A 57,671-nucleotide genomic window follows, 5' to 3' on the forward strand; every position below is an offset into this window, starting at 1 on the left:
AAATATTTACAAAAAAAGGGAACTGGGTCGAAATAGACTGAGCGTTACCTTTTTTTAAAAAATAGAATGAAAGCGACTGGAAAATTTTTACTTTTAAATCAAAAGTTACATTTATTGGTTATCGTGCAACACTAGTGGGCACTCACACAACTCTGGGACAATTCAGAATTGTTTCAAAGTTGTACGGGTGCCTGGCCTTTCGTATTGGATACAGTACTGTAAATATGCTTGTAATTTGTCTGGTTGTTCGCCGGGAATTAGGTTGGGGAGCACGGTAAGGTTAAGGAATGGATAGGGTGATTGCCGATTGTGGAAATAGTAATGGTAGGAGCTAAAGAGGTATTGTTCCATTGTTTGCACAATTGGTGTTTTTGTTTCTAGGGGGTTGCGGTGAATATAGGCGCTGACGTTTAGTAAACTCATATAGCCAATAATTTCTTTGGAAAAGTATCTGTTTTCGTAGATTTGCCCTGTGTAGTCGTATTTTTTTCGGAAGTAATCGCTATATCTTTTGTTGAGGATTGCCATGAGTTTACCTAAAGGAACTTCATGGGATTGAAGTAAAAGGTGTGTGTGATTATTCATTATACAGTAAGCATATATTTCAAAACTATACTTTTCATAGACATATCTTAAGATCCGAAAGTATTCGGACACGTCCTGCCCCCCTTGAAAAATGCTCTGACGATTATTTCCACGAATAGTAACGTGATAGTAATTGCTATAATGCCAAGTTCGCATTGGTCTAGCCATCTCGATCCTCACCTATCACTATGATCCCGGAACTTGCCATTTTTGTTCTCCTTAAACCATCCTTTACACAAACCATCAATTTCATCTTATTTTGATATTCATCCTTTACTAAATTTTGAATAATAAATCCCTCCTAGTTATCATATTCTGAATTTTCCTCCACCTCCTATCATAACCAAAATATATGAAGTGGGCAATAGCACTAGGAGATAACTCAGTTTCTATATAATTAAAATAGTATGAATTGTTTCAAAGTTGTTTGAGTGCCTGGCACTCAAACAACTTTGAAACAATTCGGATTGGGAATGGATGGGGGAATCTTTGATATTTGTCTACCTTTTTTTTCTATTTTGTGTTTCAATATAGTTGCAACTTGTGGGAGTTTTCGAACTTCTATTTTTTATTCGGAAAGAATGGGACTTTTTTACTAAAGTTGTGTGATTTTTATTTATTTGCGTTTTAGGGGAGATTTTATATGTTACGGGTTTTGCTTCTAGATGATGAAGAGGATGCACTTGATCTATTGGAAATTTTATTAGGGAAGATTGGGAGTGTTCAAGTTATTGGGCGTTATACTGATCCGTTTCAGGCGGTTCAGGTGATAGAGGAGGCGTCAGTGGATCTTGTTTTCCTTGATATCGATATGCCCGGGATGAAAGGAACACAGGTTGCAAGAAGATTGAAGGATATCAACCCGAAACTACGGATCGTGTTTACGACAGCTTATTCTGAGTATGCGGTTGAAGCGTTTGAAATTCAAACGAATGACTATTTATTAAAGCCGATCACGTTGGAGAGGCTGCAATTAACAATTTCCCGTTTCAAGAAACATGATGTGGCGCCATTACATTATATTCAGTGTATGGGTGGCTTTTTCCTTTATGATGACAAGAGCCTTGCGCTCCCTTGGAAAACGAACAAGGAAAAAGAGGTTTGTGCGTTTCTTATTCATCATCTTGATCAGCCATTGAATACGGATGTCATTATTGAAGCAATTTGGCCTGATTATGATGTGAAAAAGGCGAGGAGTTATTTATATACTTGCTTATCTTATTTACGGAAGAAGCTAATAGAACATAGATATCCAGCGAAGGTAAATAAATTTGGTAAGGGCTTCGTCTTTACGTTGGATGATTTTGAAACTGATGAAGAAAAGTTGAGAGAACTTTTTCTCGAAATAAATGTAAAAGAGAAATTGAATAGTGAGTTATATCATCAATTGATCACCTTATATAAAGGTGAGTACATGGCAGGATGTGGTTATCATTGGGCGTTGCCTGCCCAAATGGAATTAAGGAATTTGTATATTCAGGCATTGCGAAGATTTTATGAGAACTTCAAGGTAAGCAATATTACGATTGCCGAAGAATGTTTGCGGCGTGTTTTAACTATCATTCCTGATTCGGAAAAAGATGCGAGAGATCTTATGAAGTTATATATGGAATCTGGAAAAAGAAGTGAAGCGAAGAATATTTATAGGTTAATAGAACAGGCTGTTCATGATTTAGGCGTTGAACTGGAGAGTGATACGGTGCGCCTATATAAGGAAATGAATCTATCTTTATATCGATAAGAGGCCGAAATGAAAAAGAAAATAGAGTCTATTATAATTACTTTTACTATATTTATTGCCATTTGTGCCGTTTTATATGTGGTATTTACCTATCAGACAAAGCAACCTCCGGAAGCGGAAAAAGGCTATTTGGATTTGACTAGCTGGAACTTTTCAACAGATCATGTTTTGCCGCTGAATGGAGAGTGGGAATTTTACCCTAAACAATTATTAACTCCTGGAAATGTTAAAAATACTACTCCTAAACATATACGCGTGCCCGGAAATTTTAATGATAAGATGCCTGCTTTTGGTGTTGCAACTTACCGTTTACAAATTAAAGTGAATGACGTTGAGCAAGTATACGGTATGAAAATTTCATCAATCCAGTTATCGAACCGAATTATGATAAACGGTAAAACGATTGGGGAAAGTGGAAATCCAGCAATTAAAGAAAATTATGTAGCTAAGAATAAGCCGTATACGAGCTATTTTAATCTGCAGCCAGGTTGGAATGAAATTATCGTCCAAGTCGGAAATTATGAATTGCCCGGCGGCGGTGGTATTATTGGGTCTATTTATTTGGGGTACGCTGATCAAATCACTGCTCTAAATAATAAGGCGCTCGCCCATGATTGGATCATCTTATCATCTTTTCTAATTATGGGATTATATTTTATTGGATTATATTCACAGCGCAAGGAAGATCTGTCCTTAATTATATTTGGGCTCGTATGTATTTTTACAGGTTTGTATACGGCGGCAAGTGGGGAAAGGGTCATTTTTGATATTTTTCCCGATGTTCCTTTCTGGCTCCACTATCGTATACAAATTCTTTCTTCCTATCTAACGGGGATGGGATTGCTTCTGTTTGTTTATACAGCGTTTCGTCCGTATTGCTCTAAAAGATTTGTTTACATTGGACTGATGGTAGGAGCGGCAATGGGAATCGCGACTATTGGTTTTCTTACTCATCTTCCTACAGGTATATTTTTGCCGATTACATCTATTTATATCACGCTTTCGTTATTATACGTCACTTATGTATTCGTCCTTGCTGCGCTCCATAAAATAGCAGGAAGTGTTTATCTCGCTATTGCTGCTGTTTCCTTAAGCGCATATGCTCTTATTCAAACCGCTTATTCGTATTTTGCTGTTTCGGTTTATAGTGTGTTGCCTTTTGAACCATTTCTATTTTTAATTATGCTTGCCCTTTTAATGTCCTTAAGATTTTCAAACGCTTATAAAAAAATTCAAGAGCTTTCTGTTCAATTAATAAAAGCAGATAAATTGAAGGATGATTTTTTAGCGAGAACATCCCATGAATTTAAATCGCCTTTACACGGGATCATGAATATTTCAAAGTCGGTGTTAGGGGATTCTGTTCATCCGTTAACGATAGAACATCGTGAAAGATTGCAGCTTATTACAAATATTACAGAGCGTCTTTCTCAGTTGGTGTACGATATTTTAGATTTTTCAAAGCTAAAAGAAGGGGAATTATCCATCTATTTAGAGCCAGTCGATGTCCGTTCTACAATTGATGTTAATTTGCGGATCTATTCTTACGTTGCTACAGGTCGTAATATTCAATTGGAAAATAAGTTTCCTGAAAAAATACCGTTTGCGCTTGCTGACAAAAGTCGTTTAGGACAAATCATTAGTAATTTATTGGATAATGCGATTAAGCATACTAAAAATGGATTGGTGGAAGTGCTAGGGGAAGTACGGGATGACATGATATTCATGTCTGTACGCGATACCGGTGCGGGAATTGCTGAAGAAGAGCTTCCGTATATTTTTGAGCCGTTCCGTTCCCTTGAATCTTCTTCAGAAAGGCAAGTGGGGATTGGACTAGGACTCTCCATTGTAAAGCAATTAATTGAGCTGCAAAATGGGACCATATCTGTATCCTCTATTCAAGGAAAGGGAACGACATTTACGATTAGCATGCCTATTGCAAAAGAAGGAGAGAAGCAAAGCGCAAGTAAGAAGCGTTTTGTGAAAGGGATTAAACAGCCAGAATACATGTTTCCAACGCCATATTACTTGAAGCAAAATGGAAAATATACTGTTTTAGTTGCCGATGATAACTTTTCCAATTTAAAAATATTAATTGATACACTTCAAATGATTGATTGTAATGTAATTGCCGTAAAAAACGGATATGAAGTGATGGAAGAAATCAACAAACCAATTGCGATTGATCTCGTTATTTTGGATTTGATGATGCCAGGGATGTCTGGTTATGAAGTATGTCAAGAGATACGAAAGAAGTATTCTTTAACAGAGTTTCCAGTCTTGATGGTTACGGCGGCGATTCAGCCTAAGGATAAAATAGCGGCATTTGAAGCAGGGGCTAATGACTTTTTGCCAAAGCCTTTTGATTTAGATGAGTTAAAAGCAAGAATTGGTAGTTTACTTGCGATGAAAGACTCATTCAGCAAGGCTCTTAATCTTGAATTGGCATTTTTACAATCACAAATTAAACCGCATTTTTTATATAATGCATTAAATGGAATCGTTGCCTCCAGTTATACTGATGCTGATCGTTCAAGAAAATTAACTATTAATTTAGCTGAATATTTACGAGGGAGTTTTCAGTTCAGCAATATACAAAAACGCGTTCCATTCAACCAGGAATTAAAATTGATTCGGTCCTATGTGGAAATTGAAAAGGCACGATTCAGGGATCGAATTCAAGTTGAATATCATATTGATGATGATCTAAATAACATTAAGATGCCGCCGCTCTTAATACAGCCGCTTGTTGAAAATGCGATTAGGCATGGGATCGGAAAAAAACTAGAAGGTGGAAAAGTAAAAATTACTGCATATACAGCTGACGGTCATTATTGCATTGAGGTAGAAGATAATGGGGTAGGCATGACGAGTGAACAAATGGCGATTCTTGATGACGATGTGGATGAAAGAGTCGGTGTTGGTTTGAAAAATATTAAAAGAAGAATGAAATATGAATATGGAGCCGAATTGGATGTTTGGAGTGTACAAGAGGAAGGGACGAAAATAACTGTACGAATCCCTTGTGAGCTTGTGTGATTTTATCCTCAAAATTTTTTAAAAAACCGGATCTTTTGTCGATTTATCGACGGGGAATCCGGTTTTTTTATTGTTGTTTTTCGTAAAAAGATTAATGACTCAGTACTAAAGTTGGTAAAAATCTTGGGATAAACGATGAAGGTAAATCAAAATTGGGTTAAAAATCGAGGTGGAGGACCGGGAAGAATTAATAGGAAAAAAGTATTGCGAAAAAAGGTTGGATGTAGTTTTTAAGGTTTTTTTAAGGTCTTTTGTCATATTATGTAGAAAATTACTGTGGAATGGGATTAATATTCGGATTTAATCGAAATTTTTAACCATTCATAAAAGATGAAAGCAAGAAGGGACGTTCTACATGTTAAGAAAAATATCAGTATGGCTTATTTGTTTAATGTTGTTTTATATGCAGCTGCCTCCTATTCATAGTGAAGCGGCTATTGTATCGATGGCGGGTGAGGGAAAGAAGGAAAACCCCTATATTATCACAACCGCGGAAGAACTTAATAGTGTTCGCAATAATTTAAATGCCCATTATCAATTAGGGAATGATATTGATATAAGTGGATATGCGAACTGGCAGCCGATAGGAGACGGGATACATCAGTTCGATGGGTCTTTTAATGGAGCCGGACATGTCATAACAGGGCTTAAAATTAACGATGCGGGCTCTAGGGAAGTACTTGGATTATTTGGTTCTATTGGATATAGTGGGCTAATCGAAAATATTGGACTAGTTGATGTGATTGTAAACGGCAATCACGGTGTAGGTGCATTAGCCGGATTCAATCATGGAATGATTAAGCAGAGTTATAGCACTGGTCAAGTTAAAGGCACTGCTTATGTTGGTGGATTAGTAGGAGATAACAGTTTTAATGGCGTGATAGAGAATAGTTATTCTACGGCAACAGTTAGCGGTAATAATTCAATTGGTGGCCTTGTTGGTCAAAACGATGAATTTATTCAAAGCAGCTACGCAAGTGGTCATGTAAGTGGAGTTAATTTTATTGGCGGACTTGTTGGAAGTAATCAAGGGGAAGAGACAATGAACGTGGCTACTATTAGTAATAGCTATGCAGCAGGGGATGTCGCTGGTCAAGGCTGGGTTGGTGGTCTAGTTGGTCATAATGCGGAAGCTCAAGTTATTAATAGTTATGCTATAGGAAAAGTGACAGGTTCTAATAATGTTGGTGGTCTTGTCGGATTTCGTAGTTGGGTCGCTATTAATGCTAGTTTCTATGATAAGGATACTACTGGACAAACGGATACAGAAAAAGGTACACCAAAATCTACAGCTGATATGCAGAAAAACTCTACTTTTACAAATGCTGGTTGGGATTTTAATAATACTTGGGGAATCAATCCTGGTGGATATCCATATTTGCGGGCTATCCCACAAATTCAGTACTATCATGTTGGTTATGATGCGAATGGGGCAATGAGTGGAAGTGTTCCAGTTGATGGAACGAATTACAAAAATGGTGATCATGTTATTGTACATGATAACACTGGTAATCTAGCAAAAGTTGGTTTTCAATTTGTTGGATGGAATACTAAGGCAGATGGCAGTGGAATTGCTTACCCTCCGGCTAACATGCTAGAAGTGGGATCTGAAAATATTACTCTTTATGCACAATGGGCTATTCAGAACTATAAAGTAGAATTTAAATATTTCGATGATGTAAAAGATGATCAATTTGTGAGACATAATGAAAAAGTTAACAAACCAAGTGATCCGCAAAGAACAGGATATCAATTTGATGGCTGGTACAGTGATGCAGAAGGAACTACACCGTATGATTTTGATGCGAAAGTAATTTCGGATTTAACATTATATGCAAAATGGATAATCAACCAATATAATGTGAATTTTGTGAGTAATGGCGGAAGTGCTGTTGCAGATGTTCGTGTCAATTATGGCGATAACGTGGTAAGTCCTAAGTCGCCAAGTAAGGTTGGCTACACGTTTGCAGGCTGGTATAGTGATTCTTCGCTAACAACACCATATGATTTTAACAAACAAGTGACATCTGATGTTACACTGTATGCAAAATGGACAATCAATCAGTATACAGTTGAATTTAATAGTAATGGCGGAGAAGATGTTCCTAATGTAAAAATAAACCATGGGAATAAAGTAGCGAGCCCTGGAACTCCGAGCAAGGATGGTTACACGTTTGTTAATTGGTATAGCGATGGGCTATTGACAACTTTATACGATTTTAATGAACCGGTAACTTCTAATATTAAGTTATATGCGAAGTGGAATATTAACAAATACTTAGTCGTATTTAATTCAAACGGGGGCAGTACAGTAGCATCGGAAATTGTCAATCATAATGACAAAGTGATAAAGCCAGAAAACCCGACAAAAACGGGACATATTTTTGACAATTGGTATATTGATACACTTTTTACAAACACATACGATTTTGATCTTCCTATTATGGATAACACTACATTATATGCAAAATGGACGATCAAACAATATACTGTTCGTTTTGAAAGTAATGGGGGAAATAATGTTTCAGATATAAATGTTAATTTTGGAGATAAAGCAACGACTCCTAAAGCGCCAAGTAAGCTCGGTCATACATTTAAAGGCTGGTATACTAATGCTCTTTTAACAGAGTTATATGACTTTCAAAATAATGTAGCATCTGATATGACATTGTATGCAAAATGGTCGATTAATGAATACAACATAAGCTATGAAAGCAGTGGCGGCAGTAAGGTTTCTTCTGAAAAACTGAACTTTGAGGAAAAAGCAACGAAGCCAGCCGATCCTACAAGGACGGGTTATACGTTTGCGGGCTGGTATAATGATCCGCTATTCAAAAACTTGTATGACTTTCAAGCTAAGATTGTATCTGATATGACATTGTATGCAAAATGGACGATCAACGAATACAACGTAAGCTATGAAAGCAATGGTGGCAGCGGTATTTCTTCTGAAAAAGTAAACTATGAAGAGAAAGCTACGAAGCCAGTAGACCCTACAAAGAAGGGTTATACGTTTGCGGGCTGGTATAGTGATGCACTTTTCAAAAACTTATATGACTTTCAAACGAATATCATATCTGATGTTAAATTGTATGCAAAATGGACAATCAACGAATATAATGTAAGCTATGAAAGCAATGGAGGCAGCACTGCATCCTCTGAAAAAGTAAACTATGAGGAGAAAGCAACGAAGCCAGCTGATCCTACAAGAAAGGGTTATACGTTTTCAGGTTGGTATAGTGATGAGCTTTTTACAAGGCCATATGACTTTCAAACTAAGATCGTATCTGATGTAACTTTATATGCAAAGTGGACGATCAATGAATATAAAGTAAGTTATGAAAGCAATGGTGGCAGCACTGTTTCTTCTGAAAAAGTAAATTATGATGAGAAAGCTACGAAGCCAGCAAATCCGACAAAGACAGGCTATACGTTTGCTGGTTGGTATAGTGATGCGCTTTTCAAAAACTTGTATGACTTTCAAACGAATATCGTATCTGATGTAACGTTGTATGCCAAATGGACGATCAACGAATACAACATAAGCTACGAAAGCAATGGTGGCAGCGGTGTTTCTTCTGAAAAAGTAAACTATGAGGAGAAAGCAACGAAGCCAGCTGATCCGACAAAGGCAGGCCATACGTTTGCGGGCTGGCATACAGATTCAAATCTAACTGACTTATACGATTTCAATACGCCAGTGCAAACAGCCATTACTCTATATGCCAAATGGTCGGTGAACGATTATCGAGTAGAGTTTGATACAAATGGCGGCAGCATTATTCCTGTTGAAAATGTTAAGTATAAAGGTAAAATAAGTGAGCCTAAAGCTCCGACAAAAAAAGGATTCACCTTCGCTGGTTGGTTCAGTGACAAGCAGCTTTTACAAGAATTTAATTTCAATGAAGCAGTAACAAAGGATATGATAGTTTACGCGAAATGGGTTTCTTCTAATAGTAAAATTTCTTCTATTAAACTATCGAACAATGTGAAGCTATCACCTTCATTTAATGAAGGGATCTATACGTATGAAACGAATGTTGACTATGATGTTGAGCAATTGACACTAACGTTTTCATTAGGAGATATAGCTTCTACTACCAAGGTCAATGGGAAAAAGATAAACAATGGAGAAAATACTATAACCATTCCACTTTCAGTTGGCACAAATTCAATCCAACTTGAGACAACTGCACCTGATGGGATTACGAAGACGACGTATAGTATACAAGTTACACGTGCGAAAAAAGCAACATCAGAAACTGAAGTCGTCTATGTAGATGTCGTATCTGGGAATAGTGATGAAGTATTAGTTCAAACAAAAATAGAGCGTACAACAGAAGTAGATGGAACAGTGAAGGATTCAGTTTCCTTTAATAAAGATAAAGCTAAAGAAGCAATGACAAAACTGAAAGATAAACAAGATAAAACGGCAAGTATTGTTATACCAGATCCGGAAAATAAAGTATCGGAAATTAATGTGACAGTACCAAATGATACGAGAAAGCTGTTAGCAGAAGAAAACGCGGCATTGCAAATTATGATGGAACATGCTCACATTCTTGTGCCAGAAGAATCGCTTGCTGATTTCGATGAAGAATTTTACTTCCGTGTCGTTCCTGTTAAAACTAAAGAAGAACAACAAATAATTGAGTCGGAAGCTAGGCAGGAACAATTGGTGAAGGATATTCTTGATCATAAGGATGCGCAAATTGAAGTACTTGGACACCCAATGAAAATTGAAACGAATATGCAAAATCATTTGGTGACACTAACTTTGCCGCTTCCAACAGATGATGAATTAACGAATGAGATTCTTGATAATCTTGTCATTTTTATTCAACATAGTGATGGTACACAGGAAGTAGTTCGTGGAAAATTAGTAGAGTATAAAAAGGGTATTAGGGGAATCCAATTTGATGTTCATAAGTTTTCCACTTTTACGGTTATGTACATGGAAGGTGCAGATGAATACTTCTCTGACCCACCAAAAAAAGATGACCAAATAGAAGATAATGACAAAGAAAAAATAGAAAAGTACGATCCAATTAAGGATAAAGAAGAAATAGTTAATCCACCTAAAAAGGATAATCCAAATAAAGATAATGATTCTAAGGATTCAGGAAAAACACCAAATCAAGAAAAGAAACCATTACCTAACACTGCAACAAGCATATTGAACTGGATGTTTTTAGGAGGATTCTTAATCCTTGTGGGAGCCGTAGAGATGGCTATACGAAGAAAAAAATTGAATTAACAATCATGCCGGGCAAATCCTTTTCTTAATTAGGAGGTGCCTGGCAAGTAAAATAAGCATTTATACCTATTCATTCATATTTGGTTCAGTACGATTATATAGTTGAGAATACCCATAAATCGTACGAATTGGCAAAATTTCTGAAAAGTGATGACGCAAAACTAGAGGGGCTAAGGTCATGTGATTATGCCAGCCAGTTTCCGAATACGACATCCGACGATTTATGAATTGCGGAGGATGGATATTGGATGAAGAGGTTATATTTTAGAATCAGGTATTATTGGCATTTTATGAAATCGAGAGAGTTGGCAGTTCTAATCCCTGATTGCTTGGATGCTTGCTACAAAGAAAGATTAGAAATGAAAAAGAGACATCATGAACAAGCATACACAAACTTCAGCAACTTTTCATCATAGCTTGAATGTTTCTTTCCAATATAAAGGCGAAGGCACTCCAGCTTTCGTCTTTTTTTGTAGAAACGTAATATCCCTGGTAGAATAAAGAAGAAAATGAGGTTTTTATCGTTTTATCTTCCTACTCTTGAAAATTTCTAAATATATACTATTGTAATGGTTAATAGAGAATGAGTATAATATAGATTGTTGTAACTTTTGTATATAATCAACGTCTATTATAGTATGGCATCTAAAGCGTATTATGGGAGAGGGAAAAACATGGGTCGACATAAACCGAAAAAGAAGAGAAAAGGATTAAAAATATTCCTTATTGTTTTACTTGTACTTGTAGCTGGTGTTGTGGCATACGGTTATTCCATTTATCATAATCTTTCTAAAGCAGCTAATGCGGTTCATAGTCCGATTGACCGTACTCCGGAAGTTAAGCGTCCTGCGGATTTAGAACTTGGTAAGAAAGAACCATTTTCAGTATTGATGCTTGGAGTAGATGAGCGTGCAGGTGATAAAGGCCGTTCGGATACAATGATTGTTTTAACTGTTAATCCTAAGACTAAGTCTATGGACATGCTAAGTATTCCACGTGATACCCGAGTGGAGATTGTCGGAAATGGAACGGTAGAAAAAATTAACCATGCTTATGCGCGTGGCGGCGTTGAAATGTCGATGAATACTGTCGAAAAATTCCTCGATATTCCAATTGATTATTATGTAAAGATGAATATGGAAGGTTTCCAAGAAATTGTTGATGCAGTCGGTGGTGTGACAGTTAACAATGATCTTGACTTTACTCAAGATGGACACCACTTTACCGTTGGTGAACTCAACCTTAATGGTAAAGAAGCGTTAAGCTACGCACGTATGCGGAAAAATGATGCACGCGGCGATTTTGGTCGACAATTGCGCCAACGTCAAGTTATTCAAGGAGTCATCAATAAAGGTGCCAATATTTCAGCCCTTTGGAAATATGATGATGTTCTAAAAGCATTAAGTAAAAATGTTGAAACGAATATTTCGTTTGATGAAATGAAATCTATACAAAAAAATTACACGGATGCCCGTCACAGTATCGACCAGATTCAAATTGAGGGTAGCGGAGCCACCATCGATGGACTATGGTACTATGTAGTTCCTGATGAGGAACGAGTGAAGGTTCAAGATAGGTTGAAAGAGCATTTGGAACTAAAATAAAAAAAGAAAGCGTCGGGACTTTGGGGTCTCGGCGCTTTTACTATATCCAATAGGATGATGCATTGATTATTATTCATGTTGAACTACAAAGTTATAACAAAGATAATTTTCACAAGCATATGTATCAATATTTTAGTTGTTGTAAAAGAGGCATAGAAATCCGATTAAGCTGATTCTTAAAAAGAAAGGGATTAGAGCTAATAATAATGCTTATTTTATTGACTATAGTAAGAGTTTCATTTAAATTAACTTGCTCCCTTTGTAAGTAATGTTAGTCTTCCTCGATTAAATACATAATCGAACTGTACACATATGCCAAATGATCATGGAATCCCCAACCGATGCCCTCCGTATTCCTTACTACATTATTTAATCTATCTCCTAATAATGGAATATATTCTTCATGTTCCTCGCAGGTCTGAATTACTTTTTCATACATCGTTGCTAAGCTTGAATAAAAGCTTTCATTTATATCTCCAAAAGAATTCGTAAAATCCACACCTTGTTCAATATAGAAAAGCATTAGTTCCGTTGTATTTAAATCATCATTTGTCATCTTTTTGAAGTCAGAGATGGCTTTTTTCGCTATGTTTAGACGTAGCTTGCCATATCCTCTATCTGGAAAAAACTCATTTTTAATGTCCTTCTTGGCCTTTTCAAAAAGTGAATCAAGCGCACCTTATCCAAGAAACTTTACAGAAAGAAATGATTGAACATCTTTATTCATTTTATAAAGATCAGCAATTAACTGAATAAGATCCTTTTTCTCGTATTCTTTAAGTTGTTTTTTCAAATCAGCGACCTTGAGTTTCATTTTTGCACCTTCCTTATAAAATGCTATACTTTTTGGCTATAATGTTATTATACAAATTTTTACTCAGGGGTATATAGAATGAAAGAGTTTGAACGTCTTAAAAACGAAAATCGATATCTTAAACATTTGCTGATCAGGATGATGCATCAACAATCACCAATTGACCCTATCAAAATATTAACGAAACAATCCATTATGAATGAAAGAATAGAACTGTTAATGGATATATTTAAAGGGCGAACAGATACGTATGCATTGAGATGGGAATCGAAATCTGGAGGCAGGGGATATACGCCAGCATGTGCACTTGAATGGCAGAAGCCGGTTTGTCAAAAGCCCATCATTAAATGCAACGCATGTCAGCATAGGAAGTTGTTGCCGCTGTCGGACCACGTAATTTTTGAACATTTGGAAGGTAAAAAGACTGTTGGAATTTATCCTTTGTTAAAGGACGGTACTTGTTGGTTTTTAGCGGTTGATTTTGATAAAAGTCAGTGGCAGTCCGATGTGTTATCTTTCATAAAAACATGTAAATCGGTAAAAGTTCCATTTCATATTGAGAGGTCCAGATCCGGAAATGGAGCACATGTGTGGATTTTTTTCTCATCCGCCATTTCTGCAACAACAGCTAGAAAATTAGGCATGACGCTGTTAAGAAAAACAAAAGAAAAAGATGCAAGTTTCCAGTTGGAGTCCTTTGATCGATTATTCCGAAATCAAGATACTTTAGCAGATAAAGATTTTGGCAACCTTATAGCATTGCCTCTTCAAAAGAAACCTGCGCAAAATAGGAATAGTTTATTTGTTAATGAAAATTTTATTCCATATCCTGATCAATGGTTATATTTATCAACTGTTCGAAAAATGACGATACAAGAGGTAAACGAAATTATCTATTCTGATAAAGGAAACACTGTATATGACGTGAAAGATACTCTTTACCAGCCAGAAAAGATACAAGTTGAATTAAAGAATGGAATTTACGTCAACAAAGCTGGACTACCTCCTTCATTATTATCCGATATCGCTGCCATTGCATCATTTACAAATCCAGAGTTTTATCGTGCTCAAAGAAGAAGATTTTCAACGTATGGGATACCTAGGATGATAAATTGCGCGAGCGATGAGTTGGAACATTTGATTTTGCCACGTGGTTGTTTAAAAGAATTGCTAGAGCTTTGTGATAAACATTCAATTAATCTGGAGATTGTTAACCATACATTTGATGGTGAAATGATTGAAGCAAATTTCCATGGGAAGTTAACCTCCCAACAAGATGAAGTAGTAAGGACGATGATAGAAAATGATTATGGAACACTGTCTGCAACGACAGGGTTTGGTAAGACGGTTGTAGCTGCTGCGATGATTGCAAATCGAAAAGTAAATACATTGATCATCGTCCACCGAACTCAGCTAATAAACCAATGGGTTGAAAAGTTGGCGACTTTTTTGAATGTTTCTTCAAAGGAAATTGGACAAATTGGTGGAGGGAAGAATCATATTACAGGGAAAATAGATGTTGCCACGATTCAAAGTTTGAATTATGGCGGTCAGTTGAAATCTTTCATCACCCAATATGGGCAGATTATTATAGATGAATGTCATATTATTTCGGCTATTACTTTTGAACAAGTGTTAAAGCAAATACGACCGAAATATGTTTTTGGTTTGACAGCTACACCAAAGAGAAAAGACGGTATGGGTCCGATTATTACGATGCAATGCGGACCAATTTATTATAAAATAGATGCAAAAATGCAGGCGAAAATACGACCGTTTGGTCACAGATTGATTACGAGAAGTACGAACTTTAATACTAAACAAACTGAGTTTCAGAAAATTTATGGGGAACTTTCTTTAGATTCTAAGAGGAATCATTTAATTTTTGACGATGTACTAAAAGCACTGGAGACAGGAAGGTCACCAATCATATTAACGGAGCGTTTAGAGCACTTGGATTTATTGAAAAAGCAATTTCGAGGATTTGCCAAAAACATCATTATCTTATCAGGAAATATGAAGAAAAAGGATCAGAAAAAAGAACTTGAGAGATTATCTTATATTCCTGAAAATGAGGAGCGACTTATAATCGCAACGGGGAAATATATAGGTGAAGGCTTTGATGATGCTCGCCTCGATACTTTATTTTTGACGATGCCAATTTCCTGGAAAGGAACTTTACAGCAATACGTTGGCCGTCTTCATCGAGATCATGATCAAAAACAAGAAGTCCAAGTTTATGATTATGTGGATGAGAATGTGCCGATGTTAAAAGCAATGTTTGACAAGCGTCTTGCTGGATATAAAGGGATGGGATATGTAACTGGTAATGAAAAAAGTACTTCCGAGCAAATGAGATTGTTTTAAAAGCAAAACCCATTCAGCGCGTTCCTATCACGCTCCGAATGGGTTATAAAATCGACTTCCGTCATAATACGTAATAATCATTGAAAGTACGAACGCAATCCCCACTAAAACAAGGGCAATGTAATCAATCCGTTTAAATGGTCTCTCGCTGTACCAAGAGCGCTTTTTATTTTTTCCAAATCCGCGCAGTTCCATGGCATTGCTGATCACTTCGATTCGATCTAGGCTTGATAGAATCAACGGAATAATGATGGATGCCATGTTTTTAATACGCTTTCCAATCTTTTCTTTTCGGGACATGTCGATTCCGCGAGCTTGCTGGGCGATGGCGATATTGCGGAAGTCGCGCTGAATGTCAGGGATGTAGCGTAAGGATAGTGCAACAGCGTACGAAATGCGGTAGCTTACTCCGATTTTATTCAATGAAGCCGCAAATTCGCTTGGATTTGTCGTGACAATAAATAAAAGTGCTGCTGGAATGATCGTAAAATATTTAATCGTTATATTAAACTGGTAAAAAAGCTGCTCCCACGTTACGTTATACCTTCCAACAATCTCAAATAGCACATGGCTTGTCCCATAAATTTTTACCCCTTCTTGTGGTGAAAAAATATAGATAGCGATATTGTTGAGTAGTAAAAATGCTAATATAAAAATCAAAACAAATGAAATTTCTCTTACTTTTACTTGTGAAGCGATAAAAATAGCGATGCTTGCGACAAATAAAAATAAAAGAACTCTTGTATCGTACGTAAGCATGGCGGCAGTTGACCACAAAACAAAGCAAATGAGTTTCGTTGCACCTGTCAGCCGATGAATAGGCGAAGGGCGCTCAATATATGCAAGCATCTCTACTGCCATGTTGTTCGCACCCCCTTGTCGAATGCGATAAATCGGCCGACGAATTCTCTCGGTTCATCGATTCCTGCTTTGACAGCAAGATCAAATAATGAAGTTTCCTTCAGGTTCGCCCTTTTAATCACGTCTCGATCTGTTAATATGTTAGCCGACGTATCATCCGCTATTTTTTCTCCTCCGGCAATGACGATTGCGCGAGGTGTATACTCAAGCATTAAGTGCATATCATGTGTGATCATTAAAATCGTGATGCCTTGTTCATTTAATTTGGACAAAAATTCCATGATCTCTGTGTAGTGCTTGAAATCTTGTCCTGCCGTTGGTTCGTCTAAAATAATCAACTCAGGTTCGAGTACTAAAATAGAAGCGATGGTGACGCGTTTTTTCTGTCCAAAGCTGAGAGCAGAAATCGGCCAGTTTCGGAAAGGGTAAAGTCCGCAAATTTGTAGTGTTTTTTCGACTCTCTCCTTAATTTCATTTTCAGGTACACCGCGCAAGATCAATCCTAACGCTACTTCTTCAAAAATCATGTGCTTTGAGATCATCTGGTTTGGATTTTGCATAACAAGTCCAATCCGCTCGGCTCTTTCTTTAATCGTATCATTTGTAATGTCTTCATCTTTAAAAAGGATTCGGCCTGAGTTCGGTTTGATAAATCCGCAAATGAGACTAGCAAGCGTTGATTTTCCTGCTCCATTTTTACCAGCAATACTGACCATTTCGCCTTTATCAATGGAAAAAGATACATTGTGAATCGTTTCCCGTCCAGTTGAATAGCTAAAATGAATGTCTTCCAGTTCTAAAATTGGATCAGCTTTCTTTTTTCGCTCAGGAGGATTAGTTGCTTCGAACCATGTGAGCAGCTTGTCCTTATCAACAGTAAATGTATTGATATGAGAAGGTTTTGATTCGGCTGTCACAACAGAACCTGCATATTTAGCCGCTTTTACATAAAGCGGCTCGCGAATATTGCACTCCTCCAATACGGACGATGCGAGCAGTTCATCGGGAGTAAGATCGGCAACAATTGTGCCTTTATCTACTACAATAATTCGGTCAACATGACATTCAAGCACGTCTTCAAGACGATGCTCAATGATGACAACGGTTGTATTTGTTTCTTTTTGAATACGGTCGATGAGTTGAATGGCATGTTTACCGGTTGCCGGATCTAGATTGGCAAGTGGTTCATCGAATAATAAAATATCTACATCATCTACCATAACTCCTGCAAGGGATACACGTTGTTTCTGTCCTCCCGATAATTGATGAAGCGAAGATTGCAAAAACTCACCCATATCGACCATGTTAGAAACGTCTTTCACTATGGAGATCATTTCATCCTGCGCCCGCTCATCATTTTCAAGTGCAAACGCAATATCCTCGCCAACTGTAAGCCCGATGAATTGGCCATCAGGATCTTGTAAAACAGTTCCGACTAATTTAGACAAAGAAAAAATATCAAGGTCTTTCGTCTCTTGCTCCATAATTTGCAGGCTTCCCGTAATCTCCCCTTTATAGGAAAAAGGTATTAATCCGTTGAGGCAGTGGCCAATCGTACTTTTTCCGGAACCTGACGGACCCACAATAAGCACTTTTTCCCCCTCATAAATCGTTAGATTAATGTCATGAAGAGTCGGCTCTACTTGGGTGCGATATTTAAAATTAAAATCCTTAAATTGAATAACGGGCTTTTTCATTTTAATCTCCTCTAATCATGTAAAACGAGGAAACCGAGTTGCGATTTCCTCACTGTTTCATATTATTCTACTTTCAAACTTCCACTTTTTACTCTCGTTTTCGCATAAGCAACAAGTAAGATTGTACCAAGGACTGCCACTGTTACAATGTTTGCGAGTCCAGCTACTATACCTTGTGTCCATACCTTGTTGGCAGGTTCAGCGTAAATGAGTATATCAAGTGCCGGTGCAAGTACACCCCATCCGACAATTTGGACGAGAGCCTGGATAATATTAAATGAAATAATTTGCTTTTTACCAAATTCTCCTGATTCAATGTTAATTCTTTTAGCTGTTAAGCCAATGAAAAATCCAACAAAGGCAGATATAATGACCCAACTCCACCAAATGCTGCCCCACATAATTGAATCTAACAATGCGTGCCCAATCAATCCGATAAAACCACCCGCAATTGGGCCGAACACAACGGCCATTAATGCTAAGAATGCATACGATGTATTGATATTCGTATTTGGAATTCCCGTTGGAATCGAAGCGAATCTTCCTAATATAACAAAGACTGCCGCTCCAATCCCAATCGCCACGATTGTTTTAATAGCTAAATTTTTCCCCATATTGACCCTTCTCCCTTTTTAGAAAATTTTTATTTTATAATTGTAATTTAATTATATATGACTTTTGGCACTTTGCGGAGTGATATTTTCCAATTCGCCCCTGTTTCGATATGATACGCTTTTGCGAATGAACCTTGGTTGATGGCAATTCCAAGTTTATCTAGCGAATTTACATAAATTAATGGTTCGCCTAAATGGCTATCTGCAAAGGAACGACCGTATGTCATGATGTTTTTGTACACTTGTCTCGTGTCGTTTTGGATGGTGACTTCGAAATTATCCCCATATTCCACGGCCAATTGTAAAAATAGAGTACGATCGATATTCGTCCATAGATTTCCGAAACGAATGTCTAAAATATCGATATTTCCAGTGACGGATGATTCGTCAAGTGCTGGATTAATTTTTATAAGTTCAATAACTGAATCAACTGGAACTTCTGGACCAACTTCTTCAAATGATATGACGCCTGACGCAAGTCTTGCCCCTGTATATGCATATACGTCGCGGCCATGGAAGGTATACGACTCACCCGATTTCGGCAGACGGTTGACTGTCTCATCAATAATTCTCACTTCTACGATTCCAATTGCATCTTTTATATGGGTTAACGTTCCGTTATCAGGAGTGACGATATATTGATTTTCAGCCGTTTTCGCAACAATACTGCGGCGATCGGAACCAACCCCAGGATCGACAACCGAAACGAAGACTGTTCCTTCAGGCCAATATGAAATAGTTTGATAGAGGCGATAAGATCCCTCCCATATATTATATTGCGGAATGTCGTGTGTTAGGTCAAAAATTCTAAGTGTTGGATCGACGGAAGTCGCCACACCATACATAGCGCTTACCGCACCGTCACTTAAACCAAAATCCGTTTGGATTACTAAACTGTTTGTCATTGTAAATTCCTCCATCTGTGTAAAAAAATTTGAAAAACAAAAAACCACGCCCTTATCTTTATAAAAAGATAAGGACGTGGTTGAATTCACGTGGTACCACCTTATTTCGCTGTTTGCTCGCACGAAACAGCCTCTGCAAGTACTGGAGCACAAATAGATCATTGCTCGGAATACTGTGGTATTGATAACGAGTACCAAATCTCGACGGCACCTACTAATCCGATATCGGACGTTCAGCTCGCAACTCAGAGGCCATTGTTCAGATCGTGATTTTTGCTTCTTTTCAGCTACCGAAGCTCTCTGTGTAAAACCAATAATCTTACTTTTTCTCTTCATCGTCTTTAAAAAAGTAACGCATATGTGATTGAAATTGATTATAAGCTGGGTAGAAAAAAAATGCAAGTGTTAAATTTAAAAAGTATATATTTCTATACGTTCTCTTTGATTTTAAAAAGATTTATGGTCAAGTCTGATTCATGCTAAACAAGCATAATCATTGTAGTAAAGTATATCCACTTAATTATTAGGATGTAAGTTTGGGAATCGGGAAAGGAGGTATGGTTCATACTACAAACAATAAACAATGAACATTAGGAGGGCCAAGATGAAGTTTCTTGAAGAAAATATAACAGCATTCAACGTTCAGGCAGCCACTCCGGAGGAAGCAATACGAATAGCGGGAAATCTTTTGGCGGATAAAGGATATGTCGAAAACCGTTACGTAGAAGCGATGGTTGAATCCTTTGAACAAAACGGTCCTTATATCGTGATCGCGCCTCAAATCGCGATGCCGCATGCAAGACCAGAAGATGGAGTTCTTGAAGCTTGTATTTCAATGATCCACCTGGAAAAGGCAATATCATTTGGAAGCACACCGAACGATCCGGTAAAACTTGTTTTTGCTTTAGGAGCTTCAGACAGTGAAGAGCATTTGGAAGTGTTGAAAAAGTTAATGCATCTCCTTCGAAATAAAGAATCGATTGAACAATTGAAATCCGCCTCTTCGTATGAACATGTTCGGGCGTTGATTGTTTGAAGGAGAAATTTAGGAACTGAAGTATACGAAGCTTGGATTCTTTGTGATCATTTCTTTCTAGATCGAGGTTCAGATTGAGATCAAAACTCAGTTTTCCAAACTCTCTCGTCGCGATTAGGTTCGTATCAAGTCTTTCATATCTATTGAGTTTTAATCAAGAAGCACCATTTATTAACAATAAAAAGGAGTGGTTTTTCATGAAAATATTATGTGTATGTGGATTGGGACAAGGTACAAGTTTAATTTTAAGAATGAATGTCGAGACGGTTTTGCGTGAAATGGGAGTTAGTGCAGATGTTGAGCATATGGATGTTTCTTCAGCTTCTGGAATGGCAGCGGATTATATTGTGACGAGCAATGAGCTTGCACAGTCTATAAGTGGAACGGACGCTAAAGTTATTATTGTGAATAATTATTTTGATCAGGGTGAGATTAAAGCTGCATTGGAAGAGAATCTACAATAATTAATGGGGTGAAGTATCGATGGCGGTAATTCAATGGCTTGCCACTAACTTTTTTGGAACTCCGGCTATTTTGTTAGGATTGATTGTTCTTATTGGGTTGCTTTTACAAAAAAAGAATTCCAGCCAAGTTATAAGTGGAACGACTAAAGCAATTATCGGCTTTTTGATCATTAGTGCTGGAGCCAATATCATTGTCGGCGCTTTGACGGTTTTTGAACCGTTATGGAAAGAGGTATTTAATCTCCAAGGTCAGACATTATCCGATTTTATGGGGCAAGATAAATTTAATGCCAAATTCGGAAGCGCTGTTACATTAGCGATGACACTTGGTTTTTTGATCAACGTGTTGCTCGCGAGATTTACGAAATTTAAATACATTTATTTAACTGGTCATATGATGTTTTGGACAACGACCATTTTTGCTGGAATCGTTGTCCAGACGGCAGGCGACGTATCATTTTGGAAATTGGTCATCTTTTTATCGATCATTATGGGAATTTATTGGACGTTTCAACCAGCCCTTACCCAGCCGATTATGAGGAAAATAATGGGTAATGACAACATCGCGCTTGGACATACTTCTGCTTCCGTGGCACTTCTTGGAGCATGGCTCGGAAAGATTCTCGGAAATAAAGAAAATGATTCAGAAAAAATAAAATTACCGAAGGGACTGGAGTTTTTAAGAGATTCAAACGTTATTACCGCTTTAACGATGGGAATTCTTTTTCTCGTTGGAGCCATCATCATTTCTTTTAAAAATACACCGGGAGCTGCCGAACTTGTTGCATCTTCAGGTGACCAGAACTTTATCATTTACTCGATTATTCAATCTTTTACGTTTGCGGGTGGAATTGCCGTCGTATTGATGGGAGTTCGGATGTTTATTGGGGAAATTGTGCCGGCGTTTAATGGGATTGCAACAAAAATTGTACCCGGGGCAAAGCCGGCTCTCGATGCTCCAGTCGTATTCCCATTTGCTCCAAACGCCGTCGTGCTCGGATTCCTAGGTGGTTTTATCGGTGCATTGTTATGGTTAATTGTGATCGGTAATACAGTCGCATACGTTTTTGTTCCGACAATGATTGTATTATTCTTCCACGGTGCAACGGCGGGGGTTTTTGGGAATGCAACAGGCGGAGTTCGAGGTGCACTGCTAGGTGGATTCATTACTTCTACAGTCGTAGCTTGGGGTCAGTACATTACAGTAAAAACGTTACTGCCGAATACCATTCCTGACACAGCCATGTGGGCAGCCGACTCAGACATGTTTATACTGGGACCGATTATTAGAGCTCTTGCCGCAGTGTTGTTTTGATAAGAAAAGCGAAAGGCGCCCGAAGCTAGACAATAAAAGACTTGTTTTAAATAAGGATCGTAAAATCTTATGCTTTCTTTACTTTTAAGAAAACATCTAAAAAAGGTCGGGAAACTGACCTTTTTTACACATTAATTAGAGGTGACAACTATGACTTTTATTCGTACCTTGCACGGAGATATAAAGCCAACTGAATTAGGTTTCACTTATTCGCACGAGCATATTGTTTGCAGGCCTCCTTTCTGGGTAGAAAAAGGTGAAGACGATTTGCTTTTGGATGATAAAGAAGCTTCTTTGAAGGATGTTCTCGATTTTACAAGACACGGTGGGCAAGCAATCGTAGATGCGACCGCCGTTGATTATGGACGCGATGTCCATGCGGTAGCAGAGATTGCGACAGAAGCAAGTATTCATATTGTGGGTACTGCTGGTTTTAATAAGAGTTTTTTATGGGATGCCGCCATCACGCCCCATCTCCACGAAGTTATTGGCGGGAATTTTCACACGTACAAAGACTGGATAGAAGGATCTTCGATTAATGATTTAACTGAGTATGTGGTGAAGGAAGTGGAGGAAGGGCTTGAAGGTACGAGCTTTAAGGGCGGTCAGGTGAAATTTGGAACGGCTTATAACCGAATCACTCCACTCGAGGAAAAAACAATTCGTGCGATTGCGAGGGCTCATCACGAAACGAAGGCGCCCATCCATTCGCATACGGAAGTTGGAACGATGGCCTTAGAACAAATTGAAATTTTAAAAAGTGAAAACATAGATCTTTCCTATGTTAGTTTCGGACATATGGACCGGAATCCCGATCCTTATTATCATGAAAAGATTGCATCAATGGGCAGTTATCTATGTTTCGATGGAATCTCAAAAATCAAATATGCTCCTGAAAGTACGAGGATTGCGTGCATTTTAGAACTTGTAAAAAAAGGCTATGAGAAACAGATTTTGGTAAGTGGGGATACTGCACGTAAAACGTATTATAAGCATTATAATTACGGTTTGGGATTGGAGTATATTATCGCAAAATGGATTCCGAGATTTATCGACGAAGCCAATAAAGCTGGCTTTGACGGTGAAAAGTTAGTGCAACTATTCTTTGTGGAAAATCCAAAACATTGTTTTATGTTTAAAGGGTAGGTGAAGATTGTGAAATTCGAGTTGGAGAATTCCTATGAAGTGAAGGATAAGATTTTACAATCAAAAATAGTTATTTTACCGATTGGAGCGGTAGAAGCTCATGGTCCTCATCTTCCGCTTAGCACGGATACGATTTTAGCAGAAAGGTTATCTGAACTGCTAGCTGAAAAAGCTGGAGCATTTGTTTTACCGAGCCTTCCGTATGGACAAGTGTGGAGCCTGCGAAATTTTCCAGGAAGCATCAATATTTCCAACGATTCATTGATTTCTTTTTTAGTTGATATAGGTAGAAGTCTTTACGACCAAGGATTCAGGACCTGGGCAATGGTGAATGGGCATCTTGGGAATCAGGTGGCATTAAAAGAAGCGGCAAGAGTTTTATACGATGAGATTCCTGATTTTAAAGTATTTTATTTTTTCTATCCTGGCATGAATGCGGTTGTAAAAGATATACGTGAGACGAAGTCTGTCCACGGTACTTATTTTCACGCCTGCGAAATTGAAACGAGCATTATGCTTTATTTGGCTGAGGAGTTTGTCGATATGGAACGTGCGCTTAATGATGTTCCAGTAATTGACGAAGCAGCTGATTTTACACCGACACCGTGGGAAACGTTTACAAATAGTGCTGTTCTAGGTGATGCGACGCTTGCTACGAAGGAAAAAGGACGGAAGATCATTGAAACAGCTTTGGAAAAAATGGTCGACATGTTGATTGGAGGCAAGACAGATGATTGACGCGTATTTTGGTAAAATCAATGAAAAATTCATGGTTGTCTTAGACTCTGAGCGCGGAAAAATGAAAGAAGCAGCATCTAAGATTGCAGCTGCGATTGAAAAAGGCGGGATCGTTCAGCTTTTTGGCTGTGGACATTCTCATATCTTAACGGAGGAAGTCTTTTATAGAGCCGGAGGGTTGGTTCCAATTAAACCGATTTTCCATGAATTGCTCATGCTTCATGAAGGTGCGATGCTTTCTTCACAGCTGGAGCGAAAAAATCATTATGCCCATTCCTTTATGGATGGTCAAGATATTCGGGAAAATGATGTCATGATCGTCCTCTCTACATCAGGAAGAAATCCAGTTCCAGTTGATGCCGCTCAAATTGCGAAGGAAAAAGGTGCCTTCGTCATTGGGATCACCTCATTTGAATATTCAAATAGTCAGCCTTCACGGCACGACTCAGGTAAACGCTTGTATGATGCGGTTGATATCGCAATTGATAATCATTCGCCGATTGGCGATGCTGTTTTGACCCATGAAAAAGTAGAAGTACCTTTTTCACCAACCTCGACAGTAGTAGGAGCCGGAATTCTAAATGCTATTTTTGCAGAAGCAATTGCCTTGATGGCAGAAGCAGGATTCGAACCTCCCATTTTTTTAAGTGGAAATATTGAAGGGTCCGATGATCATAATAAATCGCTAGTGTCGAAATACGAAGCAAGGATTCCGTTATTGACGAAGGGTTTGTGATTTTTCATTTGATTTTAAAAATCGTATTATATATTAAAAATCACGGGAACTTCATTTATTAAACATCGAAGTTCCCTTTTAAAATTTGGCTGCTGCATAAAAATCGAACACAAACAGTAAATAACGTACAATGAATGTAAAAGGGGGAATGCTCATGATTTTAGAAATTATCGCAACCAATATTCGGGATGTAAAAGCGGCGTGTGAATATGGTGCGGATCGAATTGAATTGTGTGTAGGAATGAAGGAGGAAGGGTTTACACCGAGCTACGGACTGATTGAATCGGCAGTGGAGTTAGCAACAATCCCGATTAATGTTATTGTTCGCTCTCATAGTCAATCTTTTTTCTATGAATCAGCTGAAGTGGATACGATGAGTCGGGATATTCGTATGGTTCGAAAGTTAGGGGCTAATGGAATCGTCATTGGAGCTCTTACAGAAGATGGACGAGTAGATGTTGAAGTGATGAAGAGTCTGCTTGATGAAGCGGAAGGCCTGGATGTCACGTTTCATCGTGCCAGTGATTTTTCGCGGAATATCGAAGAAACCATAGAGGCGTTGAGTCAATTTAAACAAGTAAAAAGGATTCTTACAGCTGGAGGAAGAAAGCCAGCTACAGAATCAGTTGAAACGATCAAACGACTCATGGATCTTGCGGAACATACACATCTCAATATTATGCCTGGCTACGGTCTCCGCGTTGACACATTTAAGGAATTTTACGACAAGATTCGCCCAACGGAAATCCACTTTGGTTCCGGAGTTAGGGATGATAATAGCTTCATGAGGCCAATCGAGCGGGAAAAAGTGGAGAAAATTAAGCAAGTGTATTCATAACCTCTTCAAATTGGAGAGGTTTTTCTATATATTTCACGCATACATATGGTTAGTATTCGAAATTTTTTGTATTATTAAAAGTATACGTTTTTAAAATATGCTTTTAGTAGGTGAGATGTGATGGAAAATGGTAGAAAAAGAGCAGCATTAACATTTGATGATGGGCCACATCCAGAAAATACACAAAAAATATTAAAACTGTTAGAAAAATATAATGCGAAAGCGACATTTTTTCAGATAGGTAAACTTGTTGAAGAATATCCTGAAATCACAAAGGAAATTTTTGCAAAAGGACATGAAATTGCCTCACATACGTGGAATCATCCCGACTTATGTACACTAGAGGGAGATCAAGTAAAAGAAGAAATTTCGACAACTCAAAGAGCCATCAAAACAGCGATAGGCGAAGCACCTACCCACTTCCGCCCTCCGTATGGATATACGAATGAGTCTATTAAAGAGATTGCTAGAGAGTTTGGTGAAACTGAGGTGCTTTGGACAATTGATACCCTTGATTGGAAGTCTCGTGATCCAGAAGCCATATTACAAATTGTAAAAGAAGAAATTCGCGACAAATCGATTATTTTAATGCATGATATCCACCCAACAACAGTTGAAGCTGTGGAGCCAATAATTACATTTTTGCTAGGTGAAGGATATGAGTTGGTGACTCTTCGCGAGCTATAACTGTATATGAATATTTTACAATCTATTAAAATATTTCGCGGCGGACAAAATATGTCCCAACTTTTATATTGACTATTTGTCTGAAAACGTTTAAATTAGAAGCGAAGTTCTAGAAAAAGGGGATGCTGAAATGACAGAGAAAGTAAGAGTAGCAATTGTTGGCTGCGGCGGTATTGCGAATGGTAAGCATATGCCGAGCTTATCCAAAGTTAAGCAAGCAGAAATGGTAGCATTCTGCGACATCGAAGTTGAAAAAGCAGAGAAAGCAGCAGCTCAATATGGAGTTGAAGGTGCGAAAGTATATTCAGATTATAAAGAGCTACTAGCAGACGGATCTTTTGACGTTGTTCATGTTTGTACTCCAAACAGCTCTCATGCTGAAATTTCCATTGCAGCTATGGAATCTGGAAAGCATGTAATGTGTGAAAAGCCTATGGCAAAAACTACTGAAGAAGCTCGCCAAATGGTAGAAACTTCTAAGCGTACAGGCCAAAAATTAACAATCGGTTACAACAACCGTTTCCGTCCTGACAGCCTACACTTACATACATTATGTGAGCGCGGGGACCTAGGTGAAGTTTACTATGCGAAAGCGCATGCGATTCGTCGTCGTGCAGTTCCAACTTGGGGAGTATTCCTTGATGAAGAAAAACAAGGTGGCGGACCGCTAATTGATATCGGTACTCACGCTCTTGACTTAACATTATGGATGATGAATAACTATAAGCCAAAAGCAGTACTTGGAACGACTTACCATAAATTAGGTCAAAAAGAAAATGCAGCTAACGCATTTGGTTCATGGGATCCTGAGAAATTCAAAGTAGAAGATTCTGCATTTGGTTTCATTACTATGGAAAACGGTGCAACAATCGTTCTAGAATCAAGCTGGGCACTTAATACTTTAGATGTGGATGAAGCAAAAGTTTCTTTAAGCGGAACTGAAGCTGGAGCTGATATGAAAGATGGTCTTCGCATTAACGGTGAAGACAATAGCAAGCTTTACACAACAAAAGTTGATCTTGGACCAGGAGGAGTAGCATTCTATTCCGGAAGTGCTGAATCTGATGCTGACATCGAAGCACGTCAATGGATCGAAAGTATCATTAACGATACTGAGCCATTAGTAAAACCTGAAGAAGCATTTGTTGTTACGCAAATTCTTGAAGCAATTTATGAATCTGCTAAAACAGGCAAAGCTGTATATCTTGAAGAAGTATTTGCATAATTATAGAAAAAACCCTCGATTTATGTCGAGGGTTTTTTGTCATCTAAAAAAGTATTTTAGTTGCATTTATTAAATGAGTTGTATGATTTTTTAAAGATTTTAAAAACTTTTTATTGATATTTTATAAAAAGTTGATATAGTGATTATATCAACTTATAAGGTGATGCGACTATGAACTTACCATTGTATAAACAGATTTATGAGAATATTTTGCAAAAGGTCCAAATTGGGGAATTACAACAAGGAGACAAAATTCCTTCTGAAAAAGAGTTGGCTGATGAGTTTCAAGTAAGTAGAATTACCTCGAAAAAAGCTTTGGATCTGCTTGCTCAAGATCAAATAATAGAGAGGGTTCAGGGAAAAGGATCTTTTGTTATTTATTCAGTTGAAGAACCAGATAATATGCTCAATAGTAAACAAACTATCATACCAAATAAAGAATTAACGATAGGTTTAGTTATTCCAGGATTTTCGGATAGTTATGGAACGAAATTAGTACAAGCAATTGAATATAACGCATCGAAATATGGTGCGAATCTTTTAATGAAGCTAACTCGGGATAAAATTGAAAAAGAGGAAAATGCGATTGAGGAGCTTGTAGATGCCGGAGTTGATGGCATAATTGTTTTGCCTATACATGGTGAACATTATAATCCTAAAATACTTGAGCTCGTTTTGAAAAAGTTTCCGATTGTCCTTGTTGACCGCTATTTACGAGGGATTCAAGCTAGTGCTGTTTTAACTGATAATAGAAGGGCTGCTAAAGAGGCGACTGAGTATTTAATGTTACTTGGGCATCAGCATATCGCTTATATAACGCCCCCTTATGATGGGACTACCGTTTTAGAGGATCGTATGAAAGGCTTCCAATTAGCACATACAGAGCAGCATAAACAAATTAATCCTGACTATATTTTTATGAATAACGGATCTGATCTTGCTTTTGATGAAACGATGAAGCCGGAGTATGAATTGGAAATTGAGAATATGCGAAAGTTTATTTTAAATCATCCGGAAATAACAGCGTTTGTTGCATGCCGGAATGCCTTTGCGACAATCTTATTAGATGTTATCCAATCCATGGGCAAAAAAGTCCCGGAAGATTACTCTTTTGTTTGTTTCGATGGAGTTCATTCAATCATTGGCAGGCATGCTTTTACCCATATTAAGCAACGAGAAGAGGAGATGGGGGCAAAAACGGTAAAACGGTTAATATCTCAGATTAATGGTGAGGAAAAAATTAAAACAGAATTATTACATTTTGATTTGGTTGAAGGTTTATCAACTGCATCAATAAAGGAAAAAGTGAAGAATTGAGAAAATTCTTCTTTTTTTTTGCGAAATATGATTGACATGTTGATATAAGATAATATATTATGTTGATTACATTGAATATATAGACATCTTAGAAAATTACATAGATTATGAATGTAAGCGGTTCATAAAGGGGGTGTGGCGCTTTAGTGTTTACTAGTTTGCTATTTTTTAAAAAAACCGGGGGTGTAAAAGTGAGTAAAAGCGTAAAGAAATTCGGTCAATTGATGATTATGAGTGTCCTCGCTTTATCGTTATTTCTAGCTGGCTGTTCAAAAGATCAAGCGTCTGGTGGAGATAAAGGCGGCAAAGGCGGAGAAGGCGGAAAAACAGAAATTACGTTTTGGCACGGTAGTACAGGTATCGGATTAGAAGCAATGAATGCATTAGTTAAGAGTTTCGAAGAATCGCATCCTGATATTAAAGTAAAAATGGTTTATACAGAAGCTAATGAAGGTGCAGACCAAAAACTACTTACTTCCGTAACAGGCGGAAATCCTCCTGACGTAGCAACATTTGACAGGTTTAAAGTAGGTTCTTGGGCAGCTCAAGGAGCATTGACAGATTTAACTGATATGGCTGCAGCAGATGGAATCTCGCAAGATCGCTATTATCAGTATGCATGGGATGAAGCAAGCTACGATGGTAAACTATTCGCCATTCCATATTCAACAGATTCACGTTTGCTGTATTACAACAAAGATCATTTTAAAGAAGTTGGATTAGATCCTGAAAATCCACCTAAAACAATTGAAGAATTAGAAATTGCCGCTGAAAAGTTAACGATTAAAGAAGGTAACCGTTTTAAACGAATTGGCTTTATTCCTTGGTATAGTCAAGGCTGGTTGTATAGCTGGGGCTGGTCATTCGGCGGTGAATTCTACAATGAAAGCACTGGAGAAGTGACTGCTAACGATCCTAAAGTTGTAGAAGCATTGCAATGGATGGTTGATTTCGGTAAAAAGTACAATGTTGAAGATATTTCTGGATTTGAAAGTTCGGCAGGTAGTGATGCGTTAGATCCATTTATTTCCGGACAACTTAGTATGAAAATTGACGGAAACTGGACAGTGACAGGAATTAAAAAGTTTAAGCCAGATTTAAATTTCGGAGTTACACCAATTCCAACACCGACTGGAACTGATTTCACTACTTGGTCTGGTGGTCACAGCTTTATTATTCCTAAAGGAGCTAAAAATACTGAAGCCGCTTGGGAATTCTTGAAATACTTTGGTGGTCCTGAAGGCGCAAAAGCTTATTATTCAAAGCTTGAAGGTGACTTCTCCGTTCAACCAGCTGTAAACGAAGAACTTGGACGTCAGAATGATCCAATTTTAAAAGAATTTGTTGATATTCTTCCAAATTCACACCATCGTCCAGTTATTTCTGAAGGGCAATTGCTATGGAACGAACTTGCAACTGCTACTGAAAATGCAACAAGAGGTAATGGTACACCGCAGGAAAACTTGGATAAAGCGACTGAAGCTGTAAATAAAGCGTTGAAAAAATAATAAAAGGGGAGGCTTACACCTCCCTTTTATTTATGAAAGGAGCTGCCTAATTTGGCGAAAATTGAAACATCAAGTGTCGTAGTCCAACCTAAAAAGAAAAGTTCCTTAAGTATTAAGGCAAATTTAACTGGTTGGCTATTTGCATCTCCGTGGTTAATAGGGTTAATTGTGTTTTTTGCTATTCCGTTATTTTCTTCAATCTATTTTAGTTTTACAACATACAGTATTCTGCAGCCTGGAGAATTTATCGGACTTGAAAATTATAAAGAACTTTTTAATGATGATCTCTTTTGGAAATCAGTCTATAATACGGTTTATTTCGCTGTCCTTTTTGTTCCTTTAAGCATTATCTTCGGGGTAGCTCTTGCCATGATGCTCAATATGAAGGTTAAAGGACTAGCGATTTATCGGACCATTTATTTCTTGCCGACACTTGTTCCCCATGTGGCTCTAGCCGTTCTTTGGATGTGGCTCTTGAACCCTGGATTTGGTCTTATTAACGGAACATTGGACTTTTTTGGTATTGATGGTCCTAACTGGCTAGGTAGTGTGAAGTGGTCTAAACCATCGTTAATCTTAATGTCACTTTGGGGAATCGGACAAGCTGTCATTATTTATTTGGCTGGTTTGGGAGATATACCAGAAGAATTTTATGAAGCAGCAGAAGTTGACGGTGCGAACTGGGTTCAAAGAACGAGACATATTACGATTCCATTGTTAACGCCTGTTATATTTTTTAACTTAGTCATGGGAATCATCGGTGCATTCCAGCAATTTACTTTGCCGTATACAATGACTCAAGGTCAAGGATCTCCAGCAAATTCACTAACCTTTTATGTCATGTATTTATATGACAATGGATTTAAGTTTTTCAAAATGGGTTATGCTTCAGCGATGGCTTGGATTCTATTTGTCATCATCATGGCCTTAACAGCATTAATTTTCATAACATCAAAACGTTGGGTCCACTATCAAGGTGAGTAGAAAGGAGTGTGTCGAATGCAACCAATTGTCAAAAAAAGAATTCAATATTCATTAGCTCATTTAATTTTAATTATTGCTTCCATCTTTTTCATTATTCCATTCATTTGGCTCGTGTCGACTTCTTTGAAACCGATCACACAAATCTTTTCTTATCCGCCAGAATGGATTCCTAGTCCGTTTCGTTTTCAGAATTACATCGATGCGATGTCATACATTCCGTTTTTTACTTATTTAAAAAACACGGTGTTAATTACATTTTTAAGTACATTAGGGGTTATCATTTCATGTCCATTAGTAGCGTATAGTTTCGCCAAACTTCGCTGGAAGGGACGTAATGTTTTCTTCATCATCACAATCGCAGTCATGATGATACCAGGACAAGTAACGATGATTCCATTGTTCTTAATATTTAATAAAATGGGATGGGTCGGAACTCCACTTCCATTAATAATCCCTGCTTTTTTTGGAGCACCATTTTACATATTCCTATTACGCCAATTTTTCTTAGGATTGCCTGATACTTTAAGAGATTCAGCAAAAATTGACGGAGCTTCTGAACTTAGGATTTACTTACAAATAATGCTGCCTTTAGCGAAACCTGCATTACTTGCAGTAGGACTTTTCCAATTCATGGGCAGCTGGACAGATTTCCTTGGTCCTTTGCTATATTTGACAGATGAAACACAGTACACATTATCACTTGGTCTACAACAATTCCAAAACCAAATGGGAACGGAATGGGGATTGATGATGGCTGTTTCTACAATGATGACGCTTCCGATTATTATCATGTTCTTCTTTATGCAAAAGACGTTTATTCAAGGTATTACATTTAGTGGGATTAAGTAATTTAGTTGGTTAATAGAATAAATAGGCTTAAATTTTATAAATTCTTAGCAATAAAAAATTGGAGGTTTGTTGAATGGCTTTTCAAATAGGTATGCGCATCCCGCCAAAGCTTGGCGCACTAGGAATGGAAAAACTTGCGGATTGGGCCAAAAGTGCCGGAATAGATGTAATCGATGTCCCATATTATAACGAAGAGGTAAAAAATGCTTTAGAAAGTGCGGGCTTGGAAGTAGGTTCGATTGATGGCGTTGGGGCTGTAGGATTAACGAACTTGTTGAATGCTGATGAAGCTGTCCGTGGTGAAGCGGTTTCCGCTTTGAAAAATCAAATCAGTGAAATTTCCCAAATCGGCGGAAAAACCATATTTATTTGCCTTGGACCTACAGATGTTACACAATCACGCTCTAAAAGTTTCGATATTTGGAAAGAAACGTTTCCTGAGATTGTAAAACACGCGGAAGAAGCAGGTGTATATTTTGCTTTGGAAGGTTGGCCAGGCCCAGCACCTCAATATCCAACGATTGGATGTACACCAGAAATGTTGCGTGCGATGTTTGAAGTGATCCCTTCCAAGCATTTTGGCTTAAACTACGATCCATCTCATCTCGTTCGCTTAGGCATTGATTATCTACGCTTTTTAACGGAGTTCGGTGAAAAAGTAAACTACGCTCATGGAAAAGATACGGAAATTTTGACGGATGATCTCTATGAAGTTGGTATTCTACCAGCAACTTTCGGAGCAAAATATGGCTTCTCAGAAGGTTCATGGAGATATACAATACCAGGCCATGGGGCTGTAGAGTGGGAAAAAGTCGCAGTTCGTTTGGATAAGCTTGGCTACAATGGTCCTATCAGCATCGAGCTTGAAGATCATCGTTATTGGGGCACTCTTGAAAAAGAACAGCAAGGTATTATAAAAGCGAAAGAAAACTTAGAAAGAATTTTTAAGTAAGGCTCTTTTCTCTGCATCGTTGCTAAGTACTACGAATTTTAACGATGAAAAATGGATTTTGTTTTCAAAATAAATAATCCAAATTAGGGATAGGCTGGAACCTTTATAGGAACCATTAAGCTTTCTAAATAGGCTCAAAAGTCGGGTTTTGGCCTTATATAAACAACAAACTTTAATCAAACAGTTTTAGTAAGAACAGTACGAGGAGGATATTATGACGAAAACGGTAAAAATCGGAATCATCGGCAGTGGTGGAATTGCACAGGCACATGCAAGATCATATATGGAAATGCCAGAAGTTGAAATTGTGGCAGTGGCAGATGTCATTCCCGGAAAAGCGGCTGAGTTTATCGAAAGGCTTGGACTGGCGGATGCAAAGGCATTTGATAGCCACCTAGAATTATTGGAATTGGATTTGGATGGGGTCAGCGTTTGTACACCGAACGTGGCGCATCATCGGACAAGTGTCGATGCTTTGAACGCTGGTAAGCACGTATTAGTTGAAAAACCACTCGCTGTTACGTTAGAGCAAGGCGTCGAAATGGTTCAAGCTGGTAAAAAGGCAGATAAGATTTTAACCGTCGGATTCCAGCCAAGATATGACCCTAATATGCAAGCTGTAAAAAAAATCGTTCAATCCGGCCAGCTCGGGAACGTATATTACGTTCAAACGGGAGGCGGCCGCAGACGCGGGATGCCGGGTGGTACGTTTATTAACAAAGAGCTTGCAGGTGCTGGGGCTATGGCAGATATCGGCTGCTACTCTCTTGATCTAGCTTTGAATGCACTAGGTTATCCGAAGCCATTAAGCGTATCGGCTTTTACATCGAACCATTTCGGAACAAACCCTACATATCATCCACAAGCTGATCGATTTGAAGTGGAAGACTTCGGAGTAGCACTTGTGCGACTAGAGGGCGGAAAGGTTCTTAACTTTAAAATCTCATGGGCTATGCATATGGATTCCCTTGGACCTACGCTGTTCTTAGGAACAGATGCAGGTTTGAGATTGACACCTGCAGGAAGCGGTCCATGGAGCGGCGTTTGGGATGGAGGGATTGGTTCAATCACTTTATTCCATGATATTCAAGGACATCATACAGAAAGCCCAATCCCAATTCAACATCATAAGTTTAATATTTTCTACGAAAAAGTCCGTGCTTTTGTCGTAGCTATTATGGAAGGGAAGTCAGCTCCAATTCCAGGTGAGGAAATCTTAATCAACCAAGCGATCATCGATGGTATTTTAAGATCTTCGGAGATTGGTAAAGAAGTGGAGATTGTGATTCCGGAAGTTTGATCGTTAGGCTCTTTTCTCAAACATTGTTCTAATTTGGTTTCGGAACGACAAAATTCGTAATTTAGAAGAGAAAAGAGCTGCCAACATAGTTAGATTAGTAGCACTAAACTTTTATATGGTTTTATAAAAACAAAATTTTTATGTAAACTGCCAATCATTAAAACAACTCGAAATCCTAAGGAGATCCGAGTTGTTTTAATTGCTTTATGAAATAAAATGACTGTAAAACTTATTAGGCTTTGCTAAAGTTAATTTTCCATCATGATAACAAAAGTAATGTTCAATTTAACATTTTTAACTTTTTGATGAGTCTAGAACAGAATAACCCTCCTAATTTTAGGAGGGGTTAGCAAAGCGTAAGTCTTGATACTACTTCGATATTTTGAAAGTCAATCCCCATTTGAACAGCTGTTTGGGCTACCTCTGGGCGAATGCCAGATAGGATTGATTTTACTCCAAGGAGATCCAGTGCCTTTATTAATTGAGAAATTTGTTGCGCCACCATTGTATCGACAACCAGAACCCCTGACAAATCAATATAGAGGACTTCAATTCTCTTTTGCGCAACGATTTGCAGTGTATTTTCAAGGATTATTTTGGCACGTACAGTATCAATTACCCCTATCAGCGGAAGCAATGCCTTTTCATTTCCTACTTGAATGACAGGAGTACTCAATTCCTTAATGGTTTCCTGCTGGGCCTCTAGCCTTGCCGTCGAAAATTTATGATTATCTTCTACAAACCAACTCACGATTTTTTCAAATGTGAGAATAATTCTTCGTCGCCATTTATTTATATCATTAATGGAGTATTCCTCATCCTTAAAAGAAATAAATTCTTCAAATAAATCTAGGTACTGCTCCTGTGTCCTAAAAAACTCGCGCAAAATATAATGAATAGGTGTTGCTAAATGTTGCTCATCAGAAGCAATCGCCACTATCCATTTTTCAAAATCAATATAAAAAGCCTGTTCTTCTCTAATGAAAACATCACAAAATTGAAGATGAAATTCATAATTTTGTTCTTTCACTTCTTTTATAACAATTGGATCTTGGGACGAATAGATACCTGTCGGGTCACTTTTGTCTAATAAATCGTACCATGTTTCCGTCAGCGCCCAAGTCTTTTCCTTAAAAAAATGGAATAATTCTAGAGATAATTTTTTGTCTTGTTCTACATTCGTATCCATTAAACTAATCCACTTCCTTATACTTTTGTCTTTCTCCATAACTTTCCTGAAATATCTTCTTCTTTTTTTACTATACTGAAAATTAAGCTATATGTCATATTTTAACAGAATTCATCCGAAAGTATAGATGCTTAGGATTCATTTATGCAAGCATCCATTATTCCCAAACAGGTTGAAACACACAACTTTAAAAGGGTGTAATAAGGAGGGCGCTAGCCTATCGACTGTATGTACCATATTTAATGGCGACAAATCGTCCTATTTAAATGGTATAATTGGAACAACAACTTGCTAATGAATAGATAGAGAGATTAGGGGGTGTTTCATAGTGCAATACATATATATCATTTCCGGACCTTGCGGTGTTGGAAAGTCTACTATTGCTAAAGAAGTTGCCAAGCTTGTTCCGAATTGCGCTCTAGTAGAAGGAGATCATCTCCTGCATTTTTATGATGATCATTCAATGCTTCCGTGGGAGGAGCGGCTGTGGATCGCCTGGAAAAACCTTGTCGATGTAACGAAAAATCTCTTGCAGCATAAGCTTAACGTTGTGATTGACTTCGTTGTGGAAGATGAATTAAAGTGGTTTTGCACATATTTTGCCCATTTGGAAATACAGTTTAAATATGTTGTTCTTCGGGCAGACAAGGAAACATTGGTGGATCGCATTACAGAACGCGGAGATACATATATGGTTGACCGATCGCTATTTTTACTGAATAAGCTGGAAAATGAAACTCCATTTAATGAGCCGTTTTTATATGATACGACCAGTAAACAACCTGCCGACATTGTAAAAGATATAATAGAACAAAAAAGATTTGAATTGACAATTTAAGGATGGTGACAGGCACGATGTCTTGGAAGACAAAGATGAAAGAGTGGTTTGAGTTTGGGGCACTTGATCCAAAATTAAAGGAAATATTAGTAGCCAATCAAGGGAATGAGAAGTTGCTGGAAGATTGCTTTTATAAGGAATTGGAGTTTGGAACGGGTGGAATGCGCGGTGAGATTGGACCGGGCATCAATCGGATGAATATTTACACGGTTCGAAAAGCTGCAGAAGGTTTGGCTCGTTTCATGGTTGAGCAAGGTAAGGAAAAAATGGCGCGTGGAGTAGTGATCGCTTATGATTCGCGGCATATGTCCCCTGAATTTGCTCTTGAAGTTGCAAAAACAGTAGGAAAGCATGGAATAAAGGCATATCTTTTTGAAGAATTACGTCCTACTCCGCTGCTATCTTTCGCTGTTCGCTATCTACATGCGTATGCAGGAGTTGTTATTACCGCAAGCCATAACCCGCCAGAATACAATGGATTAAAAATGTATGGCGAGGATGGTGGGCAGCTGCCACCTTTAGAAGCTGATACAATAATTCGTTATGTTCAAGATGCTGGCAGTGAGTTGAACATTGAGGTTGCTGAAGAAAAAGAACTTTTGCAAAAAGAGTTGCTTACATATATTGGCGAAAAGATTGATCAGGCTTATATTGAAGTGATGAAATCGATCCATCTTAATGACGAGGTAGATAAAGATCTAGCCATCGTATTTACTCCCTTGCACGGAACTGCCAATCACCCGGTTCGCAACGGACTTCTTGCCTTTGGCTTTGGAAATGTGACGGTCGTGAAAGAGCAGGAGCTCCCAGATCCTAATTTTTCAACAGTAGCATCGCCTAATCCAGAAGAACATGCTGCATTTGAGCTGGCGATTCGTTATGGGAAGGAAATCAATGCGGATATATTGATGGGTACCGACCCAGATGCAGACCGTCTTGGTGTAGCTGTAAAAAATGGGAGCGGAGATTTCGAAGTATTAACTGGTAATCAAGTCGGAGCGCTCATGGTCCACTATATTCTTGAGCAGAAAAAAGCAAACGGAACTCTTCCTAAAAATGGTGTTGTGTTGAAAACGATCGTTACATCCGAGATAGGAAGTGCCATTGCTGAAAGTTTTGGCGTAAAATCATTGGATACATTGACTGGATTTAAGTTCATCGGAGAAAAAATAAAAGAATTTGAAGAAACACGTGATCATACCTTTTTATTTGGATATGAAGAGAGCTATGGCTATTTGATCGGTGATTTTGTCCGCGACAAAGATGCGGTGCAAGCGGCGGTTTTTGCTACAGAAGTAGCGGCTTATTATAAAAAACAAGGGAAATCACTTTATGATGGCTTACTGGAGCTGTTTGCTAAATACGGATATTATAAAGAATCGTTGCGCTCGCTCACATTAAAAGGTAAAGATGGAGCAGAGCAAATCGCGGGGATTTTAGAAACGTTCAGAAACGATCCTCCGAAGGAAGTAAACGGGATTTCTGTTGTATCCATTGAGGACTATGAGGCAAGCGAAAGTACAGCTGTGGCGAGTGGTGAAAAGACTGCGATTGAGTTGCCAAAATCGAATGTGTTGAAATTCAAACTTGAAGACGGATCATGGTTCTGCGTCCGACCATCTGGGACTGAACCAAAAGCGAAATTCTACTTCGCTGTAAAAGGCGAATCAATGGAAGATAGTATGAAAAGATTAGCAGGACTTGAAAATGAAGTAATGGAGCTTGTAGATCGCTTAGTAAAAAAATAAGGAAGAAAGCCAATTTTCGATTTTGGTCGGAGAATTGGCTTTTTTGTTTGGTTTCGAATGGTGAATTCCCATTCAAGTACTTTCTAATGTTATATAACGAGCGGCCAATCTTATACAAGATGTTTCTATTTCCATATAAGAGTATAAATGTCCGTATCAAAATGTACATTTTTGCTTGTCTAAGCATGTACACTTTAGCTTAAAATGTGCTTCTCTATACATGTGCATGAATAATTACAACTTGACATGGAGACCTCTACTCGCATGATTCGGCAGCCAAAAGCCAGCTATTACAAGGGCTGGCTGACCGAACAAGGCTATCATGCTCGCCCCTCCAAGTAAAGTTGTAATTATACACAGGAAATCAAAAATGTACACGGTTAAACGAGCATTTTTGTACGTACTTAAATTGGCATTTATATAAGAGCTTCCAATTGCCGTTCTGGAAGTCAATTCTCGCTTGAGCTAGTTCTATTCCCGTTTAACGAGCTCCCATTTCCGTTTAAACCGCTGTAATTCCTGTTCAAGCCTCCTCTATTTCCGTTCAAGCACCTGCTATTTCCGTTTATGTCACATCCATTCCCTTCGAAGTTTCACCCCACTATATTTACAATGAGCACATCCAGAGTTATGCATTATGTAAAACATTGAACCTTCCATTTTTGCCCCAAGTTTTATTTTTTTTAAAAATAAAATCTATTCTTGTTTTTCGTGAATAAAATAACAATGAAATGGTGATTAAGAGTGGAAGGAGGAGGGAGGATGGCGGATAACAATTCAAGCGAGGAAACGAAAAGTAATGTGGAACCGATTTTTAAAGATATCGTAGAAGAATCAAATGCACAGGAAAAAAAGCCAACGAAGGACAATACTGCCGGGTCTACTGGATTGACGGAAAATGTTGCGGGTTTATTATGTTATTTATTCTGGTTTGTTAGTGGAATCGTATTTTTATTAGTTGAGAAGGATAATAGATTTATTCGTTTCCATGCGATGCAATCCATTGCATTGTCGGTCGTATTTTTTGTCCTTAGCATTGTCTTAACGGTTATTCCAATTATCGGCTGGATTTTAAATCTCATTTTAACTCCAGTCATGTTGATATTATGGATATTTTTAATGTATAAAGCTTATCAAGGCAAGTACTATAAGCTTCCTATCATCGGAGAATTGTCAGAAAAACAATTGTAATCTTTTTTTTCAAGGGGTCCCTTATATAAGGGATCTTTTTCTTATAGCCTATTCACCATATTGCAATAATATTGGGAAAGTGCCTTCATATAAAAAAGAGCTCTGCATGGAGAGCTCTTATCTTAATGAGCCGAGCGCTTCTTTTTTGCCAACTGTTTTTGTTGAACTGCGAATGATAAGCTCTGGTTCATACGTAATATGATTTTTGTCCGATTTCCCATTGTTTTCAACGGCATCGACAATCCATTTCGCTGCATCAAGGCCCATTCGGCTTTTTGGATGGTTGACGGAAGTCAATTTTATTTCGGAAGCTTCTGCTAGTGATGAATTATCGTAACCGACAATCGAAATATCGTCTGGAACACTTAAGCCCTCTTCACGCAATACGTTAATGACTTTAAGCGCAATTTCATCGTTATAACAAACAATTCCCGTTGGTACTCTTTTCGGATCGGCTAACACTTCTTTTACTTTATCTTCAAATCCACTATTCAGATCCTCCGTTGTATAAGAAATGATCGTATCATTTAAAAATGGTATTTTATGCTCGCGAAATGCACGGATAAAGCCTTTCATCCGATAGACGCCTTGCATGTCGTCCGTTTTAAAAATACCGATGACTTTTTCATGGCCAGATTCAATGAGGTGCTCCGTCGCAGTAAAACCGCCTTTTTCATCATCAAGAATCATATAGGGAGGATTTAATTGAGAATAGTATTGGTTTATCATTAAATAAGGAATGTTATTCTGTTCCAGCTCTAGATAATAATGAATGTTCGGATTGAAACCGCTGCTTTTTGACGGTTCAATAATAAGACCATCCACATTTCGGCTTAGCATCGCCTCTAGACACTGCTTTTCTTTATCGATATCATTATCGGTACTGGATATTATAAGCGAATAGCCTTTAGATGTGAGATATGATTCCATCCCTCTAATGATAGCCGGAAAAATATAATCCGAAATATACGTCGTGATGATTCCAATATTTTTCCCGGAAATGGGTGCTGGTTGACCTGATATATTCGTTGTTTCTGCTGGAGTCGTGCAAAATGTTCCAGCACCTTGCTCTCTATATAGTAGTCCTTCATGGACGAGTTCACCGACAGCTTGTCGTATCGTATGTCTACTGACATTGAACATCTTTGCCAATTCATTTTCAGAGTATATTTTCTCACCGGGTTTCACTTCGCCGTTAGCAATCCATTCCTTTATCGTATCAATGACCATCATATATTTTGCGGGCTTACCCATAAAATCCCTGCTTTCAAGTTGTTCGTTTTTAAATAGTTATTCGTACAATTATTCCCATTATACACGATATAGAAACTAAATTGTATGTTTAAAATTCACTATTGAATAAGAATTTTGAAATTGACATGTACGTACATCGAGACTATGATGACAGTAGAAGAATGAAAGGTGGAGATGGAATGAAGATTAGAAAAGAAGAATTTGGAAAGCTGAAAGCAAATTCTGTAACGGCATTTACTTTGGAGAATGATCATGGTGTAAAAGTGACAAGCTTGGATTATGGATGTATAATTACAAAAATTCTTACGCCTAATCGAGATGGAGAACTTGAAAATATCGTTTTGGGCTATAATCAGCTTGAAGGATATCTTAATAATACAGCTTATTTTGGCTCGGTCGTAGGGAGAGTCGCAGGAAGAATTGGCGGCGCTGAATTTACGTTAAATGGAAAAAAATATTCTCTTGCTAAAAATGAAAATGATAACCATCTGCATGGTGGATTAAAAGGGTTCGACAAAGTGATTTGGGGTGCCGAAACAGAAGAAAAGGCTGATGAAGTAAGTGTGAAATTTTCTTACATAAGCCCGGACGGCGAAGAAGGCTATCCCGGAAATTTAAAAATGAACATTACATACACACTAAATAATGATAATGAATTTACGATTCACTATGAAGGAATATCTGACAAAACGACACTTTTAAATGTGACAAATCATTCTTATTTTAACTTAAGCGGTGATTTAAAAAAGGACATCCTTGATCACGAGCTTACGTTAAAAAGTGATCAGTACCTTGAACTGCAAGATAATTTATTGCCAACTGGAGAATTCGCCAATGTAGAAGGCACTCCATTCGACTTCCGAAAAGGACGATTTATTCGCAGCGGTGCAGAATCTGAATACCAACAAAACGAGATTGCAGGGGGTGGATATGACCATCCATTTGTATTGAATGAAAATCGAAACGAGGAAATTGTTTTAAAAGATCCCGAAAGTGGCCGTCAAATGATCGTTGAAACAGATGAAGTGGGCGTTGTCGTATATACATCCAATCAGCTTGCGGGGGATGATGAAATATACGGGGTACAGCCGAGGAAGCACCTTGCCATTTGCTTAGAAACACAAGGTTTGCCTGATGCTGTTCATCATGACCATTTCCCTTCATGGGTGCTGGAAAAAGACAAGCCTCATTCTTCAGTCACAACCTTTAAATTTGGTGTTATGGAGTGAATGATGGTGAGTACAATCACAACGTATAAAAACCCTTTGATTGAACAGCGGGCAGACCCGTGGGTATATAAGCATACGGATGGGTTTTACTATTTTACTGGTTCCGTTCCTGCTTATGATCGAATTGAAGTACGAAGAGCGAAGACGCTTGAAGGCTTGAGTAATGCAGAAGCTGTTACAGTTTGGAAAAAGTATGAGACTGGTCCGATGAGTGCGAATATTTGGGCTCCTGAAATCCATTTTGTTGATGGGAAATGGTATATTCACTTTGCAGCAGCGAGAGCGGACCAAATATTTGCTCATCGGATGTATGTGCTTGAGAATGACTCTGCCAATCCGCTTGAAGGTGAATGGATTGAAAAAGGACAGGTAAAAACAGATTGGGAATCTTTTTCATTGGATGCGACTACATTTGAACATAAAGGTGCGCAATATTACGTGTGGGCGCAGAAGGATCCGAAGATTGAAGGGAACACCAATTTATATATCGCAAAAATGAATAACCAATGGACATTGAGCACTCCTCAAGTGATGATTTCAAAGCCGGAATTTGAATGGGAAGTAATTGGCTTTTTAGTGAATGAAGGGGCTGCCGTTTTAAAAAGAAATGGAAAGATCTTTATCACCTATTCTGCGAGTGCAACAGACTACAACTATTGCATGGGTCTGTTATGGGCAGATGAAGACAGTGATTTATTAGATCCCGCTTCTTGGTCTAAGGCAAAAGAGCCTGTTTTTAAAACGAATGAAGAAACGAGTCAATACGGACCGGGCCATAATAGTTTCACAGTTTCAGAGGATGGAAAACAAGATGTGTTAATTTATCATGCACGCAATTATAAGGAAATCGAAGGCGACCCGCTTTGGGATCCGAATCGTCATGCGCGAGCGAAGGTGTTTACGTGGAGCGAAGATGGATTTCCGAATTTTGGAATTCCAGAGGCGGATTCTTAATAAGTAAAAAAATAATTATCCTGTAAAGCTACTTCTGTTCTTTCGTGAAGTGGCTTTTTTGTAGTTTTTTTACAAGTTTGATAGAACTTATTTAGAGGAAAAGGCAACCGACTTAACTTATTTCAGTATGCCTTATAAAAATGAATATTACCTCAGGTTTACTTTATCTCATACTGATTCTTCTAATTTCCACCGTGACTTTTCTAGCAAACGCCAGGCTTCTACCCAATGGTAAATTCAAATTTACAATTCCTTCTGTGATAGCCATCACTTTAACTCTTCCTTCCGTAAGGTACATTAAGGGTAATTGCTATTTTTTTGAAAAAAGAGGGGGTTATCATATGGTGCAAAGTGTGGCATGGATTGTAAGTTTAGTATTTATGTTATTGATTGCGGGGGTCTTTTTATTCGTAGCGATGAATTCAACAAAACGGAAAGAGTATGAAGCGATAAAAAAGAAGTGGTATAAGGCAAGGACTTTTTACGGAATTACGCTTGTCGTCTTGATGCTTGTAGTCACAATTTATACGTTGAGGGAGCTCCCGTATAATCAACCTGTTTATGCAAAGGGGCAAGAGCCAACGATCGTTGATGTGGAAGCGCTCCAATTTGGTTATAAGCTGAGCACGCGGGAATTTAAAGTTGGAGAAACGATCGAGTTCCATGTGACAAGTGCGGATGTCAATCACGGTTTTGGAATTTATGATGTGGATATGAACCTTATTGCCCAAACTCAAGCAATGCCCGAGTATACGAATAAAGTATTTATAACATTTGATCATCCAGGTACATATAAAATTTTATGCTTAGAATATTGCGGTTTGGGACATCACGTGATGGTGGACGAGATAACAGTCACTAATTAAGATGAGAGGGTGAAATCATTGGAAATGACCGTTAATACGAGAAGGACAAATTCGAATCAAAATAACGAAATTATTACTTTTTTAACGATAGGCGCTATTGTTGTTGCCGTTATGATGATATTTGGCATTTTAATGCTGATGGCTCAGGGGGGGAAGCTTGATTTATCTCCAGCCATGTTCTATCAATTTTTAACGATCCATGGTACTGGTATGGTTGGAACAGCTGCATTAGCTGGAACGGCTGTCATGTGGTATTTTTTGCGTGACTATGTGGATTTGTCTAAAAAAGTGCTAATGCTGCATCTTGTTTTCTTTTTAATTGGAGTTTTAATGGTGATTGTCGGAGTTTTTTCATTTGAATATGCTAGTGCATGGACATTTTTATATCCTTTACCAGCCTTATCAGCAGGTGCATGGGGAATGGCAGGGGCATTATTATACCTTGGTGGAATGCTTATTCTCGGTGTCGGATTTTTATTATTTTATATCGAAACGGGACGTGCGATCATTAAAAGGTATGGAAGTCTTGGCAAAGGTTTAGGATGGGACGTTATTGCCGGAAAAAAAGCGGAAAAAGACGCACCGCCTGCAACCGTAATCGCGAGCACAATGGTGACGATTGTAAATGTAACAGCGCTAACAGCTGGCGCGGTTGTCCTCATTATGAATGCAATTAATACAATCAATCCCACGTTTTCCTTTGACCCGCTTTTAGCAAAAAATTTAACATATGCTTTCGGACATATATTTGCAAACTCGATTATTTATATGGGTGTTATTGCCGTTTATGAAATTTTACCTAAATATACAAATCGGCCTTGGAAAGCCAATAAAGTATTTTTAGTTGCTTGGACAATGTCAACCGTATTCACGTTGATTATTTATACTCATCATATGTTAATGGACTCCGTCATGCCGAAATGGATGTTAATAATGGGACAGGTTTTATCATATGCAAATGGGTTGCCTGTTCTTGTCGTTACGGCTTACGGGGCGCTCATGATCGTATATAAATCAGGGATTAAATGGGATGTTCCATCTTCCTTAATCTTTTTATCTATGTTCGGCTGGGTTGTTGGGGTAGTTCCGGCCATTGTGGATGCGACGATTGTTGTGAACCATGTTATGCATAACACAAAATGGGTGCCAGGCCATTTTCATATGTATATGGGTCTAGGAGCATTAGTGATGATTTTTGGTTTCATGTATGATCTCGCAAAAACGGATAGCCAAATAAGGGCGAATATTTTAGATAAAATTGGCGTTATTTTATATGCACTTTCTATTATAGGGGTCGGCGGCGGATTTTTAGTCTCGGGTGCAATAAGTACACCCCGAAGATGGGCTGCTCACTTTCCGGAATGGATGGGTCCGGCTCTATTCGGAGCTGTTGCTGGGGTATTTGCGGTTTTGGCGGTTACGATCTTTTCCATCCACTTTATACGCTTTATAAAAGTTAGAAATAAAGATATAAAGACAGGCGTATTAAAACATAAATCAGCATAGTGAGGCAAGGGGGAATTAGGATGAAACAAGGAATCTGTGGTGCAATCTTGTATATCATGTTAATGGTTCCCCCTATTAAAAATAGTTTAGAATCCATCATGATTTTGCATATGCTTGTGCAATTACCTTTATTAATTTTAGTTGGTTGGTTAATAGGGAAACTGTTGCTGAAAAAATATAATGGCTTTTTTACGAAATGGAACAAAAATGGAATACCTGGTATGTTAATGGTCGTCATCATCACAACATACTGGATGCTTCCTCGGATTTTGGATGAAGCGTTGTCCGTGTGGTCTATTGAACTGTTTAAATTTATTGGCTTGCCATGTCTTGTTGGCGTTTTATTACGGGATAGTTGGAAAAAAATTCAGGCAGCTGGAAAAAGCTTTATTTTTTTGAACTACATATCCATGTTCGGTTTAATGAGTTGGTTATATATTGATTCGCCTATTCAAATATGCAATAACTACTTAGAAATAGAACAACAAATGTTAGGTTGGGGATTTTTAATGGTCACAGTCGGGATGATTTTTTATATGCTGCAAATGGTTTTCATAGATCATTCAGAAGAATAGATTGATTAAAACAAGTTTAATTGTAATAATGGAAAGAAAGTCATCTGAATGAGAGGAATTCGCTTGAGAACATTGCAATTAACTTTACAGGAGGCTCTCGAGGTTTCTAAAGCTTTGGCAAATGAAAATCGCATGGAGATCATTCGCCAACTTACGAGTGGCCCTAAAAACGTCAACGATATATCCGAATTATTAAAAATTCCTTTTTCAACCGCTGCGGCTAATATTAAAATATTAGAAAATGCAGGATTGATCACAACGGAAATTGTTCCTGGAAGAGGAAACCAAAAGGTAAGCTCAAAAAGATATGATCGAATCATTATAGATTTAGAGGAACAAAAACCTGTTACGGAAGATATTATTACATATGAGCTTGAAGTTGGAGAATATGTAAATTGTGGGGTAGAACCTTCCTGCGGTCTTTTAAGTGAGGATGGCATCATTCATATCATTGATGACCCTCGTTCATTTTACGAACCCGCCCGAAAAAATGCACAGCTTGTTTGGTTTAGGTCGGGATCCATTGAATATCATTTTCCGAACAGAATTCCGTATGGCACAAATGTCGACGAGCTTAGTTTTTCCGTTGAGTTATGTTCAGAGGCTCCGTATCATAATATGGATTGGCCTTCCGATATCACGTGCTGGATCAATGATTCGGAAATTGGTTTTTGGACAAGTCCAGGAGATTTCGGTGGAGAAAGGGGCTTTTTGACACCGAATTGGTGGGAAACTCATAATACGCAATATGGCGTCTTGAAATATTGGAAAATCAATAAAGAAGGTAGTTTTATAGACGGTGTAAAAATATCCTCCACTACGATCGAAGAGTTAAAGCTGCAGGAGAAACCGTTTATCTCCTTGAAATTAGGTGTCAAGCAAGATGCTAAAAACCAAGGGGGAATCAACTTATTCGGCTCGAAATTCGGTAATTATGAGCAAGGCATTATTATGAAAATCAATTATTCTCAAATCGAATCAAAGACCAATTCCAATTAAAAAAGGAATTGGTCTTTTTTTGTCACTTTTTATTACGGAAAAACTGAAATATTACAAGTAATTTTGTAATAGATATGTTAATAGCATAATTGTACAAGTGCAGTCCTTACTCAAAAAAGAAGAGGGTGACGAACGTGAAAAAGAGGGTATGGTCCATATTTCTCTCGAGTTTTATGATTTTAGCTTTACTCGTCGGTTGTCAGAGCAAAAGTACAGGAAGTAAATCTGATGGGAAGATTAAGTTAGTCATGTGGGATTTATTTTCTGGTGGAGATGGAGACTTTATGAAAGAAATGATTGATGAATTCAATAAATCTCAATCAGACATTGAAGTTGAAACGGTTACGTTGGAATGGGCGGAGTATTATACGAAATTAGTAACGGCGGTAGCTGCCGGAAAGGGGCCGGATATTGGCATTTCCCATACGTCAAAATTGCCCGAAATAGTTGATCAAGGGTTGGCTGTAGAATTAGATCCTCTTGCGGATTCCATTAAGCTCGATTGGGATTCATATAATAAAAACATTTTAGATGCTACTGTTTTTGATGGAAAACATTTTGCGGTTCCAATTGATACTCATCCTATCGTTTTTTACTATAATAAAAAACATTTGGATGCAGCAGGGTTGTTGGATGAGAACGGAATGCCGAAAATGGAAAGCAGCGCAAAGGGTTTTAAAGATTTTATGAATACGTTAAAAGCGAAGGATTCTAATTTAACGACTTTTGCTTTTCCGACTGCGGGTGATGATCCTTACAGATTTTGGTGGGCTCTTTATCACCAGCTTGGTGGGCAAGATGTTGTTTCAGATGACTTAAAATCACCACAAATTGATAAAGAAAAGGCGATTGAAGCGGCTAATTTTATGAAGGATCTTTATTATACGGATAAAGTTATTCCTTTGAATATGGAAGATTTTTATCAGCCATTCCAAACTGGAAATGCGGCGACGATTATTACTGGCGTTTGGGCGACAGGTACTTTTGAAAAAACAGAGGATTTAGATTTTGGTGTCATTCCTTTGCCAAAACTTTATAACCAAGAGGCTACATGGGGTGATTCCCATACAATCTTCCTCCCTGTGCAAAAGAAAGAAGACACGGAAAAAGCGCAAGCAGCTCTTCAATTTGCCAATTTTATTGCTGACCATGGACAAATATGGACGCGCGCTGGCCATATTCCAAGTAAAACGACAGTTGTCGAATCAGACGAATTTAAAAATCTACCTTATCGAAGTGATTATGAAAAAGCAGCTCAACAAGTTGTATTTCCTAAGCAATCGAATAAAGTTTGGCCAATCAAGGATATTATCATTCGCAATTTAGATACGATTTGGGCGGATAAAGCAACTCCAGAAGATGCCTTTAATAAAATGGAATCTGAAATTGCAGACTTGCTCAGTAAATAATATACACTTCTTTGAAGCTTGAAGAAATTCTTCAAGCTTCAGACTGTTGGAAAACGCTCGCTTTCATCATTGCTAAGGGAATTATAAATTGAAAACTTTATGGATAACTTTCTAGGAAATAGTTTGCGTCAAGCTCCAGCGCCTATCGACTAGCAAACATCTTGTCTTTCTCTTTTGCGTAGTCAACATCAGGTGAAATTTGAAGTGCCAATTTCACTAGGTGAAATTTGAAGTGCCAATTTCACTAGGTGAAATTTGAAGTACCAATTTCACTAGGTGAAATTTGAAGTACCAATTTCACTAGGTGAAATTTGAAGTACCAATTTCACTAGGTGAAATTTGAAGTACCAATTTTACTAGGTGAAATTTGAAGAGCTAATTTCACTAGGTGAAATTTGAAGTGCCAATTTCACTAGGTGAAATTTGAAGAGCTAATTTCACTAGGTGAAATTTGAAGTGCCAATTTCACTAGTTCTTTCCTCACCGTGTTTCTTTTATCTCTGCCTGCGGCCGAAAAAAGGAACGTCGACTAAAACCGCCACGTCCTGTGGCAACGTCGACGGACCCGCATCCTGCGGGCCTGTACGTTGATAATCAGGCGCTTCCGTTTTGTACTTGCTTACCTACTTTCGGTGCTCATTGTCCTTTTGGCAACTCCGCTCCGAAGAAGGCTTGCACCCCGAAAGACAAGCGTTTTCTACTAGTCTGAAAGTGATCAAGCATTTGGAGGAATAAAGATGAAAGGGAAACTTATAAAAGACTTAAAAGCGATTCCGTTTCTACTCCCGTTTTTTCTTGTTTACGCTGTCTTTACGATTTATCCGATTCTAAAAGGGCTAGAGATGAGTTTTTATGATTGGACGATTATTCGGAAAATGGATTTTATCGCACTTGATCATTATAAAGAATTAATTGTAGATAAAAACTTTTGGAAGTCATTATGGAATACAACCTTGTTCGTTATTTTATCAACACCATCCATGGTTATTCTTGCATTAATATTAGCCTTAATGGCGAATCGGAATTCCAAATTCAAAACCTTTTATCGAAGTACGTTTTTCTTACCTTCCATTTTATCTGTTTCGGTTATTTCTTATATTGCGATTTTTATGCTTCAGCCGTATCAAGGCTTTGTGAATACGACATTACATCTTATCGGAATTGACAGTGAGCCATTTTGGTTAAGGGATACGAATTTGGCCTGGTTTTCTATTGTTGTGGTTACATTATGGTGGACGGTCGGCTTTAATATGGTGTTATTTTTAGCGGCATTGCAGGATATACCAGAAGAATTATATGAAGCGGCAAGAATTGATGGGGGAAAAAGTTCACAATTACTAATGCATATTACTCTCCCTTTATTAATCCCGATTGGTCGTGTCGTTTTGCTGCTGCAAATTCTTGCCTCTTACAAAGTTTTTGCGCAGATTTTATTAATAACCGGCGGTGGACCGGGAGCTGCCACACGACCTCTAATCCAATATATTTACGAAATTGGTTTTAAACAAAATAATTTAGGTTATGCGGCAGCCTTATCATACGCCTTATTTGTCATTTTGCTCATCCTATCTTTGATTCAGATGAAAGGGAATATGATTCAAGGAGGGGCTTCAAGATGAGTAAAAAGAAAACACCGGCTCATTATACGCTATCTGGTATTTCACTCATAACCGCCATTTTATTCATTATTCCTATTTTGTGGATGTTGTTTGTGTCCGTGAAACCAGAAGGAATAGGAGTTTCAAATGTAATCGGATGGTTCATCCCGCCTTACACTGTGGAAAATTATACCCATGTTTTGTTTGATACACCTGTTTTAAGGTGGTTATGGAATAGTTTAATCGTGGCGCTTATATCGACGGCTTTGACCTTATTTGTGACGTCACTCGCCGCTTTTGCCATTTCAAAAATGCAATTTCGTTATAAAACTTTCATCTATGTGTTCTTTTTGGCCGGCTTAATGGTGCCTGGGGAAGCGACAATAATCCCGCTGTATCAAATTATAAAGGATATGGATCTGTTAGATACATATACGGGTCTCATTATTCCGGGAATTGCTTCTCCGCTAGGGGTCATCATTTTAAAAAGTTTTTTTGATGGGGTCCCGCAGGAATTGATTGAAAGTGCAAAAATGGATGGATGTTCACTCGTGCGAATCTATTTAAATATTGTTCTCCCTCTTGCAAAGCCGGCCCTTGCTGCGATTGGCATTTTCACTTTTATTGGTTCATGGAATAACTTCTTATGGCCGTTTTTAGCTATTATGTCAGAGGATTTATTTACGTTGCCAGTTGGGATTCCGCAGTTCAATTCCGTGTATTCAGTTGATTACGTATTACCAATGACGGTTAACGCCGTTGCATCCATTCCTGTCATTATCGCTTTCCTGATCTTTGAAAAACAGATTGTCAGAGGAATTAGTTTTACTGGAATAAAATGAGATGTAGATTGCCACAGTAATTGAACTGTGGTCTTTTAAATATTTTTAATAGATTTTAATAATTTCATTACAAAAATACTTGATGTATTACAATTAATCTTGTAATATCTAGAATGAAAGCGCTATAATAACTTAAAACAATGTAAGTGTTACTAAGAAAACGGTAATTTATATATAAAGGAGAGAGTTTATTCGTGAATACTACTTCGATTCCACGGCCGGAATATCCACGGCCGCAAATGGTAAGACCTGACTGGATAAATTTAAATGGAAAATGGCAGTTTGACATGGATCATGGAAAAAGCGGGAAGCAAAGAAATTGGTTTGAGACAGGACATGATTTTTCTAACAGTATCGTTGTGCCGTTTTGTCCAGAAAGTGAATTATCTGGCATAGGCTACACGGATTTTATGGCAGCTGTTTGGTATAAGAGGCAATTTATTGTCCCTGATGACTGGCAGGGCAATCGTATTTTGATTCATTTCGGTGCCGTTGATTATGAAACGGAAGTGTGGATTAATGGGCAGTCGGCAGGAAAACATAAAGGCGGTTATTCTTCTTTTTCATTTGATATTACCAAGTTTATTTCAAGCGGAGAAAATATTGTGACGGTTTGTGCAGAAGATGATGTGAGATCAGGTATGCAGCCGAGAGGGAAACAAAGTGGATTATATTATTCCCATGGTTGTGATTATACGAGAACGACGGGAATTTGGCAGACGGTTTGGTTGGAATGTGTGCCAGAAACGTATATTTCGAATGTGAAATATTATCCAGATCCGGATAATCAAAGTATTCATATTGAAGCAGAATTAAAGGGAGATTATGAGGATCAACTAATACTTGCGGCGTCAGCAAGTTTTGAGGGAAAAGCGGTTGGCCAAAATCAAGTTAAAGTTTCTGGTCAAAAAGCAAGAGTTACTGTTGAACTTTCCGAGAACCATTTATGGGAGCTGGGAAATCCGAGATTGTATGATTTAGAGCTTCGTATTTTAAAAGATGGGAAAAAGCTTGATGCTATCGAAAGCTACTTCGGACTTCGCAGCATTAAATTGGATGGAATGGCTTTTAAAATAAATGATCAATCTGTTTTTCAGCGACTTGTCCTCGACCAAGGATTTTATCCAGATGGTATTTATACGGCTCCAACGGATGATGCACTCCGGAAGGATATTGAGCTTTCCATGGAGATGGGCTTTAACGGGGCGAGATTGCATGAAAAAGTATTTGAACCGAGATTCCTATACTGGGCTGATAAGCTTGGTTATCTTGTTTGGGGAGAACATGCGAATTGGGGATTGGATATTACGACACCTACTGGGCTCGAGAGATTTTTACCGGAGTGGCTTGAAGTCGTCGAACGAGATTTTAATCACCCAGCATTAATTGGTTGGTGTCCATTTAACGAAACATGGGATTTAGATGGCAAAAAACAAAATAATGAAGTATTGCGTATCGTTTATTCCGTCACGAAACAAGTAGATCCGACTCGCCCAGTCATTGATACGAGTGGAAACTTCCATGTTGAAACAGATATTTATGATGTTCATGATTACGATCAAAATCCAGAAACGTTTGCGGCAAGATATGAGTCGATGAAGCAAGGGGGAGAAGTGTTTACAACCTTTGCAGATAGACAGCAGTATGGTGGACAGCCTTACTTTGTCAGTGAATTCGGTGGGATTTGGTGGAACCCGAACCAGAAGGATGAGAAAGGTTGGGGCTATGGAGATAGACCAAAATCTGAGGAAGAGTTTTTAAGCAGATACGAAGGACTCGTTTCTGTCCTCTTGGATAATCCTTATATGTTTGGATTTTGTTATACGCAGCTATATGATATCGAGCAGGAAGTAAATGGGCTATATACGTATGATCGAAAACCGAAGTTTGACCCTGAAATTATCCGCAGCATAAACTCCCGCAAAGCAGCGATTGAATAAGGCAAGCGAAGGAAACATGTTAATTGACGTGTCGGTCTGCAGGAAGTGGGGCTGATGACGTCTACGTAGGGATGTGGCGGTCGATATTAGTATAGGTATTTTGCTCAGTAGTAGACCGCAATTAAGACGTAATTCCCAGCCAAATTGAGGATTTGTGAATTTTCGTCGAGAATCAGATCGTAATTCTCGATCAAATCAAATCTATGTACTATTTTATCGAGAAATAAGGCGTAATTCTCGATCAAATGGAAGCTTTGTTAATTTTCGTCGGGAATCAGACTGGAATTCTCGATGAAATCGAATCTTTAAACTATTACATCGAGAAATAGGGCGTAATTCCCGACCAAACCGAAGCTCTGTGTATTTTCATTCAGAATCAGAGATCACCATTCCTGACCAATTCGAATCCTTGCCGAAGCTGGGCAGTGAATGCTTAAGTTCATAAATGAAGATTTAAAAACGAATTTCTTTCTTTACCATTTAAGAAAGGGGGGGGCAGCCTTTTGGAACTGTCCCCAAAGTAAAAACATGAAAAAGATTGTTAGTCTCGGAGTTTTACTGAGTTTGATAGGGGTGATTTTGTTGGGCTGCACGGATAAAAAAGAACTCAAAACTCTTGTCTATACGAATCCAGTCGGAGGCATGAACCATATTGGTGATCCGTTTGTTCTGAAATCAGATGGTAAGTATTATATGTACGCAACATCTGAACCAAATTTTGGTTATAAAGTGTGGCAGTCTCCTAATCTCGTGGACTGGGAAGAAAAAGGAATGGCATATGTTCATTTCGATCAGCCGGAAAAATGGGCAACAGGTGACTTTTGGGCTCCTGAAGTAGTTGCATACAATGATCAGTTTTATATGACGTATAGTGCTCGTAATATGGAAGGGCATTTACAAATTTCCATTGCCGCAAGCAACGATCCGCTCGGTCCCTTTACAGATGTGAGTACTCAAATTATTAAGCAAGCAGGCTCTTATATTGATGGCCATATTTTTATAGATGATGATGGGACGCCTTTTCTATATTATGTGAAGGATTGTTCCGAAAACATCATTAATGGGAAGCATGTCAGTCAAATTTTTGTGCAGAAGATGAACGATGATTTGACGGAAGTATTAGATGAACCGCAATTTTTAACAGAACCGGATGCAACGTGGGAAAGGCCGTATGATGAGTATCAATGGAATGAAGGGCCCTTTGTGCTAAAGCAAGATGGAATTTATTATTTGATGTATTCGTCTAATTATTTTGCAAGTCATGATTATAGTGTCGGGTATGCTACAGCGGCAAGTCCTTTTGGCCCATTTGAAAAAGCGATTGATAATCCAATTTTGACGAAGGATCTTTCTCAAGGCATTTCAGGACCAGGACATAACAGTGTTACGGTCGGACCTGATGACGAGACACTTTATATCGTTTACCATACGCATACGATTCCAGATGCGCCGAGTGGAAATCGGCAAATGAATATTGACCGTCTTTATTTTGAAGACGGCAAGCTTAAAGTGGATGGGCCTACTTCTACGGAGCAGGAAATCAAAGTGAAGTAAGGGAGGAAATTCTATGTTTAATGGACTTGGAATGAGCCTTGGCAATTTGTCGAGACTGTCGAAAGCGAAAACGAGATCGATTAGTGCGGAAAATTTTACAGGTGAAAAAGGGAAAGGCGGCATGGCGACTGATGGAACTGGAGCTCAGGCAGCCCGGGATCTAGGCCAAGGATGGAAGGTTTCTCCGTCTGTTATTGTAAAAAAGAATTCGACTTTTACGATGGCAAATATTCAAGACTCAGGTGCCATTCAGCATATTTGGCTCACTTGCCACCCGAATCATTGGCGGACATTAATCATTCGCATGTACTGGGATGGAGAGGAGCATCCTTCTGTACAAGTTCCGATTGGAGATTTTTTCTGCAGCGGCTGGTGTGAACGTGCAAATCTAAATTCATTACCGGTCGCAGTGAATCCAGCCGGAGGCATGAACTGTTATTGGGAAATGCCGTTCCAGAAGTCAGCAAAAATCACAGTTGAGAATATCGGAAATGACGATGCGGTTTTATATTATCAAGTTGATTATACGCTGACTGATATTCCAGATGATGCAGCTTATTTCCACGCGCATTGGAATCGAAGCAATCCACTTGCATATAAGGATGTACATACAATTGTGGATCATATTAAAGGGCATGGACATTATGTGGGGACATACCTTGCATGGCAAGTGAATAGCAACGGTTGGTGGGGCGAAGGAGAAATAAAGTTTTTTATGGATGGCGACGATGAGTTTCCGACTATTTGTGGAACGGGTACCGAAGATTATTTTGGCGGCGCATGGAATTGGGAACAACCGCAAGGAGAATATTGTACGTACTCTACTCCTTATTTAGGGATGCACCAGTTAATCAAGCCCGATGGATTGTATCGAAGTCAGCAACGCTTTGGTATGTATAGGTGGCATGTAATGGATCCGATCCGATTTGAAGAGGATTTAAAAGTAACAATCCAAGCACTTGGCTGGCGGTCAGAAGGAAGGTATCTGCCACTTAAGGACGATATTTCATCCGTTGCTTTCTGGTACCAAATAGAACCGCATATTCCACATCCTTCCTTACCAGGAAAAGATGAGTTAGAAGTGATATAAAGTAGGCTATTTTCCAAAAGTTAAAAGCCTAGTAAGGTAGATTGGCAGTTCATATGAAAGTAACAGCTTATTTCCCTGTTGTAAATAGAGGAAAAGAGCCTAAAAGTATATTGATTAAAGGAGCATGCATCATGGTATATAGACAAGAATATCCGAGGCCGCAGTTGGTTCGGGAAGATTGGTTGAATTTAAATGGAGAATGGGATTTTGCTTTTGACCGCAATAATGTTGGAATGAAGGAGAAATGGCATGAAAATGCAGATGCTTTTGATCGCAAAATTAATGTTCCATTTGCCTACCAAACGAAATTAAGCGGTATTCATGACCCGTCGTTTTGTGACAATGTATGGTACCGGAGAAGTTTTTCAGTTCCGGAAAACTGGGGAGATAAGGCTGTTATAATTCATTTTGGTGCGGTTGATTACCGAGCATGGGTTTACGTAAATGGTAAGCTGGCCGGCTTCCATGAGGGGGGACATACGTCATTTTCTTTTGATATTACAGACTGCCTGACTCGTGGAACAGAGGAAATTGTCGTACGAGTAGAGGATCCTTCTACAGACGAAACAATTCCAAGGGGCAAGCAATTTTGGAAAGAGAAATCAGAGGCCATCTGGTACACGCGGACAACAGGAATTTGGCAAACAGTATGGCTTGAGCCTGTGAGTGAAACGCGTATTTCAAGGCTGCGATTTACTCCAAATATTGACCAAGGTGATATCCTCATCGAATTTGATGTGTTAGGAGATTATCAAAATACAAGAGCAGAGTTTGACATTACGTTAGAAGATGAAAAAATCGCTAGTAATTCACATGTCGTCACTGCTTCCTACAATAAACATTTAATTCATTTATACCAGCAACAAATTTTCCGTACAGGATTTCACCGTCATGGCTGGAACTGGACACCGGAAAATCCTAAATTATTTGATATAAAAATTCGATTATTCGATGAAAAAGGCAATGAGCTAGATAAAATACAATCGTATTTTGGGATGCGGAAAATTCATACTGAAAACGGAATGATTTATTTAAATAACCGTCCTTATTATCAAAAATTAGTGCTGGACCAAGGCTATTGGCCAGATGGACTTTTAACAGCACCAACGGATGAAGATTTGAAAAAAGATATCGAGCTAACAAAGGAAATGGGTTTTAATGGCTGTAGAAAACATCAAAAGGTAGAAGATCCTCGTTTCATGTATTGGGCCGATAAACTTGGATTCCTCGTATGGGGCGAATGCGCGGCATCACCATATTTTAGCGAAAATGCTGTTGCACGCCTCACAAAAGAATGGCTTGAAATTATTGAGCGTGATTATAATCACCCGTCATTAGTCGCATGGGTTCCAATCAATGAAAGCTGGGGTGTTCCGTTCATCAATCATGATAAGCAACAGCAAAACCATTCCCTTGCAATGTATCACTTAATTCATTCACTTGATTCGACAAGACTCGTCATTTCCAATGATGGGTGGGAGCTAACAAAAACAGATATTTGTGCGATCCATAATTACAACCATGGAGGTAAGGATGAAGTCGCAAAATATGAATATTATAAGGATTCACTAGCGACAAAAGAGAGTATTCTTAAATCACAGCCAGCCCACCGCAATATTTATGCAGATGGCTTTAAGCATGAAGGAGAACCGATTTTATTAACTGAATTTGGAGGCATCGGATTCAAAGTAGGGGAAGATGCGGGATGGGGATATACATCCGTGAAAACAGAAGAAGAATTTGTTGAAGACTATAAGCGTGTTATGGAAGCTGTCTACTCTTCTAAAATACTGCATGGCTACTGCTACACCCAGTTAACGGATGTTGAGCAAGAAATTAATGGATTACTTACTTATCAACGGGAACCGAAATGTGATCTTAAGAAAATAAGAGATATCAATCAAGTGTGGCATAGGCAGATTGTAGAAAACTAGATTCATAGGGGGGAGACTCCCCCTATGTAATTGTTGTTCGGACAAATGAAACAAAAGTTTAAAAAAGAAAGAAAAATATCGAAATTGCAATTGACATGTCCGAACATGTAGGCTTATTATAAAAGCATACGCAATCACTTTTTTCATTAAATTTACTTTCGACGAAAAGAAAGCGTTTTATTTCCTAGAATATCGCCTTTCACAAAACTTATTCGCGATTTTTAGTAGAAAAGCACTAGAACATGTACGTATGAATTATTGTTTTTTGAAAGGGGGAGATAGAAAAGGGTGAGTATAGTAGATTCGTATTATTTGTAAATTTTAAATAAGGGGGAGAATGTATTGAAAAAAAGCGTAAACGTGCTCATTTTTTTAC

At 38.3% G+C, this 57,671-nt stretch carries 47 protein-coding genes, 1 pseudogene, 1 riboswitch and 1 other annotated feature (1 of these 50 cut by a window edge); of the genes and pseudogenes, 38 read left to right on the plus strand and 10 right to left on the minus strand.

What is annotated here, in order from left to right; genetic code table 11:
- Positions 1-162: 162 nt before the first annotated feature.
- Positions 163-753 (minus strand): transposase, encoded by a 591-nt coding sequence (locus tag KHA96_RS12665; RefSeq protein WP_213129626.1) that lies wholly within the window; start codon positions 751-753, stop codon positions 163-165.
- A gap of 475 nt (positions 754-1,228) precedes the next feature.
- On the opposite strand from KHA96_RS12665, the gene KHA96_RS12670 reads away from it, so the two are divergent.
- The 5 genes from KHA96_RS12670 to tagU all read left to right on the plus strand — a co-directional run bounded on the left by KHA96_RS12670 (position 1,229) and on the right by tagU (position 12,226).
- Entirely contained in the window at positions 1,229-2,326 is a 1,098-nt protein-coding gene (locus tag KHA96_RS12670) for a response regulator (RefSeq protein ID WP_213129627.1), read from the plus strand.
- Positions 2,327-2,335: 9 nt separating this feature from the next.
- Entirely contained in the window at positions 2,336-5,365 is a 3,030-nt protein-coding gene (locus KHA96_RS12675) for a hybrid sensor histidine kinase/response regulator (protein ID WP_213129628.1), read from the plus strand.
- Positions 5,366-5,720: 355 nt separating this feature from the next.
- Complete coding sequence (locus tag KHA96_RS12680; RefSeq protein WP_213129629.1) at positions 5,721-10,622, plus strand: InlB B-repeat-containing protein; 4,902 nt, start codon at positions 5,721-5,723, stop codon at positions 10,620-10,622.
- Between the two features lie 120 nt (positions 10,623-10,742).
- A riboswitch (cyclic di-GMP riboswitch) is annotated at positions 10,743-10,827 on the plus strand.
- A 43-nt stretch (positions 10,828-10,870) separates the two neighbouring features.
- Positions 10,871-11,038: a hypothetical protein gene (locus KHA96_RS12685; protein ID WP_213129630.1), complete on the plus strand. Its 168-nt coding sequence runs from the start codon at positions 10,871-10,873 to the stop codon at positions 11,036-11,038.
- A 258-nt stretch (positions 11,039-11,296) separates the two neighbouring features.
- Positions 11,297-12,226: a polyisoprenyl-teichoic acid--peptidoglycan teichoic acid transferase TagU gene (gene tagU, locus KHA96_RS12690; RefSeq protein WP_213129631.1), complete on the plus strand. Its 930-nt coding sequence runs from the start codon at positions 11,297-11,299 to the stop codon at positions 12,224-12,226.
- 271 nt (positions 12,227-12,497) lie between these two features.
- Here the strand turns inward: tagU and KHA96_RS23065 are convergent.
- Together KHA96_RS23065 and KHA96_RS23255 are read right to left on the minus strand one after the other, a co-directional pair.
- A pseudogene (locus KHA96_RS23065) lies at positions 12,498-12,884 on the minus strand (DUF6155 family protein); the annotation flags it as partial.
- Positions 12,885-12,905: 21 nt separating this feature from the next.
- A complete protein-coding gene (locus KHA96_RS23255) occupies positions 12,906-13,040 on the minus strand; it encodes a hypothetical protein (protein WP_283248454.1) in 135 nt (44 codons plus the stop codon).
- Between the two features lie 78 nt (positions 13,041-13,118).
- On the opposite strand from KHA96_RS23255, the gene KHA96_RS12700 reads away from it, so the two are divergent.
- Complete coding sequence (locus tag KHA96_RS12700) at positions 13,119-15,407, plus strand: TOTE conflict system archaeo-eukaryotic primase domain-containing protein (protein ID WP_213129632.1); 2,289 nt, start codon at positions 13,119-13,121, stop codon at positions 15,405-15,407.
- Positions 15,408-15,434: 27 nt separating this feature from the next.
- On the opposite strand, the gene KHA96_RS12705 is transcribed toward KHA96_RS12700, so the two are convergent.
- The 4 genes from KHA96_RS12705 to KHA96_RS12720 all read right to left on the minus strand — a co-directional run bounded on the left by KHA96_RS12705 (position 15,435) and on the right by KHA96_RS12720 (position 19,484).
- Entirely contained in the window at positions 15,435-16,268 is an 834-nt protein-coding gene (locus KHA96_RS12705) for an energy-coupling factor transporter transmembrane component T family protein (protein WP_213129633.1), read from the minus strand.
- Positions 16,259-17,965, minus strand: coding sequence for an ABC transporter ATP-binding protein (locus KHA96_RS12710; protein WP_213129634.1), 1,707 nt, complete (start codon positions 17,963-17,965; stop codon positions 16,259-16,261). The genes KHA96_RS12705 and KHA96_RS12710 overlap by 10 nt, the downstream gene beginning before the upstream one ends.
- 62 nt (positions 17,966-18,027) lie before the next feature.
- A complete protein-coding gene (locus KHA96_RS12715) occupies positions 18,028-18,579 on the minus strand; it encodes an ECF-type riboflavin transporter substrate-binding protein (protein ID WP_213129635.1) in 552 nt (183 codons plus the stop codon).
- A gap of 47 nt (positions 18,580-18,626) precedes the next feature.
- Positions 18,627-19,484 (minus strand): SAM hydrolase/SAM-dependent halogenase family protein, encoded by an 858-nt coding sequence (locus KHA96_RS12720; RefSeq protein ID WP_213129636.1) that lies wholly within the window; start codon positions 19,482-19,484, stop codon positions 18,627-18,629.
- 67 nt (positions 19,485-19,551) lie between these two features.
- Positions 19,552-19,829, minus strand: a binding site (T-box leader).
- 259 nt (positions 19,830-20,088) lie between these two features.
- Here KHA96_RS12720 and KHA96_RS12725 point away from each other — a divergent pair.
- From KHA96_RS12725 to KHA96_RS12795, 15 genes are all read left to right on the plus strand, one after another.
- Positions 20,089-20,520 carry a PTS sugar transporter subunit IIA gene (locus KHA96_RS12725; protein WP_213129637.1) on the plus strand — a complete coding sequence of 144 codons (432 nt, stop codon included), beginning with the start codon at positions 20,089-20,091 and terminating at the stop codon, positions 20,518-20,520.
- A gap of 197 nt (positions 20,521-20,717) precedes the next feature.
- Positions 20,718-20,984 carry a PTS sugar transporter subunit IIB gene (locus KHA96_RS12730; RefSeq protein WP_213129638.1) on the plus strand — a complete coding sequence of 89 codons (267 nt, stop codon included), beginning with the start codon at positions 20,718-20,720 and terminating at the stop codon, positions 20,982-20,984.
- A 19-nt stretch (positions 20,985-21,003) separates the two neighbouring features.
- Entirely contained in the window at positions 21,004-22,299 is a 1,296-nt protein-coding gene (locus KHA96_RS12735; RefSeq protein ID WP_213129639.1) for a PTS ascorbate transporter subunit IIC, read from the plus strand.
- 150 nt (positions 22,300-22,449) lie between these two features.
- Positions 22,450-23,445, plus strand: a complete 996-nt coding sequence (locus KHA96_RS12740) for a phosphotriesterase family protein (protein WP_213129640.1) — start codon at positions 22,450-22,452, stop codon at positions 23,443-23,445.
- A gap of 9 nt (positions 23,446-23,454) precedes the next feature.
- Positions 23,455-24,183 carry a creatininase family protein gene (locus KHA96_RS12745; RefSeq protein ID WP_213129954.1) on the plus strand — a complete coding sequence of 243 codons (729 nt, stop codon included), beginning with the start codon at positions 23,455-23,457 and terminating at the stop codon, positions 24,181-24,183.
- Positions 24,176-24,919 (plus strand): SIS domain-containing protein, encoded by a 744-nt coding sequence (locus KHA96_RS12750; RefSeq protein ID WP_213129641.1) that lies wholly within the window; start codon positions 24,176-24,178, stop codon positions 24,917-24,919. Before KHA96_RS12745 ends, KHA96_RS12750 begins: the two co-directional genes overlap by 8 nt.
- A 154-nt stretch (positions 24,920-25,073) precedes the next feature.
- Positions 25,074-25,757: a copper homeostasis protein CutC gene (locus KHA96_RS12755; RefSeq protein WP_213129642.1), complete on the plus strand. Its 684-nt coding sequence runs from the start codon at positions 25,074-25,076 to the stop codon at positions 25,755-25,757.
- 120 nt (positions 25,758-25,877) lie between these two features.
- Complete coding sequence (locus KHA96_RS12760) at positions 25,878-26,444, plus strand: polysaccharide deacetylase family protein (protein ID WP_213129643.1); 567 nt, start codon at positions 25,878-25,880, stop codon at positions 26,442-26,444.
- Positions 26,445-26,574: 130 nt separating this feature from the next.
- Positions 26,575-27,669 (plus strand): Gfo/Idh/MocA family protein, encoded by a 1,095-nt coding sequence (locus KHA96_RS12765; RefSeq protein WP_213129644.1) that lies wholly within the window; start codon positions 26,575-26,577, stop codon positions 27,667-27,669.
- A 171-nt stretch (positions 27,670-27,840) separates the two neighbouring features.
- Positions 27,841-28,986, plus strand: coding sequence for a GntR family transcriptional regulator (locus KHA96_RS12770; protein WP_213129645.1), 1,146 nt, complete (start codon positions 27,841-27,843; stop codon positions 28,984-28,986).
- Between the two features lie 191 nt (positions 28,987-29,177).
- Positions 29,178-30,494 carry an ABC transporter substrate-binding protein gene (locus KHA96_RS12775; protein ID WP_213129646.1) on the plus strand — a complete coding sequence of 439 codons (1,317 nt, stop codon included), beginning with the start codon at positions 29,178-29,180 and terminating at the stop codon, positions 30,492-30,494.
- A gap of 51 nt (positions 30,495-30,545) precedes the next feature.
- Positions 30,546-31,478 carry a carbohydrate ABC transporter permease gene (locus KHA96_RS12780; protein WP_249315507.1) on the plus strand — a complete coding sequence of 311 codons (933 nt, stop codon included), beginning with the start codon at positions 30,546-30,548 and terminating at the stop codon, positions 31,476-31,478.
- Between the two features lie 15 nt (positions 31,479-31,493).
- Positions 31,494-32,327 carry a carbohydrate ABC transporter permease gene (locus tag KHA96_RS12785; RefSeq protein ID WP_213129647.1) on the plus strand — a complete coding sequence of 278 codons (834 nt, stop codon included), beginning with the start codon at positions 31,494-31,496 and terminating at the stop codon, positions 32,325-32,327.
- A gap of 73 nt (positions 32,328-32,400) precedes the next feature.
- On the plus strand, positions 32,401-33,279 hold the full coding sequence (locus tag KHA96_RS12790; RefSeq protein ID WP_213129648.1) for a sugar phosphate isomerase/epimerase family protein: 879 nt from the start codon (positions 32,401-32,403) through the stop codon (positions 33,277-33,279).
- Between the two features lie 214 nt (positions 33,280-33,493).
- Entirely contained in the window at positions 33,494-34,579 is a 1,086-nt protein-coding gene (locus KHA96_RS12795) for a Gfo/Idh/MocA family protein (RefSeq protein WP_213129649.1), read from the plus strand.
- Positions 34,580-34,925: 346 nt separating this feature from the next.
- Here the strand turns inward: KHA96_RS12795 and KHA96_RS12800 are convergent, their stop codons facing one another.
- Positions 34,926-35,768, minus strand: coding sequence for an STAS domain-containing protein (locus KHA96_RS12800; RefSeq protein WP_213129650.1), 843 nt, complete (start codon positions 35,766-35,768; stop codon positions 34,926-34,928).
- A 328-nt stretch (positions 35,769-36,096) separates the two neighbouring features.
- Here KHA96_RS12800 and KHA96_RS12805 point away from each other — a divergent pair, with 328 nt between their 5' ends.
- Positions 36,097-36,606 (plus strand): P-loop nucleotide/nucleoside kinase family protein, encoded by a 510-nt coding sequence (locus KHA96_RS12805; protein WP_349305742.1) that lies wholly within the window; start codon positions 36,097-36,099, stop codon positions 36,604-36,606.
- 17 nt (positions 36,607-36,623) lie between these two features.
- Entirely contained in the window at positions 36,624-38,354 is a 1,731-nt protein-coding gene (locus tag KHA96_RS12810) for a phospho-sugar mutase (protein WP_213129651.1), read from the plus strand.
- A 234-nt stretch (positions 38,355-38,588) separates the two neighbouring features.
- Here KHA96_RS12810 and KHA96_RS12815 read toward each other — a convergent pair whose 3' ends face one another.
- Complete coding sequence (locus KHA96_RS12815; protein ID WP_213129652.1) at positions 38,589-38,807, minus strand: hypothetical protein; 219 nt, start codon at positions 38,805-38,807, stop codon at positions 38,589-38,591.
- A gap of 309 nt (positions 38,808-39,116) precedes the next feature.
- On the opposite strand from KHA96_RS12815, the gene KHA96_RS12820 reads away from it, so the two are divergent.
- Positions 39,117-39,545, plus strand: a complete 429-nt coding sequence (locus KHA96_RS12820) for a DUF4870 domain-containing protein (protein ID WP_213129653.1) — start codon at positions 39,117-39,119, stop codon at positions 39,543-39,545.
- 117 nt (positions 39,546-39,662) lie between these two features.
- On the opposite strand, the gene KHA96_RS12825 is transcribed toward KHA96_RS12820, so the two are convergent.
- A complete protein-coding gene (locus KHA96_RS12825; RefSeq protein ID WP_213129654.1) occupies positions 39,663-40,799 on the minus strand; it encodes a GntR family transcriptional regulator in 1,137 nt (378 codons plus the stop codon).
- Positions 40,800-40,978: 179 nt separating this feature from the next.
- On the opposite strand from KHA96_RS12825, the gene KHA96_RS12830 reads away from it, so the two are divergent.
- From KHA96_RS12830 to KHA96_RS12895, 14 genes are all read left to right on the plus strand, one after another.
- Positions 40,979-42,028, plus strand: a complete 1,050-nt coding sequence (locus KHA96_RS12830) for an aldose epimerase family protein (protein ID WP_213129655.1) — start codon at positions 40,979-40,981, stop codon at positions 42,026-42,028.
- A 3-nt stretch (positions 42,029-42,031) separates the two neighbouring features.
- The gene (locus tag KHA96_RS12835) at positions 42,032-42,982 is read left to right on the plus strand and encodes a glycoside hydrolase family 43 protein (RefSeq protein ID WP_213129656.1); all 951 of its coding nucleotides are present in this window, start codon (positions 42,032-42,034) and stop codon (positions 42,980-42,982) included.
- A gap of 341 nt (positions 42,983-43,323) precedes the next feature.
- Positions 43,324-43,848 carry a cupredoxin domain-containing protein gene (locus tag KHA96_RS12840; RefSeq protein WP_213129657.1) on the plus strand — a complete coding sequence of 175 codons (525 nt, stop codon included), beginning with the start codon at positions 43,324-43,326 and terminating at the stop codon, positions 43,846-43,848.
- A gap of 9 nt (positions 43,849-43,857) precedes the next feature.
- Complete coding sequence (locus KHA96_RS12845; RefSeq protein ID WP_349305743.1) at positions 43,858-45,354, plus strand: cbb3-type cytochrome c oxidase subunit I; 1,497 nt, start codon at positions 43,858-43,860, stop codon at positions 45,352-45,354.
- Positions 45,355-45,374: 20 nt separating this feature from the next.
- Entirely contained in the window at positions 45,375-45,929 is a 555-nt protein-coding gene (locus KHA96_RS12850; RefSeq protein ID WP_213129658.1) for a hypothetical protein, read from the plus strand.
- 63 nt (positions 45,930-45,992) lie between these two features.
- The gene (locus KHA96_RS12855) at positions 45,993-46,928 is read left to right on the plus strand and encodes an ArsR/SmtB family transcription factor (protein ID WP_249315509.1); all 936 of its coding nucleotides are present in this window, start codon (positions 45,993-45,995) and stop codon (positions 46,926-46,928) included.
- A gap of 173 nt (positions 46,929-47,101) precedes the next feature.
- Positions 47,102-48,337, plus strand: a complete 1,236-nt coding sequence (locus tag KHA96_RS12860; RefSeq protein WP_213129660.1) for an ABC transporter substrate-binding protein — start codon at positions 47,102-47,104, stop codon at positions 48,335-48,337.
- A 737-nt stretch (positions 48,338-49,074) separates the two neighbouring features.
- Entirely contained in the window at positions 49,075-49,956 is an 882-nt protein-coding gene (locus KHA96_RS12865) for a carbohydrate ABC transporter permease (RefSeq protein WP_213129661.1), read from the plus strand.
- Positions 49,953-50,777 (plus strand): carbohydrate ABC transporter permease, encoded by an 825-nt coding sequence (locus KHA96_RS12870; protein ID WP_213129662.1) that lies wholly within the window; start codon positions 49,953-49,955, stop codon positions 50,775-50,777. Before KHA96_RS12865 ends, KHA96_RS12870 begins: the two co-directional genes overlap by 4 nt.
- Before the next feature lie 194 nt (positions 50,778-50,971).
- A complete protein-coding gene (locus KHA96_RS12875; protein WP_213129663.1) occupies positions 50,972-52,717 on the plus strand; it encodes a glycoside hydrolase family 2 protein in 1,746 nt (581 codons plus the stop codon).
- Between the two features lie 528 nt (positions 52,718-53,245).
- Positions 53,246-54,271, plus strand: coding sequence for a glycoside hydrolase family 43 protein (locus tag KHA96_RS12880; protein ID WP_213129664.1), 1,026 nt, complete (start codon positions 53,246-53,248; stop codon positions 54,269-54,271).
- A 13-nt stretch (positions 54,272-54,284) separates the two neighbouring features.
- Positions 54,285-55,361, plus strand: coding sequence for a glycoside hydrolase family 172 protein (locus KHA96_RS12885; RefSeq protein ID WP_213129665.1), 1,077 nt, complete (start codon positions 54,285-54,287; stop codon positions 55,359-55,361).
- Between the two features lie 131 nt (positions 55,362-55,492).
- The gene (locus KHA96_RS12890; RefSeq protein WP_213129666.1) at positions 55,493-57,295 is read left to right on the plus strand and encodes a glycoside hydrolase family 2 protein; all 1,803 of its coding nucleotides are present in this window, start codon (positions 55,493-55,495) and stop codon (positions 57,293-57,295) included.
- 342 nt (positions 57,296-57,637) lie between these two features.
- Positions 57,638-57,671: the 5' end (the start) of an extracellular solute-binding protein gene (locus tag KHA96_RS12895; protein ID WP_213129667.1), read on the plus strand. The gene runs 1,364 nt beyond the window's last position; only the first 34 of its 1,398 coding nucleotides appear in the window; its start codon is at positions 57,638-57,640; its stop codon lies off the right edge, out of view.

The sequence above is a fragment of the Bacillus sp. FJAT-49711 genome, from assembly GCF_018343715.1.
GTDB lineage: Bacteria > Bacillota > Bacilli > Bacillales > Bacillaceae_C > Lederbergia.

Excerpts from the sequence above, each read along its gene's own strand:
- KHA96_RS12680 (WP_213129629.1), top strand. The coding sequence starts at position 5,721 with ATGTTAAGAAAAATATCAGTATGGCTTATTTGTTTAATGTTGTTTTAT.
- KHA96_RS23255 (WP_283248454.1), bottom strand. The coding sequence starts at position 13,040 with ATGAAACTCAAGGTCGCTGATTTGAAAAAACAACTTAAAGAATACGAG.
- KHA96_RS12835 (WP_213129656.1), top strand. The coding sequence starts at position 42,032 with ATGGTGAGTACAATCACAACGTATAAAAACCCTTTGATTGAACAGCGG.
- KHA96_RS12710 (WP_213129634.1), bottom strand. The coding sequence starts at position 17,965 with ATGAAAAAGCCCGTTATTCAATTTAAGGATTTTAATTTTAAATATCGC.
- KHA96_RS12870 (WP_213129662.1), top strand. The coding sequence starts at position 49,953 with ATGAGTAAAAAGAAAACACCGGCTCATTATACGCTATCTGGTATTTCA.
- KHA96_RS12760 (WP_213129643.1), top strand. The coding sequence starts at position 25,878 with ATGGAAAATGGTAGAAAAAGAGCAGCATTAACATTTGATGATGGGCCA.
- KHA96_RS12810 (WP_213129651.1), top strand. The coding sequence starts at position 36,624 with ATGTCTTGGAAGACAAAGATGAAAGAGTGGTTTGAGTTTGGGGCACTT.
- KHA96_RS12725 (WP_213129637.1), top strand. The coding sequence starts at position 20,089 with ATGAAGTTTCTTGAAGAAAATATAACAGCATTCAACGTTCAGGCAGCC.
- KHA96_RS12770 (WP_213129645.1), top strand. The coding sequence starts at position 27,841 with ATGAACTTACCATTGTATAAACAGATTTATGAGAATATTTTGCAAAAG.
- KHA96_RS12885 (WP_213129665.1), top strand. The coding sequence starts at position 54,285 with ATGTTTAATGGACTTGGAATGAGCCTTGGCAATTTGTCGAGACTGTCG.
- KHA96_RS12675 (WP_213129628.1), top strand. The coding sequence starts at position 2,336 with ATGAAAAAGAAAATAGAGTCTATTATAATTACTTTTACTATATTTATT.
- KHA96_RS12880 (WP_213129664.1), top strand. The coding sequence starts at position 53,246 with ATGAAAAAGATTGTTAGTCTCGGAGTTTTACTGAGTTTGATAGGGGTG.
- KHA96_RS12790 (WP_213129648.1), top strand. The coding sequence starts at position 32,401 with ATGGCTTTTCAAATAGGTATGCGCATCCCGCCAAAGCTTGGCGCACTA.
- KHA96_RS12670 (WP_213129627.1), top strand. The coding sequence starts at position 1,229 with ATGTTACGGGTTTTGCTTCTAGATGATGAAGAGGATGCACTTGATCTA.
- KHA96_RS12800 (WP_213129650.1), bottom strand. The coding sequence starts at position 35,768 with ATGGATACGAATGTAGAACAAGACAAAAAATTATCTCTAGAATTATTC.
- KHA96_RS12735 (WP_213129639.1), top strand. The coding sequence starts at position 21,004 with ATGGCGGTAATTCAATGGCTTGCCACTAACTTTTTTGGAACTCCGGCT.
- KHA96_RS12890 (WP_213129666.1), top strand. The coding sequence starts at position 55,493 with ATGGTATATAGACAAGAATATCCGAGGCCGCAGTTGGTTCGGGAAGAT.
- KHA96_RS12820 (WP_213129653.1), top strand. The coding sequence starts at position 39,117 with ATGGCGGATAACAATTCAAGCGAGGAAACGAAAAGTAATGTGGAACCG.
- KHA96_RS12700 (WP_213129632.1), top strand. The coding sequence starts at position 13,119 with ATGAAAGAGTTTGAACGTCTTAAAAACGAAAATCGATATCTTAAACAT.
- KHA96_RS12665 (WP_213129626.1), bottom strand. The coding sequence starts at position 753 with ATGGCTAGACCAATGCGAACTTGGCATTATAGCAATTACTATCACGTT.
- KHA96_RS12765 (WP_213129644.1), top strand. The coding sequence starts at position 26,575 with ATGACAGAGAAAGTAAGAGTAGCAATTGTTGGCTGCGGCGGTATTGCG.
- KHA96_RS12850 (WP_213129658.1), top strand. The coding sequence starts at position 45,375 with ATGAAACAAGGAATCTGTGGTGCAATCTTGTATATCATGTTAATGGTT.
- KHA96_RS12750 (WP_213129641.1), top strand. The coding sequence starts at position 24,176 with ATGATTGACGCGTATTTTGGTAAAATCAATGAAAAATTCATGGTTGTC.
- KHA96_RS12740 (WP_213129640.1), top strand. The coding sequence starts at position 22,450 with ATGACTTTTATTCGTACCTTGCACGGAGATATAAAGCCAACTGAATTA.
- KHA96_RS12715 (WP_213129635.1), bottom strand. The coding sequence starts at position 18,579 with ATGGGGAAAAATTTAGCTATTAAAACAATCGTGGCGATTGGGATTGGA.
- KHA96_RS12865 (WP_213129661.1), top strand. The coding sequence starts at position 49,075 with ATGAAAGGGAAACTTATAAAAGACTTAAAAGCGATTCCGTTTCTACTC.
- KHA96_RS12840 (WP_213129657.1), top strand. The coding sequence starts at position 43,324 with ATGGTGCAAAGTGTGGCATGGATTGTAAGTTTAGTATTTATGTTATTG.
- tagU (WP_213129631.1), top strand. The coding sequence starts at position 11,297 with ATGGGTCGACATAAACCGAAAAAGAAGAGAAAAGGATTAAAAATATTC.
- KHA96_RS12705 (WP_213129633.1), bottom strand. The coding sequence starts at position 16,268 with ATGGCAGTAGAGATGCTTGCATATATTGAGCGCCCTTCGCCTATTCAT.
- KHA96_RS12755 (WP_213129642.1), top strand. The coding sequence starts at position 25,074 with ATGATTTTAGAAATTATCGCAACCAATATTCGGGATGTAAAAGCGGCG.
- KHA96_RS12730 (WP_213129638.1), top strand. The coding sequence starts at position 20,718 with ATGAAAATATTATGTGTATGTGGATTGGGACAAGGTACAAGTTTAATT.
- KHA96_RS12830 (WP_213129655.1), top strand. The coding sequence starts at position 40,979 with ATGAAGATTAGAAAAGAAGAATTTGGAAAGCTGAAAGCAAATTCTGTA.
- KHA96_RS12795 (WP_213129649.1), top strand. The coding sequence starts at position 33,494 with ATGACGAAAACGGTAAAAATCGGAATCATCGGCAGTGGTGGAATTGCA.
- KHA96_RS12720 (WP_213129636.1), bottom strand. The coding sequence starts at position 19,484 with ATGACAAACAGTTTAGTAATCCAAACGGATTTTGGTTTAAGTGACGGT.
- KHA96_RS12785 (WP_213129647.1), top strand. The coding sequence starts at position 31,494 with ATGCAACCAATTGTCAAAAAAAGAATTCAATATTCATTAGCTCATTTA.
- KHA96_RS12825 (WP_213129654.1), bottom strand. The coding sequence starts at position 40,799 with ATGGGTAAGCCCGCAAAATATATGATGGTCATTGATACGATAAAGGAA.
- KHA96_RS12860 (WP_213129660.1), top strand. The coding sequence starts at position 47,102 with ATGATTTTAGCTTTACTCGTCGGTTGTCAGAGCAAAAGTACAGGAAGT.
- KHA96_RS12685 (WP_213129630.1), top strand. The coding sequence starts at position 10,871 with ATGAAGAGGTTATATTTTAGAATCAGGTATTATTGGCATTTTATGAAA.